Origin of the sequence: Citrobacter sp. W9 (assembly GCF_026719375.1) — a bacterium.
In the GTDB taxonomy this organism is placed as follows: domain Bacteria; phylum Pseudomonadota; class Gammaproteobacteria; order Enterobacterales; family Enterobacteriaceae; genus Citrobacter; species Citrobacter werkmanii.
On sequence record NZ_JAPPTE010000001.1, the window covers coordinates 114,679 to 172,349 of the forward strand.

The 57,671-nt window shown below is 52.3% G+C and carries 41 protein-coding genes and 1 pseudogene (2 of these 42 only partly in view); 19 read left to right on the plus strand and 23 right to left on the minus strand.

Annotated features, from left to right (window positions below; genetic code table 11):
* From hyaE to puuD, 9 genes are all read right to left on the minus strand, one after another.
* Nucleotides 1–258, minus strand: partial view of a hydrogenase-1 operon protein HyaE gene (gene hyaE, locus OOJ59_RS00600; RefSeq protein ID WP_085047690.1) — the 5' portion only. The gene continues 144 nt to the left of window position 1, outside the view; 258 of the gene's 402 nt are visible here — the first part of the coding sequence; its start codon is at nt 256–258; its stop codon lies off the left edge, out of view.
* A gap of 5 nt (nt 259–263) precedes the next feature.
* Nucleotides 264–845: a hydrogenase 1 maturation protease gene (gene hyaD / locus OOJ59_RS00605; RefSeq protein ID WP_087856447.1), complete on the minus strand. Its 582-nt coding sequence runs from the start codon at nt 843–845 to the stop codon at nt 264–266.
* Entirely contained in the window at nt 842–1,576 is a 735-nt protein-coding gene (gene hyaC / locus OOJ59_RS00610; protein WP_150344711.1) for a Ni/Fe-hydrogenase b-type cytochrome subunit, read from the minus strand. Before hyaC ends, hyaD begins: the two co-directional genes overlap by 4 nt.
* Before the next feature lie 19 nt (nt 1,577–1,595).
* Nucleotides 1,596–3,389, minus strand: a complete 1,794-nt coding sequence (gene hyaB / locus OOJ59_RS00615) for a Ni/Fe-hydrogenase large subunit (protein WP_160956122.1) — start codon at nt 3,387–3,389, stop codon at nt 1,596–1,598.
* Entirely contained in the window at nt 3,386–4,513 is a 1,128-nt protein-coding gene (gene hyaA / locus OOJ59_RS00620) for a hydrogenase 1 small subunit (RefSeq protein WP_079225335.1), read from the minus strand. Before hyaA ends, hyaB begins: the two co-directional genes overlap by 4 nt.
* A gap of 208 nt (nt 4,514–4,721) precedes the next feature.
* A complete protein-coding gene (locus tag OOJ59_RS00625) occupies nt 4,722–6,002 on the minus strand; it encodes an NAD(P)/FAD-dependent oxidoreductase (RefSeq protein WP_038637921.1) in 1,281 nt (426 codons plus the stop codon).
* A 2-nt stretch (nt 6,003–6,004) separates the two neighbouring features.
* A complete protein-coding gene (gene puuC / locus OOJ59_RS00630; protein ID WP_038637924.1) occupies nt 6,005–7,492 on the minus strand; it encodes an aldehyde dehydrogenase PuuC in 1,488 nt (495 codons plus the stop codon).
* A 138-nt stretch (nt 7,493–7,630) separates the two neighbouring features.
* Nucleotides 7,631–8,188, minus strand: coding sequence for an HTH-type transcriptional regulator PuuR (gene puuR / locus OOJ59_RS00635; RefSeq protein ID WP_038637926.1), 558 nt, complete (start codon nt 8,186–8,188; stop codon nt 7,631–7,633).
* A 25-nt stretch (nt 8,189–8,213) separates the two neighbouring features.
* Nucleotides 8,214–8,978: a gamma-glutamyl-gamma-aminobutyrate hydrolase gene (gene puuD / locus OOJ59_RS00640; protein WP_003838709.1), complete on the minus strand. Its 765-nt coding sequence runs from the start codon at nt 8,976–8,978 to the stop codon at nt 8,214–8,216.
* Between the two features lie 211 nt (nt 8,979–9,189).
* Between puuD and OOJ59_RS00645 the strand changes: the two genes are divergently transcribed.
* Nucleotides 9,190–10,608 (plus strand): glutamine synthetase family protein, encoded by a 1,419-nt coding sequence (locus tag OOJ59_RS00645; RefSeq protein ID WP_085047687.1) that lies wholly within the window; start codon nt 9,190–9,192, stop codon nt 10,606–10,608.
* 343 nt (nt 10,609–10,951) lie between these two features.
* Nucleotides 10,952–12,340, plus strand: coding sequence for an APC family permease (locus tag OOJ59_RS00650; RefSeq protein WP_038637934.1), 1,389 nt, complete (start codon nt 10,952–10,954; stop codon nt 12,338–12,340).
* Nucleotides 12,341–12,526: 186 nt separating this feature from the next.
* On the opposite strand, the gene OOJ59_RS00655 is transcribed toward OOJ59_RS00650, so the two are convergent.
* Nucleotides 12,527–14,749 carry an EAL domain-containing protein gene (locus OOJ59_RS00655; protein WP_159121062.1) on the minus strand — a complete coding sequence of 741 codons (2,223 nt, stop codon included), beginning with the start codon at nt 14,747–14,749 and terminating at the stop codon, nt 12,527–12,529.
* Nucleotides 14,750–15,701: 952 nt separating this feature from the next.
* On the opposite strand from OOJ59_RS00655, the gene OOJ59_RS00660 reads away from it, so the two are divergent.
* Complete coding sequence (locus OOJ59_RS00660) at nt 15,702–16,277, plus strand: DJ-1/PfpI family protein (RefSeq protein WP_085047685.1); 576 nt, start codon at nt 15,702–15,704, stop codon at nt 16,275–16,277.
* Nucleotides 16,278–16,320: 43 nt separating this feature from the next.
* Here the strand turns inward: OOJ59_RS00660 and OOJ59_RS00665 are convergent, their stop codons facing one another.
* Complete coding sequence (locus OOJ59_RS00665) at nt 16,321–17,067, minus strand: SAM-dependent methyltransferase (protein WP_069323894.1); 747 nt, start codon at nt 17,065–17,067, stop codon at nt 16,321–16,323.
* 10 nt (nt 17,068–17,077) lie between these two features.
* On the minus strand, nt 17,078–17,335 hold the full coding sequence (locus tag OOJ59_RS00670) for a YjhX family toxin (protein ID WP_042310296.1): 258 nt from the start codon (nt 17,333–17,335) through the stop codon (nt 17,078–17,080).
* A 1,402-nt stretch (nt 17,336–18,737) separates the two neighbouring features.
* On the opposite strand from OOJ59_RS00670, the gene pepT reads away from it, so the two are divergent.
* The 8 genes and pseudogenes from pepT to foxA all read left to right on the plus strand — a co-directional run bounded on the left by pepT (nt 18,738) and on the right by foxA (nt 27,831).
* Nucleotides 18,738–19,994 carry a peptidase T gene (gene pepT, locus OOJ59_RS00675; RefSeq protein ID WP_038637948.1) on the plus strand — a complete coding sequence of 419 codons (1,257 nt, stop codon included), beginning with the start codon at nt 18,738–18,740 and terminating at the stop codon, nt 19,992–19,994.
* Nucleotides 19,991–21,352, plus strand: a complete 1,362-nt coding sequence (gene dcuC, locus OOJ59_RS00680) for a C4-dicarboxylate transporter DcuC (protein ID WP_038637951.1) — start codon at nt 19,991–19,993, stop codon at nt 21,350–21,352. Before pepT ends, dcuC begins: the two co-directional genes overlap by 4 nt.
* 299 nt (nt 21,353–21,651) lie before the next feature.
* Nucleotides 21,652–22,281 carry a DUF2913 family protein gene (locus tag OOJ59_RS00685; protein WP_160955611.1) on the plus strand — a complete coding sequence of 210 codons (630 nt, stop codon included), beginning with the start codon at nt 21,652–21,654 and terminating at the stop codon, nt 22,279–22,281.
* Between the two features lie 15 nt (nt 22,282–22,296).
* On the plus strand, nt 22,297–22,545 hold the full coding sequence (locus tag OOJ59_RS00690; RefSeq protein ID WP_226809213.1) for a hypothetical protein: 249 nt from the start codon (nt 22,297–22,299) through the stop codon (nt 22,543–22,545).
* A gap of 327 nt (nt 22,546–22,872) precedes the next feature.
* Nucleotides 22,873–23,637, plus strand: a pseudogene (locus OOJ59_RS28145) (HAMP domain-containing protein); the annotation flags it as partial.
* Between the two features lie 57 nt (nt 23,638–23,694).
* Complete coding sequence (locus OOJ59_RS28150; RefSeq protein ID WP_422680475.1) at nt 23,695–24,444, plus strand: methyl-accepting chemotaxis protein; 750 nt, start codon at nt 23,695–23,697, stop codon at nt 24,442–24,444.
* A 173-nt stretch (nt 24,445–24,617) separates the two neighbouring features.
* Nucleotides 24,618–25,601, plus strand: coding sequence for a helix-turn-helix transcriptional regulator (locus OOJ59_RS00700; protein ID WP_160955609.1), 984 nt, complete (start codon nt 24,618–24,620; stop codon nt 25,599–25,601).
* 121 nt (nt 25,602–25,722) lie between these two features.
* The gene (gene foxA / locus OOJ59_RS00705) at nt 25,723–27,831 is read left to right on the plus strand and encodes a ferrioxamine B receptor FoxA (protein WP_193156920.1); all 2,109 of its coding nucleotides are present in this window, start codon (nt 25,723–25,725) and stop codon (nt 27,829–27,831) included.
* A gap of 100 nt (nt 27,832–27,931) precedes the next feature.
* Here foxA and OOJ59_RS00710 read toward each other — a convergent pair whose 3' ends face one another.
* The 4 genes from OOJ59_RS00710 to OOJ59_RS00725 form a co-directional block, all read right to left on the minus strand.
* Nucleotides 27,932–28,441: a hypothetical protein gene (locus tag OOJ59_RS00710; protein WP_160955607.1), complete on the minus strand. Its 510-nt coding sequence runs from the start codon at nt 28,439–28,441 to the stop codon at nt 27,932–27,934.
* 171 nt (nt 28,442–28,612) lie between these two features.
* Complete coding sequence (locus OOJ59_RS00715) at nt 28,613–29,707, minus strand: 4Fe-4S binding protein (protein WP_150344716.1); 1,095 nt, start codon at nt 29,705–29,707, stop codon at nt 28,613–28,615.
* A gap of 220 nt (nt 29,708–29,927) precedes the next feature.
* Entirely contained in the window at nt 29,928–31,316 is a 1,389-nt protein-coding gene (locus OOJ59_RS00720; RefSeq protein ID WP_160955606.1) for a diguanylate cyclase, read from the minus strand.
* Between the two features lie 80 nt (nt 31,317–31,396).
* Nucleotides 31,397–32,029, minus strand: coding sequence for a LysE family transporter (locus OOJ59_RS00725; protein WP_038637976.1), 633 nt, complete (start codon nt 32,027–32,029; stop codon nt 31,397–31,399).
* A gap of 338 nt (nt 32,030–32,367) precedes the next feature.
* On the opposite strand from OOJ59_RS00725, the gene yahO reads away from it, so the two are divergent.
* Nucleotides 32,368–32,643 (plus strand): DUF1471 family periplasmic protein YahO, encoded by a 276-nt coding sequence (yahO, locus tag OOJ59_RS00730; protein ID WP_006685820.1) that lies wholly within the window; start codon nt 32,368–32,370, stop codon nt 32,641–32,643.
* 32 nt (nt 32,644–32,675) lie between these two features.
* On the opposite strand, the gene prpR is transcribed toward yahO, so the two are convergent.
* Nucleotides 32,676–34,286, minus strand: a complete 1,611-nt coding sequence (prpR, locus tag OOJ59_RS00735) for a propionate catabolism operon regulatory protein PrpR (protein WP_160955605.1) — start codon at nt 34,284–34,286, stop codon at nt 32,676–32,678.
* Nucleotides 34,287–34,537: 251 nt separating this feature from the next.
* On the opposite strand from prpR, the gene prpB reads away from it, so the two are divergent.
* The 4 genes from prpB (at nt 34,538) to prpE (ending at nt 40,085) form a co-directional block, all read left to right on the plus strand.
* A complete protein-coding gene (gene prpB / locus OOJ59_RS00740) occupies nt 34,538–35,419 on the plus strand; it encodes a methylisocitrate lyase (RefSeq protein ID WP_038637980.1) in 882 nt (293 codons plus the stop codon).
* A gap of 80 nt (nt 35,420–35,499) precedes the next feature.
* Nucleotides 35,500–36,669, plus strand: a complete 1,170-nt coding sequence (gene prpC / locus OOJ59_RS00745; protein ID WP_038637983.1) for a bifunctional 2-methylcitrate synthase/citrate synthase — start codon at nt 35,500–35,502, stop codon at nt 36,667–36,669.
* A gap of 37 nt (nt 36,670–36,706) precedes the next feature.
* A complete protein-coding gene (locus OOJ59_RS00750; RefSeq protein WP_121528651.1) occupies nt 36,707–38,158 on the plus strand; it encodes a bifunctional 2-methylcitrate dehydratase/aconitate hydratase in 1,452 nt (483 codons plus the stop codon).
* Nucleotides 38,159–38,198: 40 nt separating this feature from the next.
* Nucleotides 38,199–40,085, plus strand: a complete 1,887-nt coding sequence (gene prpE, locus OOJ59_RS00755) for a propionate--CoA ligase (RefSeq protein ID WP_160955604.1) — start codon at nt 38,199–38,201, stop codon at nt 40,083–40,085.
* Nucleotides 40,086–40,131: 46 nt separating this feature from the next.
* Here the strand turns inward: prpE and OOJ59_RS00760 are convergent, their stop codons facing one another.
* From OOJ59_RS00760 to OOJ59_RS00775, 4 genes are all read right to left on the minus strand, one after another.
* On the minus strand, nt 40,132–40,404 hold the full coding sequence (locus tag OOJ59_RS00760) for a YceK/YidQ family lipoprotein (protein ID WP_121528652.1): 273 nt from the start codon (nt 40,402–40,404) through the stop codon (nt 40,132–40,134).
* Nucleotides 40,405–40,559: 155 nt separating this feature from the next.
* A complete protein-coding gene (locus OOJ59_RS00765; protein WP_069323906.1) occupies nt 40,560–41,813 on the minus strand; it encodes an MFS transporter in 1,254 nt (417 codons plus the stop codon).
* A gap of 57 nt (nt 41,814–41,870) precedes the next feature.
* Nucleotides 41,871–44,948 carry a beta-galactosidase gene (locus OOJ59_RS00770; RefSeq protein ID WP_160955603.1) on the minus strand — a complete coding sequence of 1,026 codons (3,078 nt, stop codon included), beginning with the start codon at nt 44,946–44,948 and terminating at the stop codon, nt 41,871–41,873.
* A 121-nt stretch (nt 44,949–45,069) separates the two neighbouring features.
* Nucleotides 45,070–46,161 carry a LacI family DNA-binding transcriptional regulator gene (locus tag OOJ59_RS00775; RefSeq protein WP_160955613.1) on the minus strand — a complete coding sequence of 364 codons (1,092 nt, stop codon included), beginning with the start codon at nt 46,159–46,161 and terminating at the stop codon, nt 45,070–45,072.
* 155 nt (nt 46,162–46,316) lie between these two features.
* Here OOJ59_RS00775 and OOJ59_RS00780 point away from each other — a divergent pair, with 155 nt between their 5' ends.
* Nucleotides 46,317–46,922 carry a class I SAM-dependent DNA methyltransferase gene (locus OOJ59_RS00780; protein ID WP_137346902.1) on the plus strand — a complete coding sequence of 202 codons (606 nt, stop codon included), beginning with the start codon at nt 46,317–46,319 and terminating at the stop codon, nt 46,920–46,922.
* On the opposite strand, the gene OOJ59_RS00785 is transcribed toward OOJ59_RS00780, so the two are convergent.
* Entirely contained in the window at nt 46,919–47,869 is a 951-nt protein-coding gene (locus tag OOJ59_RS00785; RefSeq protein ID WP_121528655.1) for a GlxA family transcriptional regulator, read from the minus strand. The genes OOJ59_RS00780 and OOJ59_RS00785 overlap by 4 nt on opposite strands.
* Nucleotides 47,870–47,887: 18 nt before the next feature.
* Entirely contained in the window at nt 47,888–48,664 is a 777-nt protein-coding gene (locus OOJ59_RS00790; RefSeq protein ID WP_160955602.1) for an MBL fold metallo-hydrolase, read from the minus strand.
* Nucleotides 48,665–48,971: 307 nt separating this feature from the next.
* On the opposite strand from OOJ59_RS00790, the gene OOJ59_RS00795 reads away from it, so the two are divergent.
* The gene (locus OOJ59_RS00795) at nt 48,972–50,609 is read left to right on the plus strand and encodes a ShlB/FhaC/HecB family hemolysin secretion/activation protein (RefSeq protein ID WP_201746125.1); all 1,638 of its coding nucleotides are present in this window, start codon (nt 48,972–48,974) and stop codon (nt 50,607–50,609) included.
* A 12-nt stretch (nt 50,610–50,621) separates the two neighbouring features.
* Nucleotides 50,622–57,671 carry the 5' portion of a hemagglutinin repeat-containing protein gene (locus tag OOJ59_RS00800; RefSeq protein WP_268063313.1) on the plus strand. 4,740 nt of this gene lie beyond the right edge of the window, so 7,050 of the gene's 11,790 nt are visible here — the first part of the coding sequence; its start codon is at nt 50,622–50,624; the stop codon falls past the right edge of the window.

Here is a 57,671-nt window from a genome sequence, read left to right on the forward strand (position 1 = left end):
ACGATCGCCGATCGCCTCGCTGTGTTCAAGGTCGGCCATGGCTATTTGCCAGGCAAACTGGGGAAACTCCCGCAGTAACTCGGCAATCATGACCGGGTTGTCGCTGACTTCCGGCGTGCGGCGGGGATCGCTGCTGAGCAGGACCACGCCATTGCCCACGCGGGTTACCCAGCCATCCAGTTCAGACGCGCTCAGCGGTTGCCAGCCACGCGCCAGCATACGTTGCCATAACGCAGAAAATGGGGTGTCATTTAACATATTGTTTATTCCTCCAGCGTCACGCGATACTGGCGAATACGCACGCCTTCATAGTTTTCCATCGACAGGCATTCATAGTTCAGGCAACGCGTTTCCTCGTTTCTCTGTGGCGCGATACCCCACGCGGCCAGCTGCGTAAGCGCGGCTTGTTCCGCTGTCGGGAGCTGAGTGCGTGCGATGTCGGTCAGGCTGCCGCCATAGTCGTCCAGTTGTACCGGCTGCAGTCCCACGAGAGCTATGTGCGCGGGGAGATGGCCGCGAATATCTGCCAGCGCCAGCACCTCGGAGAAGCTGTTCTGGTGCAGACTCATTTTTTTGGCGCTGAGGTAACTGGGGACTTTGTCACCGGCGTAGGTTTGCAGAGTGCCCGGCGCGAGTCCGTAGTCGATGGCGTCCAGCAGCAGCAAATGGCTGGCCTGTTCAACATAGCCCAGCAGATTCAGCCCCTGGGTGCCGCCATCGACAATCTCTACCCATTCTGGCCAGTGATAGTGGGCGTACAGGCGCTCCGCGAGGCGAATGCCAAACCCTTCGTCTGCCCACAGCAGGTTGCCCAAGCCCATCACGATGACGTTCGGTTCGCTCATGACGCCTCCTTGTCGCGCTGACGTTTGGCAAATTTGTGGCTACGATAGCCGTTGACCATGGTCGAGATGACGGTATCGTCGGACATGATGTCCTCGCGGATAGCCATGTACACATGACCTATGATGAAGGCGGCGATGAACCACATTCCTAGCCGGTGCCAGCTGTGAATATCGAGAGAGTTGCCGCCGGTCCAGTAGAAAAACTCCGTCACATAGCGGAAGGGAGTGAAGATGGCGTACTGGCTATGCTCGCTGTATAAGGCAAAACCGGTCAGGATCATAAAAACGGAGAGCAGGAAATAGCCAAACATCGCCGCCTGCGCAACGGGGTTATGTCCGATATCCTCCCCTGGTTTCTTTTCCAGAAACAGATACCAGCGTACTACCGAAAACGCCCCCTGCCACCAACTGCGACGCCAGACCGGCACAATAAACAACTCGTGTGAATAACGGTTACCGACAAAGGCCCAGTAAATGCGCATCAGCAGTATCACCGTGAACACCATGGCGGCGGCGAAATGTGCCAGCCGGATGTCGCCCATATAGAACAGATAGGTGGCCTCGCCGCTGACCGATGGCAGCGGTCGGCCAATAAAGTATCCGGTCACCATCAAAACCAACATGCAGCCTACCGTCAGCCAGTGCCACAAGCGAACAGGCGCTTCAAACACATAGTGGCTGACGGCGGTATCACGCGCCTCCCCGACGCGTGGGGATATCTTTCCAGTCATCGTTCCTTTTCCTCAACGCTTAGCGAATCTGGACTGCGATCAGTTCGCTGCCGTCGTCGCCAAGCACGTGGGTTGAACATGCCAGGCAGGGGTCGAAGCTGTGCAAGGTGCGCAGGATCTCCAGGGGTTGATCCGGTATCGCCATTTGGGTACCCATCAGCGCCGCCTCGTAAGCGCCAATTTGCCCCTTTGGATCGCGCGGGCTGGCATTCCAGGTGGTTGGCACCACGCACTGATACAGATCGATTTTCTGGTCGCGAATCGATGCCCAGTGGCCTAATGCCCCGCGCGGCGCCTCGGTAAAACCGATCCCGCGGCAGTGCTGCGGCCAGCTTTCTGGCTCCCATTTTTCGGTATTCGCCGTCGCCAGGTTGCCGTTTTTCAGGTTGGTCATCAGCTTGTCGAAGAAATATTGCAACTTGCTCACGGCCCACTGCGCTTCGTGCGCCCGGCACAGAATTCGGCCCAGTGTCGACTGCATGCCCGACAGCGGCAGTTTGAGGGCGGACATCATGCGATCCACGGATTCAATCGTCGCGGCATCCCCTTTGTGATAGGCAATCAGCGTGCGCGCCAACGGTCCAACCTCCATGGCGTGTCCCCGCCAGCGCGGGGCTTTAATCCACGAGTAACGTTCCTGCTCGTTAAGTTGCTGGATATTAATATCGCTGCCTTTCACATCGCCGGGGTTATACCAGGGTTCGGTAATGCCTTCGAAGGGGTGGCGGCCCAGCTGATCGTCCGGGTAACGGTACCAGGCATGATCGACAAACTCCTGAATTTGCTGCTGATCGGCGAGGTCCACAGGCAATACGTTGTTAAAATCACCGTTAATCACCGCGCCGCCAGGCATCAACAGGCTTTTGTCGCTGAAGTCGTTGGCGATATCCGGGAACGCGCCGTAGCTCAAAACGCATTTATCAGAAAGCCCGGTGCCAATCTGGCTCCAGGATTTATTGAACTGACCGATAGCCAGCGCGTCAGGCACCATCACATTGTTGATAAAGTCAGCGGTGCGGGTGATGATCGACTGCACCAGGTTCAGGCGTTCCATATCGACCGCGCCTACTGCGCCACTCTGATCGATATTGATAGCGCACGGCATACCGCCGACAATCCAGTTAGGATGGGGGTTTTTACCGCCAAACACCGTATGGATTTTGATAATCTCGCGCTGAAAATCGAGCGCTTCCAGATAGTGGGCAAAGCCCATCAGATTAGCCTCTGGCGATAGCTTGTACTGCGGATGGCCCCAATAACCGTTGCGGAAAATCCCCAACTGACCGCCTTCGACAAATTTCTTCAGCCGATTTTGGACGTCAAAGAAGTAGCCCGGTGAGGACATCGGCCAGGCAGAAAGACTCTGCGCCAGTTGCGATGTGGCGCGAGGATCTGCTTTCAGAGCATTCAGCACGTCAATCCAGTCCATTCCGGCTAACTGGTAAAAGTGCACCAGATGGTCGTGGCACCACAGCGTGGCCAGCATAATATTGCGAATGATGTTGGCATTGTCGGGCACCTTAATGCCAATGGCATCTTCAATGGCGTAGACAGAGGCAAGGGCATGTACACCGGTGCACACCCCGCAAATTCGTTCGACAAATGCCCATGCGTCGCGCGGGTCGCGACCCTGAAGAATGATCTCCAGTCCGCGGAACATGGTGCCGCAAGAAACCGCGTTGGTGATGATGTTCTGCTCATCAATGTTCACTTCACAACGCATATGACCTTCAATGCGCGTAATGGGATCCACAACCAGACGGCGACCGGCATTGTTTAAGGTATATCCCTGGGTTTGATATGAATGGCTCATGCCTGTTTATCCTCATTATCTGACGACTGCTGTCTGGCGTCGGCTAATTGCTGTTTGTGGCGGTTGTGTTGGTTGACGGCGCTGGCGACGGCGTGGACGCCGACGCCGGCAGCCACGACGCCAAGCGCGGTGAGGCCCACGGTATCGGCGGTGGAATGCGTTCCCATCTGTGGAATATCAACCACGCGGCTGTAGAACGAGCCGCGATCCCAGAAGCCGTTCTCTGAACATCCCAGACAACCGTGACCGGACTGGATGGGGAAGGAAACGCCGCCATTCCAGCGAGTGGTGGAGCAGGCGTTATAGGTGGTTGGCCCTTTACAGCCCATTTTGTACAGGCAATAGCCTTTGCGGGCGGCATCATCGTCCCAGCTTTCGACGAACTCCCCGGCGTCAAAGTGGGCGCGGCGGTAACATTTGTCATGAATACGCTGCCCGTAGAACATCAGCGGACGCCCCAGACGGTCGAGTTCAGGCAGTCTGTCAAACGTCACCATGTAGGTGATGATGGCGCTCATGACGTCCGGAATCGGCGGGCAGCCGGGCACTTTCACGATCGGCTTATCGGTGATCACTTTATCGATCGGGGTTGCCTGGGTGGGGTTAGGCCGGGCAGCCTGCACGCAGCCCCAGGAGGCACAGGTGCCCCAGGCGATGATCGCGCTGGCTCCGGCGGCGGCTCGTTTGAGTTTTTCCACAAAGGGTCTTCCGCCGCTAATGCAGAACATCCCTTGTTCACCCAGCGGAGGATTACCTTCGACGGCCAGAATGTAGCGGCCGTGGTACTGGCGCAGAATGTCTTCAAATACCTCTTCGGCCTGCGTTCCGGCGGCGGCCATCAGCGTGTCGTCGTAATCGAGGGAAATCAGAGAGAGGATGACGTCTTTGGCGAGTGGGTGCGAGGAGCGAATAAACGATTCGGTACAGCAGGTACATTCCAGCCCGTGGATCCAGACGACCGGGATCCGGGGTTTGTTCTCCAACGCCCAGGCTATTCGGGGCGTCATTCCAGCCCCTAATCCCAGCGATGTTGCGGCGAGGCTACAATATTTAAGAAAACTGCGTCGGCTCACTCCCTTCCGGCGCATCGCCTGATAAAAGGTCTCCTCATTATTCGTATTCATAACACGCGTTTCTTCCCCCGTTGAGTTCTGGCGCACGCCGCCAGCGATATCTAAAAAAGCGTATCCGATTAAAGGAGAGAAACAATGCGAAGAGTGTGGTTATGTCCTATAGCGATATATTCGTGACTGTTATCTGTTTTTCACCGACCGGGAATAAAAAAACGCACAGGGGAGACCGCCCTGTGCGTCGGGTTTATCGCGGAAGAACTTAAACCCCAAGGCGATCGCGTAAGCTGTAATAGGCCGCCCCCATGGCGGTAAACGGAATGCGCAGGCTGCGGCCTCCCGGGAATGGGTAGTGTGGCAGGTTGGCGAATGCGTCAAAGCGCTCGGCATCCCCGCGCAGCAGTTCGGAAATCAGGCGTCCAGCCAGATGGGTACAGGTCACGCCGTGACCGCTGTAACCCTGCATATAGTAAATATTGGTATCAAGGCGGCCGAACTGCGGCATGCGTGATAACGTCAACAGGAAATTACCGGTCCAGCGGTAATCAATTTTTACCCCCCGCAATTGCGGGAAGGTCTTCAGCAGATTCGGCATCACCAGGCGCTCAATATCGTTCGGATCGCGGGCGCCGTAGACCACGCCGCCGCCGTACAGCAGGCGGTTATCGCCGGTCAGACGGTAGTAATCCAGCAGGTAGTTGCAATCTTCCACACAGTAGTTTTTCGGGATCAGCGAACGCGCCATTTCAGCGGACAGCGGTTCGGTGGTTAACACCTGGGTGCCGCACGGCATGCTGCTTTTGGCCAGCGCAGGTTCCAGTTTATCGCCAAGGTAGGCGTTGCCCGCGACGATCACAAAGCGGGCTGTCACCTGACCTTTTTCCGTGCTGACCACCGCCGGGCTGGTGTGTTGAATACGGGTGACCGGCGACTGTTCGAAGATGCGTCCGCCGTTCAGACGAATGGCGTTAGCTTCGCCAATCGCCAGATTGAGCGGATGAATATGGCCACCGCTGTGGTCGAGCAGCGCGCCGACATAGCGATCGCTACTGACTTCGCGGCGAATTTCGCTGCTGTCTAACAGTTCAAGCTGTGTGTTGCCGTAGCGTTCCCAGTTCGACTTCTGCTCTTCCAGCGTTTCCATCTGCTTATGGTTCAGCGCCACAAACAGCCCGCCAGGACGATAATCGCAGTCAATCTGATAGCGTTTAATGCGTTCGCGAATGATGTCGCCGCCTTCAAACATCATGCTGCCGAGCATTTTGGCGGCATCCGGGCCGTAGCTGCGTTCGATAACATCAATATCGCGACTGTAAGAGTTAACCAACTGGCCGCCGTTGCGTCCGCTGGCCCCAAAACCAATACGTGCGGATTCCAGTAGCACCACGTCATAACCCATTTCCGCTAAATGCAGGGCGGAGGAGAGTCCGGTATAGCCGCCGCCCACGACACAGACATCACAGCTAACCGATTCGCTAAGGGTGGGAAACGGTTCGTACTGATTGGCGCTTGCGGCGTAATAACTGCTGGTATGTTCAGTCATGATTAAGGCTCCAGGGAGATCCAAATGGTTTTCAGTTCGCTAAATTTTTCCAGGGCATGCAGGGACTTATCGCGCCCGTTTCCGCTTTGCTTATAACCGCCGAACGGTACGGTCATATCACCGTCGTTGTAGTTATTCACGAAGACTGAACCGGCCTTCAGGCGACGACTCATGCGATGGGCGCGCGACAAATCGCGGGTCCAGACCGCGGCGCCCAGGCCGTAGTCGCTGTCGTTGGCCAGCGCCAGGGCTTCGGCTTCGCTGCTAAAACGGGTGATGACCAGTACCGGGCCGAAGATCTCATCGCGGCTGACGTGGGCTTGCGGCGCGGTATCGACAAAAATCGTCGGGCCGATAGCCGCCGGATGGACATGGCTGCGGCCATCCAGCGCCAGCGTGCCTTGCGTTTCACCGTCGCGAATAAAGGTGTCCACGGTGTCGGCATGCGCATTGTCGATAAGCGTGCCCATCGTGGTTTCAGGATCGAGCGGGTTGCCCGGCTGCCAGTTTTTCGCCTGCTCTTTCAACAGCGCGATAAATTCGTCGGCAATACTCTCTTCCAGCAGCAGACGCGTACCGGCGATACAGACCTGACCCTGGTTGTAGAAAATGCCTGCCGCGGCAGTGGCGGCGGCTTTCGCTAGATCCGGGCAGTCGGCAAACACGATGTTGGCGCTTTTACCGCCAGCTTCCAGCCACACGCGTTTCATGTTGCTGTCGCCAGCATCTTTAAGCAGTTGCTTGCCGGTGCGGGTTGAGCCAGTAAAAGTGATCACATCGACATCCGGATGTTGCGACAACGCCTGGCCCGCTTCATGACCATACCCGCTAACCACGCTGAGAACGCCATCGGGCAAACCCGCTTTTTTAGCCAGTGCCGCAAGACGTATGGCGGTCAGTGGGGACTTCTCCGAGGGTTTGAGGATCACGCTGTTACCGGCGGCCAGCGCGGGGCCAAGTTTCCAACAGGCCAGTAGCAGGGGAAAGTTCCACGGAACGATAGCCGCGATTACGCCCACCGGTTCGCGCACAATCAGCGCCAGATCGTTTACCGAGGTGGTGGCAACTTCGCCATAGACTTTATCAATAGCTTCGGCGTACCACCGGATGGCGCGCGCCGCGCCTGGAATATCATCACGCAGGCTATGGCGAATCGGTTTACCGGTGTCGAGCGTTTCCAGTAGCGCCAGCTCCTCGTGATGCTGCTCCATTAAATCTGCAAGCTTGTGGAGAACCGCCTTGCGCTCTGCGGGGGTTGCCTGCGACCAGTCACCGCGTTCAAAGACGGCGCGGGCTGCGGTGACCGCACGATCCACATCCGCTTTTTTGCCGCGGGCGACTTTGGCGAGTGGGCGCTGCCCGGCCGGATCCTGAGTAATAAAGGTTTCGTTATCGGCGGCGGCGCAATATTCGCCGTTAATAAATAAACGGGTTTCCGGCGAATAATGACTGGCTTTCTCACGCCAATATTTAAGGTTCTGAAAGTTCATAGCTACTCCTTTTATATCAATAAGATAAAGTTCGTTGCTGATCTTTTTCAGGCAAAATCAGGCTGCACGATGCCCCAGGGATTTACCCTGTTAATGCGCGTTATTTAAGAAGGCCTGAGAAACTCAGGCCGCTACTTATTAGAATGTGGTGGGAGTGTGGGCACTGATAATGCGGCAGATCCCTGCCGAGGTGTTGCTGAAGCTGTGTGGAATGCCGGTGTTAATGGCATAACTTTGCCCTGCAACAAGATGATACGTTTGACCGTTGATGGTTAAAACGACTTCACCTTCCAGTATTGTCCCAATCTCTTCACCCTGGTGTTTAATTCTCTCCCCGGTTGTCGTGCCTGGCTGATAGGTTTCAAACATCATTGCCAGCGTACGATTCGGATTTCCGTTGTGAACTAACTTCATGGATACTCCCTGACTCCCGATCTCAATCAAATCATCCTGATTGATAACCACCTGCGGTTCGTCAGGCTTTTCCGGTTCCGCGAAGAACTCGGAGAGCGACAGTCCATATACTTTCAATAGCTTTTGCAGCGTACTGATGGCAGGACTGACTTTGTCCTGCTCTATGGTACTGATGGCGCTATGCGTCAACCCAGACAGTTCGGCGGCACGACGTTGCGAAAGACCCAATTGCTGGCGGATCTCTGACAAACGTTTACCCGGCGCCAGGCCGTCATCGCTCATAATTGCATTTCCTTAACAGTAGTGGTCAGAGTCGCTGTTTTTCAGCGAGGTGGTTCTGACAAGCGGTGATAAAACCTTCAAGTAACAAACGCGACAGGGCGTATTCGCTACTGTTCCATTCCGGGTGCCACTGCACGCCGAGCGCGAAAGGATGGTCGTGAACGCTGGCCGCTTCCACTAATCCATCCTGCGATCGTGCTTCCACACGCAGCTGCGGGCCAAGCGTTTTTGCGCCCTGACCATGTAAGGAGTTAACCCAAAACGTGCTGCAACCTGGTATTAATTGCGACAGCAATCCTCCCTGTTGAACCTGGACTTCATGAGATGGGGCGTATTGCTGCTCCACCGGGAGTTCCGCATCTTCACGATGTTCCAGGAACTGTGAGTGATCGCACAGGCGACGATACAGAGTCCCGCCAGTGGCGACAACTAATTCCTGTAAGCCCCGGCAGATGGCGAAAATGGGAATGCGCCTTTCGAGCCCGGCGGTAATTAGCGCCATGCTCAGAAGATCACGCCCCGGATCGGCGTCAGACTCATCGCCATTTTCACCATAGAGGTGCGGTTGCACATTGCTTGGGCTTCCAGGCAGGAAGATACCATCCAGTTTTGGTAACAGCGCGTTCAGTAATTCTGGCTCCGCGAGCGCATGAGGTAACGCTATCGGTAATCCACCGGCATTCAAAACCGCATTCAGGTACTTTTCTTGCAGAGTCTGGGTCTCGTGACCCTTAAGCCTGTTCCTACACATCACTACACCAATAACTGGCTTGTCAAATATATTGCCCATGATCGACCTCACGTTTTGGAATAAATTATTGCCAAACGGTTCCTTGTTGTGCAATTCCGTTCATTATTTTCTCAATCTAGCAGCGTAATAACCTTCTAGCAAACTTAATTTAACATTTGACAAACAAATTGTTTGCATCCAGAGTCGAAGGGTGGACATTATATTTAACAGTCAAATCACAGAAAGCTTACCAGGCCAACGGCGGTGAATCATGGAAACCAATATCGTAGAAGTTGAGAATTTTGTTCAGCATTCTGAAGAGAGGCGAAGTAGCGCGTTTGCGCGCGAAGTGAAGCAATATCTGGAACGTTATCCCAACACGCAGTTTGTCGATGTGCTGTTAACCGACCTTAACGGTTGTTTTCGCGGTAAACGCATTCCCGTGTCGGGATTGTCTAAGTTAGAGAAGGGCTGTTATTTTCCCGCATCGGTGTTCGCGATGGACATTCTGGGCAATGTGGTGGAAGAGGCGGGATTAGGACAAGAACTTGGCGAACCGGACAGGACCTGTGTGCCGGTACTCGGAACGTTAACCCCTTCGGCCGCCGATCCGGAATTTATTGGCCAGATGATGCTGACAATGCTGGATGAAGATGGCGCTCCCTTTGACGTTGAGCCGCGGAACGTTCTCAACCGACTCTGGCAGAAAATGCGCCAGCGCGGTTTGTTCCCCGTCGTAGCGGTAGAGCTGGAGTTCTATTTACTCGATCGCAAGCGCGATCCCGAAGGTTATCTGCAGCCGCCATGCGCGCCGGGAACGGACGATCGTAATACCCAAAGTCAGGTTTACTCCGTTGATAACCTGAACCACTTTGCTGATGTGCTGAACGATATCGACGAACTGGCCCGTCTGCAGTTGATCCCGGCCGACGGTGCGGTGGCCGAAGCATCTCCTGGTCAGTTTGAAATCAATCTCATCCATACCGATAACGTACTCGACGCATGTGACGATGCGCTGGCGCTGAAGCGCCTGGTGCGGCTGGTGGCGGAGAAACATAAGATGCATGCCACCTTTATGGCAAAGCCCTATGAGGAGCATGCCGGTAGCGGGATGCATATCCACATCAGCATTATGAATAACAAAGGCGAGAACGTGCTGGCCGATGCGAATGGCGATGATTCCGCGTTACTTAAGCGTGCGCTTGCCGGGATGATTGATCTGATGCCCGCGTCGATGGCGCTGCTGGCGCCAAATGTGAACTCTTATCGTCGCTTCCAGCCGGGGATGTACGTCCCTACCCAGGCTTCCTGGGGGCATAACAACCGTACTGTGGCGCTGCGCATTCCCTGCGGCGATCGTGATAATCATCGGGTTGAATACCGTGTGGCGGGGGCTGATGCCAACCCTTATCTGGTGATGTCGACCATTCTGGCCGGGATCCTCCATGGTCTGGATAACGAGCTGCCGTTACAGGAAGAGGTGGAAGGCAACGGACTGGAGCAGGAAGGTTTGCCGTTCCCGATCCGTCAGAGTGATGCGCTGTGGGAGTTTATGCAAAACGACAGTCTGCGTGAATTATTGGGGGAGCGTTTTAGCCACGTGTATCACGCCTGTAAAAACGATGAATTAATCCAGTTTGAACGTCTTATCACCGACACTGAAATTGAGTGGATGTTGAAAAACGCCTGACCGTCGAACAGGTCATTTAAAAAGAAGTCGCATCATGCGGGCTGAGCGGAGCCAGCCCGTAAAAATTGCAGGAATACCTGCCATTTCCCGGATGTCGCGTAATGGAGCGCGGGCGACAACGGGTCTTCAGATAACCGACAGAGTTTGTGACGAGGAAATGTGATGATGCCAGTGTTTAAAAACCAGCCCCGCGTGAGCATCCATGGCTCCCGCAGTAAGTACGGACCACACCTTTGCCGTACGACATTGACGCCTTACTTTTGGAGATCCGCCCCGACACGACTCAGGTTTGCGTTACCAACGTTTCGAACGCAGACCTGGACTCGTTGCGGGGAGGATCGCTATGTCGACTAATTCTCCTGTGGACGTTGCAGCCCAGCCGGGCAAAACACAACTGCGAAAATCCCTGAAACTGTGGCAGGTGGTGGTGATGGGGTTGGCCTATCTCACGCCGATGACGGTGTTTGACACCTTTGGGATTGTTTCGGGCGTCAGCAATGGCCATGTTCCGGCCTCCTATCTGCTGGCCCTGGCGGGGGTGCTGTTCACCGCCATCAGTTACGGTAAGCTGGTACGCCAGTTTCCGCAGGCCGGTTCGGCCTACACCTATGCGCAAAAAGCCATCAATCCGCACGTGGGGTTTATGGTTGGCTGGTCGTCGCTGCTTGACTACCTTTTCCTGCCGATGATTAACGTCCTGCTGGCGAAAATTTACCTCTCCGCGCTGTTCCCGGAGGTTGCGCCATGGATTTGGGTGGTGATGTTCGTGGCGATCCTCACCGCGGCCAATTTGAAAAGCGTTAATCTGGTGGCGAACTTCAATGCGCTGTTTGTGCTGGTGCAGGTGGCGATAATCGCCGTGTTTATCTTCCTCGTGGTACAGGGACTGCATAAAGGCGAGGGGGTCGGCACCGTCTGGTCGCTGCAACCATTTATTAGCCAGAATGCACATTTGATCCCAATAATCACCGGGGCGACCATCGTCTGCTTCTCGTTCCTCGGCTTTGATGCGGTGACGACGCTTTCTGAAGAGACGCCGGATGCGGCGCGTACCATCCCGAAAGCTATTTTCCTCACCGCCCTGTACGGTGGGTTGATCTTCATTGCCGCTTCGTTCTTTATGCAGCTGTTTTTCCCGGATATTAGCCGCTTTAAAGACCCGGATGCGGCGCTGCCGGAGATTGCGCTGTATGTCGGCGGCAAACTGTTCCAGTCCATTTTCCTGTGTACGACTTTTGTGAATACGCTGGCGTCAGGCCTGGCGTCACATGCCAGTGTATCTCGTTTGCTGTACGTGATGGGCCGGGATAACGTCTTCCCGGAGAAGTACTTCGGTTATGTTCATCCGAAATGGCGCACCCCTGCGCTAAACGTCATTATGGTCGGCATTGTGGCGCTGTCGGCGCTGTTTTTTGACCTGGTGACCGCCACTGCGTTGATTAACTTTGGTGCGCTGGTGGCCTTTACGTTCGTCAATTTGTCGGTGTTTAACCACTTCTGGCGGCGTGAAGGACGTAAACATACCTGGCAGGAGAAATTGCACTATCTGGTATTGCCAATGGTTGGCGCCGCCACGGTTGCCGTACTGTGGGTCAATCTGGAGGTGACATCGCTGACGCTGGGACTGGTATGGGCCGGGTTAGGGTTGGTGTATCTCGCCTGGCTGACCGGACGTTTTCGTAAGCCGCCGCCGCAGTTTGACGCGGCGAAAACTGAGCGGGCCTGGGAGTAATGGAAGCGGAATCAACAATAGCTTTCGGCTGAATTGGGCTAAAAATAAAATACGCTATGCCGCGGCAGACAGTTGCGGCATAGCTGCTTTAATTAATGTACAGCTTGCATTAGGCAATAAAAAAACCGGCACGGGAGCCGGTAAGTGAATCAATGTTGTAAGATAATTATTATTATAATAACTGAATTACAATTGAGCTAACTCTATAGGAACGGGTTTTCCTATATGGTATCCCTGTAACCAACCAATACCCATCGTGATTAGCATCTTTTCAATTTCCTCATTTTCAACAAACTCCGCGACGACTTCCATTTTTTTCAGTTTCGCCACTTCGCAGAATGATCTGACCGCGCATCGACTAAACTCATCGGTCAGAATATTACGGATGAATGAGCCATCAATCTTCAGAATGTCAGCGTCTAACGTTCGTAAACGAGAATAACTGGATGCTCCGGTTCCAAAATCATCAATAGCAATTTTCGAACCGGCTTTACGTAATGCTCTCAGAACATCAGTGACATTGGCGTTATCAATGATATCTGATTCAATGACTTCAAAAATGATACGTTCCGGTGCGATGGCGTATTTTCTAAACAAGGTGAAAACATTATCAAGAAAATCAATTTTATTAAGCGAATCTGGGGTCAGGTTAATAGAAAAATGGCTGTTGGGTTCAGATTTCTGTCGTGACTGTATAAAACGAAATGTCTGTTCAATCACGGTGATATCCAGCGCAGGGAGTAGTCCTGCCTCGCGTGCAACCGGTAGGATGGTATCTGGAAAGATTAATTTACCATCAACCATTTTTATCCGAATAAGTATCTCGTGATAACGTGTCAGTCCAGTGGTTGACACGATCGGTTGAACAACCAACATTGTTGATACGATAGGTTGGGCCATAAGTTCAAACGATTGTCTGTCGATAGCTTTTTGCAACATATGACGAATCACAGCCTGACTGACAATTCTATCACCCGGCATTTGTGGGTTGAGTAATAACGGTTGCCCCTGCATCAACGAGATGTAACTTTGGGTATTAAGCTGCTTAATAGCTAGCGATAAATTTTTAATCAGGTTTTTCTCGGTGGTATACGCCATACCGCAAGATAACCCCAATTGGTAGTCTTTCCAGATAAAACGGAAAGAGTTTAGTTTTTTATACAGTTCAGAAATGTCAGGTATGGCATTAAGGCGAAGAATTATCCCGTGACCTGGGGCATAATAGATATTATCGTCACCGCTTATTAATTTACGCACATAGGTGCTTAACCCTTTTACAAACTCAAAACGGAACTCGATACCATGCGTTTGCTCTAGCGTGTTCAGTTCAGTACAACGGATGTAACACAGACACTCAGTTGAGTATTTACGAATATCCATTTGCAGGGCCTGAAAGTTAGGCAGTCCAGTATTAGGCTCTGATCTAAAAAGTTGTTTGAGGCGTCGGAGGTATTTTCGGTTACGAATGGCAAGTACACCGGCAACGACAATCGTCAGCGAAAAGACAAACACGACCGTAGAAGAAATCACCAGACTATGTAAATAGTTTTTATCGTCAGCGGGTGGGATATAACTATTTATGTTATATCCTAGCAAGATGAGCATCGCTACCCAAACAGGGGATATGAAAGCATGACCAATACAGATCACTCCCCATAGCATGAGCGGAAGAAGCCACAGTAATGAGTAGTCAGTAAATATGAGTATATCCTGTCTGCTGACAATCAAAGCAGACATAATGCAGACTAACAGGACCAGCCATAATACTTGACATAAAATAGGTGGGCCGGATTTTATCAATGTCTTCACATGCCTGATGTGTAAAATACACCATACTGGATTTTGAACGCTTCTGAGCAACAGGTAACAAAAAGGGATCCCTGTCAGGCAAGAGTTCATCAACCACTGCAAGTTAATTAATGTTTGCAGTGTAAAAAGATGAGTCATTGGTTCAGAAATAACTCGCGACTGGAACCAGTGCTCAATCGAGATAAAGAGTAAGGAATTGCAGCACACCAGCCAAACAATACGTAGGGTTGTAAGCTGGCTGCGGCCAAAGCTTACGGCACTTCGTTTACCTGTCGAGAACACATAGAATGTCTGGCTAATGAGTGCGGCCAGTACCTGAGCTGATAACGTTAGCAGCGAATCTAATGAGTAAGAGTAGAGCGCATACAAGAAAAAGGCACCTAAAATGGGGAATGCCTTTTGCCTGTATAAAACCAGTAATGCGGAAATGAGAGGTAAAGTGAGATCGTAAAAATGCAGGGTTGCACCCGCAATATCTTCCTGCTTACTGAGATGACCAGCGACAAACTGTAAAGCAAAAAATGCGATGCCTACACAAAAATAGTCTTTAAATGTATTAACGAAATTTATATTTTCCGTTTTTTTTAACGATATCATCATGCGCAATTCTCAGTGAGTTATCACCGCTCTCAATGTAAGCAAGCTACTTAAAACCTGTTAGCCCGGGTGCTGAAAGTGTGTATTTTTGGATGTTCTTGCTAATCGAAATCTATTTGAATAGATGTTACGTAAATTTTTAAGCGTAATCCTTGATAATTTTCTGGTGCGACACAACGCAAGAGAGAAGAATTTTTCTGACTGCGCTGGTAATAAAAATGCCGTCAATAGCATTTATTTCATACAGAATATACGATCGATAAAAACGATCAATATAAATATTTTGATAGATTTAAACGATAGGTTTGGCAGATCGTAAATACGATAAAAGATCGATGAAAGCTATTGAAGTGTTATTAATTAATGTTATTTATTTCATTATTGTTAATTTTGTTGCTTTGTTTTTTAAGTTACTCTGTGGTCATACCTTTCTAAGGAAATCTTTTTTTGTGGCCAGGAACGCGAGTATCCCCACTCTCCTGCAAAAATGCCATCGCGAATGATTAACAGGGCAACTGCTGCATCGCGCAGTGAATTCCAACGCCGCCAGCCGATTGACCGACCGGCCCGCACAGGCACGTGGCGAGTAGCATACCCAATCCTTGCTTGACGAACGAACATCTTGTCATCATGGGAATAATCTTTGCGTATTTTCACCTGACTGCAGGCGAATAAAATAATAATAGATAATAACGCGAGTGCGCATAATTTTATTAAATAATAAAATTATGGATGGTGCTGGCTGATATTAAAACTTCTCAGCTATATATAATTTATATTTATTAACTCTATTTTACCATGCAGGTTTACGTTGAGGCCGCCATCTGGCGGGCCTTGGCGCAGATTGTGATCTGACCGAATGTTCTGCTGTATTTATCAATGTCGCCTATCGCGTGGACTATAGTAAAGATGGCCGCTATTTCTCATCATTAATAACCGTGAGTGGGGGACGTGAATGAAGAAAATACTGATGTTAGTTGGCGATTATGTCGAAGATTATGAAACGATGGTTCCTTTCCAGGCGTTGCAAATGCTGGGCCATCGTGTTGATGCAGTCTGTCCGGATAAGCGTCAGGGGGATTACGTTCAAACGGCGATTCATGATTTTGAGGGGGCGCAAACCTACAGCGAAAAACCGGGACACCGTTTTACGTTGAATGCGAATTTTGCCGAAGCACGGGCCGTTGATTACGACGCGTTGGTGATCCCCGGCGGGCGCGCTCCGGAATATCTCCGTCTGAACCCGGAGGTCATTCAACTGGTGCAGGATTTCAACTCAGCGGGTAAACCTATCGCCGCCGTCTGCCATGGCCCTCAGCTATTGGCGGCAGCAGGGATATTAGAAAACCGTACCTGTAGCGCCTATCCGGCCTGCGCGCCTGAAGTGCGTTTGAGCGGCGGACATTATGCGGATATCGGCATTGATCAAGCCTACGTCGACGGTAATCTGGTGACTGCGCCAGCCTGGCCCGCGCATCCGCAGTGGCTGGCTAAATTTGTTGAAGTATTAATGCAGCCAGCGGCAAAGTGATGAGCAAGTCGGTATAACCTCCCGGCTATACCGACCACACATCTTACCTCTTCATGAGTGCGAACACGCCCCAGCCAATGTATTCCCGGGTGAAGGTGACGTGGCGTCCCGGTGAACTTCTCAGTTGCTCCCTGACTTCAGTTGCAAACTCATCGTCCTGATTAGCTTCCAGCCAGCGGCGCATCGTCAACCATTTTGCCGCCTCGTACCTGTCCCAACCTTCCTGGTCAGCCAGAACCATTTCAACCACGTCATAGCCGAGCGGGTCAAAAGAAGCAATGAGTTCCGCCAGGGAAAGAAAATCGGCGACAGCGGTCGCGCCGCAGGACTGGGCGATTTCCTCTGTTGCGGGTATCTGGCGCCAGTACGGCTCACCGATAAGTATGATTCCGCCAGGCTTAAGACTCTGCTCCAGTTGTCTGACCGTTCCGGCGACGCCGCCTGCAATCCAGGTTGCGCCCACGCAGGCGGCAATATCGCATTTTTCTTCAGCGATATAGCCCGTTGCATCGGCGTGGACAAAACTCACCTGCTGACTGACGCCCAGTTCTGCTGCGCGCAGCGTTGCCTGCTTGCTAAACAACTGGCTCATATCGATACCGATGCCAAAAATGCCATGATCGCGCGCCCAGGTGCACAACATCTCGCCCGAGCCGCTGCCGAGATCCAGAATGCGGGTTCCCGGTTCCATGCGCAGCACCTGGCCTAACGTGGCGTATTTCTGCGCGGTGAACGGATTATGGATGCGATGAGCGCTTTCGCTGATAGTAAAAATTTTTGGGATATCCATCTCTCTCTCCTTAGCGATTATCCAGTTGGGCGCGAACGTTGTTCAGCCCGGTAGTATTGATGCGATAGGGCTGACCATTGACAGATTTGATCAGCTTTTTGGTTCTGAGTTTTTTGAACACGGCGAGGGTGCAGTCGCAGAGCAGTAGTCCTTCGCGGCTGTAGCATTCGACGGAGGTGACGCGGCCTGAGGCGTCGCGGACGTGAACGATACGACCACCTTTGGCGAGAACGTGTAAGGTACGTTGTTCCTGACGGGATAAATTCATACTGGAAAACCTGTTTAATCATCATGTGCAAAACGTGCAAACACACTGCGGTGTCCGCATTCGATTTCGGCGCATTGATAACCAGTCCGTCCTGAAAAGGTCGGCAAGCTGATTATCTGATGATTACATTCTCCAGCATCAAAGCCTCGGGTTGAGTTGAAAGGTATTTACCTGATGAATCATACCAGCCAGAATCTCCAGAGAAAACTCCTTGTACATAAAATGTGATCTATAACGAGTTATAGCGTTTAGTGACTTTATTAACTGCAAATTTTCGTTATGTCAGGTGTCTATTAAAATATTAAATTAATTTGATATTCTGTCTGCGCATAAGGTGTTATCTGTGGTAACGCGGCACTGTGAGCGCATTTGGGGCCACGCAATTGATTAGGATGGATTAATCTTTTTGTCACTTTATTTGCTGTTTTGATAAGGCGTTTTTTATTATTTTAATGTTTTTCGACCGAATTTGTGATTAAGTGATTTTAGGAATTTTCTTAATGCGATGAATTGTGTATACTCGGTTCCGCAAGAAGCTCTTCCGTTATCACTAAAACTATAAATCTGTCCTTAACACCCGTATTACCTCTGCCCTGAATCTCTTCTCAGGGCAGAGGTTTTTTTTGCCGGTGCAGGATTTTATTAATCACCAATATATACCAATATTATGGTGGGTAATGTTTAAAATTAATGGTTAGGGAAGTATTATCCATCGATAATAAGGTAATGTCGAATAGTATCATAATGAATCTATTTACCAGGGGACTATATAGCGTTTCTTATAATTCACGGTTTTTCAGTATGATAGAAATTTTTGCTATTGATATAATTGTGAGTTTGCTCACGGATTTTAGTGCGCTAAGTGGCTATTTCTAGAGAAGTGCAAACGGTTGCATGTTGCTGACACCGTATTCGTTCATTAAAAAAATATAGCAATGCTATCTCTTGGGCCGGTATAGAGAAGTGGAGTTTAAATGATTTCTATTATCTCTTGGGCTTACGAGTGCCGTTTATGATTTCTGTTAGCTAAACACCATGGGGAAATAGCAGTGAACATAGACAGGGAGTATGGTTTTACCCATCAGTAAGGCGTTTTTGTCACTGACGTAATGACTCATCTCATTATATTCATATATATACCCGTCATACTTCGAGCTGCATGTGCGTTGGCTTTCCTCGCTCGCCCAGTCACGTACTTATGTACGCTCCTGGGAATTCGCTGCGTCGCCGCCTTCCTGCAACTCGAATTATTTAGGGTATAAATCAACGTCGTAATGTTCATAAAATCAGCGTTCCGGGATGAATGCTGATTTTATCTGGTTCCCTGTTTAATATCACTCGCGCTGTACGCGAGCCTCCTCTCACAGTATTTCGTCAATAAAATATTAAAGGACCTCCTGGAATGGATATTGTTGAACGTTTTATCAACTACACCAAAATTAATACCACGACTTCAAGAGAAAATGGCGCAAATGGGATAATGCCTTCTTCTGCTGGTCAAATGGTACTGGCAAAACTGCTTGCAGCAGAACTTGAAGCATTAGGAATGGAAAACATTGAGGTCAGGGATACCGCCATCGTAACGGCGACACTGCCCGGGAACACCGATGACACGGTTCCTGTCGTTTCATTCTTTGGACATCTGGATACCAGCGCGGAACAGACTGCGGACACAAATGCGCAACGTCTTCACTATAGCGGTGGGGATTTGTGCCTGAACAAAGAACTGAATATTTTTCTGCGCGAAAGCGAGTTCCCGGAACTGAAAAATTATATCGGTGATGATCTATTGGTCACTGACGGAACCAGCCTGTTAGGGGCTGATGATAAAGCAGCCATCGCCGCAATTATGAACGCATTACAGTATCTGGTGGCACATCCGGAAATCAAACATGGACCGGTGAAGGTGGGTTTTGTGCCTGATGAAGAGCAAGGATTGCGTGGCGCAAAAGCTTTTGATGTTGCCAGCTTCGGCGCTGATTTTGGTTACACCCTGGATTGTTGCGGTATCGGCGAGTTTGTTTATGAGAACTGGAATGCGGGCGATGCGGAAATCATCTTTACCGGCCAGTCTGCGCACCCCATGTCAGCCAAAGGTAAGCTGAAGAACTCGCTGCTGATGGCGCATAAGTTTATTGCGATGCTGCCTGGCGGAGAAGCGCCTGAATATACGGAAGGGCGCGAAGGTTATTACTGGGTTAAGCAGTTGCAGGGTAACAGCGCCCGCACGGTGCTTAAGCTGGATATCCGCGACTTCACTGAAGAAGGCTATAAGGCGCGTATGGCATTTATCCGTCAGCTTGCCGTCAGTACCTGCGCACTATGGGGCGAAAATAGCGTGGTCTGTCATTTAGCCGATCGCTATGCGAACGTGTTCAATAGTTTGCAGGGTGATGCTCACTACCCGATTGATATTGCATTACGCGCCTATCAGAAATGTGGGATTACCCCGGCACCTGTCGCCATGCGCGGCGGATATGATGGTGCGGTTTTATCGCAGAAAGGATTGCCTTGCCCGAATATTTTTACCGGCGCCCATAATTTTCACTCTATTTATGAATATCTGCCGGTGCGTTCACTGCGGGCCGCCAGCGATGTCGTGGTTGCGGTCATTGAGGAAACCTTTGCTGAGTTCACGCAGCGGAGAGCTCAGTCATGATTCAGGTGTTAATTGCCCTGCTGGTTATCGTGGTGGTCGCTCGTCTGATTCTGAAAGGTTATCGTGCGGAACCCGTGCTATTTATTGCGGGTTTGGTGCTGATGATTTGCACCGCTCTCACCGGGTGGGGTTCCGTACTACCGAAAGGCGTTGCTGGCACGGGGATTTCCTTTCTCGATCCGTTCGAGGTTATGCGCGATCTCTTCAGCACGCGAGCCGCCGATCTTGGCCTGATGATCATGGCGCTGATGGGATTTGCGCACTACATGGATCATATCGGCGCCAATGAGGCGGTGGTGCGTGTCGTCACAAAACCCCTGCGTGCGCTGCGTTCGCCCTATATTCTGCTTTTTTTCTCGTACCTGCTCGCCAGTCTCCTGCAGTTAGCTATTCCTTCAGCTACTGGACTCGCCGTACTGCTGATGGGAACAATGTTCCCCATTATGCTGGGATTAGGGCTTTCCGCTGCCTCTGCTGCCGGGGTAATTGCCACCTCGCTGGGCGTGGCGTATACCCCAACGGCAATCGATGCTATCAGGGGATCGAAAGCAGTCAATATGGATGTGGTGGAATACGTGGTCTACCACCAGGGACCGGCTGCTCTGGCTACCGTTTTGGTCGTGGGAGTCTGCCATTTTTTCTGGCAGCGCTATTGCGACCGTAAAGCGGGGACCTTACCACGGGAAATCGGGAGCGCTGAAGTGACTGACTCAGGAACTGCGCCCGCATTTTATGCGCTGCTTCCCATGCTTCCAATACTGATGGCAGTGGGATCCTCTGAAATGTTCGTCAGTGGTATTAACCTGAATATCATTACCATTGTGCTTATTTCAATGGCTATTTGTATGTTGATTGAATGGCTGCGGGTGCGAGATTTAAAGGCGGTGTGCGAAGGATTTAGCCATTTTCTGAAAGGAATGGGGACTGCCTTTACCGGTGTGGTAGGTCTGCTGGTTGCGGCGGGGGTTTTTGCTCATGGTATTAAAGTCATTGGTGCGATTGATCAATTAATCCTGATGGCCGAACACGTGGGATTGCCGCCATTTGCCATGGCGGTGGTGTTTGCGCTGGTGACGCTTGCGGCGGCTATCATTATGGGATCGGGTAATGCGCCATTTCTTGCGTTCGTTGAGCTTATCCCGCAAATCGCTGCCAGTATGGGGGCGAACGCCGTGGCCATGATTCTGCCGATGCAGCAGGCATCGCATATGGGACGGGCCATTTCACCGGTATCTGGCGTCGTGATCGCCGTTTCCAGCGGGGCAAAAATAACTCCATTCGATGTGGTTAAACGCACCGCCGTACCGTTAATTGTCGGCTTTGTTACGCATACGCTAATCATCGGTATTTTCTACTAACAATTGCATGCCCAGACAAACCTCCGGTTTATTGAATCTGGAGGTTTTCTGGTTTGATACATTGTTGTATTGATTACGCGGGATAATTATTAGTTTTCATCTTTATCGAGCGATTCTTATTATTTGTGGTCAATCTTGTTAACTATAAATGATTAATAAAAATAATGTGTTTCATGGCTCTTTTTTTACATTGAGATAAATTAATCTGGATCATATTATGCAGGTTTTAGTTGTAGTAGGTTTTTAAATTGAGTAGTAACAAATTAAATACAATAATGATTTTTCTGGGTAGGTTTTAAGTGGTAAAAAATTTAGGAAAAGTGAGTAAATCGAGGCATCATTATCAGGATGAGCTGGAAGCGTTCACCTGGAGCGCGTTAGTGGCAATTGGTATCGCATTACAGGATCACAAGATCCACTCTAAAATGTCAGAGCATATTTTTATTATGCATTGGTTGGCCATCGCAAAAAAAAGAAAACTCTTTTCACGAAGTGTGGCCAATGAGCTTCAATGGTTAATTGATGAAGGTAAGAAAAAAAGCATCAATGCACAACTAAAATTTAAAATAGAATACTTGTACGCCACCTCAAGTGGTGATGTGACAATGCAAAATGATTATTTTAAATTCACCCACACGATTGAAATGTTGAGAAATAATGGATGGCAGAACTTTCTACTCACACCAGAGAAGTGGCGTGACCTGCATGATAAGATTAAAGTGAGAAAGGGTAACTTTATTTTTATGGACGATACCAGACTCCAGGAGTGCTTTGGTGCTCAGGGCGAGATAGTCAAACCTTTCTGTATCCGGGTGTATGGCGATGTTGAGTACGCAAAATTAACCTTCATCAAACACCACCTGCCGGTAGAGTTTGTGAAAGATATTTCAAATGAATTTCATCACTTCCAGTTTCTTACTGATAAGTAATGATTAGAACAAGTTATGAACAGAGAATTGTTAAAGCAAAAGTTAGAGATCGCGACCGAATGGATTAGGCTGTCTGAAACCGCTGACAATTTATCTATATCTTTTCGGGGCATTCTCGAGATTGGCGAAAGTTCTTCTGCGCCAGATAACAGCACGCCGCTACTCCGGTTAGAAAATGAAATGGCGACAATTGCAGTTGATTCAATGTCATGGGTAAGGGTGCCGGCAGATCGTCAGGAAAAAGTGACCGTCTATATTCTCTGACGTTTGGCTGGTGCTTTGTTCGCTTGATGTAGGTCAGATACGGCTATCTGGCCCATACTCAGTGGCGCATTGTATTTAATATAACTACTTTCTCATCCATAAATAATATTAATGTTGGTTTTTTTATAGTGTAATTGCTCCCGGTAATAAAACGGCGATTTGCCGCCATGTGTACCACGGTGTACGTAATTTATTATGCTAAGTTGAGCGGGGATACTTTCTCATAATTAACCATTTTATAGGTTAAGATATTACGTGGCGTGTCGATAACAATTTAGTCATAGATGATTGGCTAATTGTTATGGAGATGTTCAAATGTTAAAGAATATGAGGATTAAAACCAGTCTGTTATTATTGCTTTTGGTATTTACCTTTATGCAGTTCCTTTCTAATGGGTTTGAGTTGGTCGATCTCAAAGGAAATCAAAAAAGTACCCTTCTACTGCATAATATAGTAAAGGAACAGGATTCGCTGCATAACGTCGTAGGGGCTGTTTATAAGGTAAGAAGCGTTCTTGATAATATCCAACTGCAAGATATGGCTGCTACCCAACAGACATTGCGACAGGTGCAGGATGAGATAGCTTATGCCAGAAAGCAGTTCGCTATTTTTTGGGATATACCAGGACTGACGGCGGATGATCCCCAGATTGGTAAAATCGTCAGAACTGCTTTTGAGCAACAAATGAATGCTGAGCAAAAGTATGTTGATAAATTAAATGAGGCTATTTCTGACGGTAGTATTGTTGGTACACAAACAAATGCCAACACTGAGGTGCTGGCTTTGCGAAAAAATTTTGATAAGGAGATTGAGAGCTACTACAAATCAACCATGTTGGTCGGTAAAAATATCGTTGAGCAGACACATGTTCAGTTTAATGCCTCAATACTTAAAATATCCTTGCTGCTGGCCGTTACGGTTCTTATCTTTATTCTCTGCAATATCTGGATAAACCGAACAATCATTCGGCCATTAAATATCGTGTCTGAGCATTTTTCACGGATTGGTAAAGGCGATCTGAGTCATCCCGTTAAGGTGCCGGGTAACAATGAAATTGGCTTACTGTGTTTAAATTTACAACATATGCAAAACGGCCTGCGGGAGACCGTCAGTACGATTCGCGATGGCGTTGAGTCTATTAATATCGGCATGCAGGAAATTGCTTCGGGTAATTCAGACTTATCAACCCGAACGGAGCAACAGGCTGCGGCCGTGGTTGAAACGGCGGCCAGTATGGAACAGATTTCCGTAACAACCAAAAATAACACCGATAAATCACATCAGGCGTCTGCCATGACGAGTGAAAGCACGGAAATGGCATTGCGTGGCGAGCGCTTAATGAGCGACATGGTTGAGAAAATTCACCTGATCAGCCGCAACGCGCAAAGCGTGAATGAAATATCTCATGTCATTGATAGTATTGCTTTCCAGACCAATATTCTCGCCTTAAACGCCGCGGTAGAAGCGGCACGCGCTGGCGAATCCGGGCGTGGATTTGCCGTTGTGGCGAGTGAAGTCAGAACCCTTGCCCAACGTAGCGCCTCCTCAGCGAAAGAAATTAGCGAACTGGTGGCCAAGGCGGCAATCAGCGTCAAGGAAGGGGTGGAGATAGCTGAAAGCAGTGGGGCCATGATGGCGGACATTGCTAAGGCAATACGCAATATCAATATACTCATGGAAGATATATCCGGCGCATCGGGGGAACAGAGTAGCGGCATCGAGCAGATCCGCGTTGCTGTCACGCAAATGGAGCAAGTCACTCAGCAAAATGCGTCTCTGGTTGAGGAAATCGCCGCCACGACAGGCAGTGTGGAAGAGCAGTCGGCAATGCTATCCCAGGCCGTGGCTGTGTTTCAGGTTGATGAAAAGCCGCAGCAGGATACCCAAGACAAGCAGTAGAACATGCCATCTCATCAGCTGTAAATTCAGTCTGATGAGATGGCTGGTCGTCGGGAGACAGTGCTTTAATCATATTGATAATAATTCTCATTATTATTGTTGTGTCGCGCAGGGAATGGTAATGTTGCTCCTGACTAAAAACTGTTAATCCCATTTTCTGTGCAGAAGACAGCATGAACAACACCACCACTCTGAATGCGTCCAGACGCGTAGCGCGTACTTTTTCCGTCAGCGAGTTTATGGATTTTGGTGAGCGTTATGGGATCGACTATTGCTTTCCCCTGCTGGCGCAAAAGCCGGATTTGCCGTCCGCTAGCCCTGTGCTGCAAGGTGAAATTGAGGAGATGACGCTCCCCTGCGGGATGTGCGTGACGCACTCTGATGTACAGGTGTTGCAACCCTATGAAACCACCTCCCGCCACAGCAGTCCCTTGTATATGCTGGTGGTACTGGAAGGCTGCGTGATCCTCTCGTTTAACGGCCAGGAACACGTGGTGCGTTCCGGCATGGCGTTTAGCTCACGCCTGAGCGAGCACCAGACGATGCGCGCCCGCCATCATGCCGACTGCAAACTGCGAACCTTATCGCTCGGTCTGTATCCCGACGGCGCGTGGCGCACGGGGCTACTCGAATCGTTGATGTGTGAGTGGGAAAGATGCCAGACGCCGACGCTTATCTGGCAGGTGCCGGGATTTTTACTCAGCGGCCTGGAGTATGCGCAGCAGAGCGCACTGAGCAATGTTTCTCGCCAGTTGATGCTGGAAGGGCTGATACTGCAACTGTTCGGCCATGGCCTCAGCGTGTGCCAGGTAGAGAGCGGCAAACGCCTCGCCGCCAGCGGGGAACAGCAGCGGCTGGAAGTCGTTCGTCGCCTGTTGGAACAGAATCCCGAGAATGATCACACGCTCAATGAACTGGCGCAACGCGCGGCAATGAGTCCCAGTAGTCTGCGTAGCAAGTTTCGCGCAGCCTATGGCTGTTCGGTCTTTGATTACCTGCGCGATTGCCGCCTGGAACGCGCGCGCGGTTATTTACTGGAAGGATACAGCGTACAGCAGGCAGCCTGGATGTCGGGATATCAGCACGCCACCAACTTCTCTACTGCCTTTCGTCGTCGTTACGGTTTTTCGCCAGGCGATATGCTCAAGCTTTGCTAATCCATTTTTGCGTTTTGCGCACGTTGCTGGCAGACAATTTGGCACTGCGCATAGGTAATCTGGCATCCGGCATAGCTATCTCCGTCAGCAAAAAGGTAATAATTCTCACTTACAATTAGAAATGCCTTTGGAGATACTCATGTTCGCGAAGACTCGGTTGGCGCTGTTGGTAGGATGGGTGACCGGCAGCGTGGCTTTTCCTCTGCTGGCGCAGGAAACAACAAAAAACGATACGGTCGTTGTCACCTCGCAAATGCAGAGCGGGGCCACGAAGCTTGCCACGCCGGATATTGAAACCCCGCAATCGGTATCCATCATTACCCGCGAACAGTTTGAAGAGCAGGGCGCAACCAGCGTGCGTCAGGCCGTTAGCTATACGCCGGGGGTATACAGCAATCAGATTGGCGCCTCCAACCGCTTTGACTACATTGTGCTGCGCGGCTTCTCCGATGGCAGCCTGGACAACGTCTATCTCGATGGTCTAAAGATGATGGGCGACACCAACTCACACAGCTCGCTGGTGGTCGATCCGTGGTTCCTTGAAGATATCGAAGTGGTGCGCGGCCCGGCTTCCGTGCTGTATGGCCGTTCCTCTCCGGGCGGTATTGTGGCGCTGACGTCGCGTAAACCGTCGTTTGACGCGGGTGGGGAAGTGAAGCTGTTTGCCGGCAACAATAACCAGCGTGGCGCGGCGTTTGACGTCACCGGAGCGCTGGATGATAACGATCGTGTGGCGGCGCGCCTGAGCGGGATGACGCGTTACGCGGACTCACAGTTTGGCCCATTGAAAGAAGAGCGTTACGCGCTGATGCCCAGTCTGACCTGGCGGATCACCGACCAGACGCGTCTGGATCTGATGGCCTATCTGCATCGCGACCCGGAAGGCGGTAGCCACTCCGGTCTGCCTTATGACGGCACCGTGGTTCCGCATTACGGGCAAAAGATCTCTAACACCTTTTACGAAGGTGAGGATGATTACGACAAATACGATCGCCGTGAAAACATGGTAGGCTACAATATTGAGCACATGTTTGATAGCGGCTGGTCGGTGCGGCAAAAGCTGCGCTATCTGCATACCGACGTTGAACTGAACCAGGTGTATGCGGCGGGCTGGTTGAACGAAACCGAGCTTAATCGCGGCTATTCCGGCTCTGATGAAAAAATGTCGGCGATTACGCTGGATAACCAGCTCGACGGCAGCTTTGATACCTGGCAGGTCAACCATCGTCTGCTGGTGGGCATTGATTATCAGGATCGCAGCAACAATACCACCGGCTACTACGGCGCATTCCCGCCGATCGACGCTTTTAACCCGGTTTATGGCGCGAAGCCGGATTATATCGACATGTATGCGCGTGAGAAGCACAAGCTGCGCCAGACGGGCTACTATTTGCAGGATCAGATGTCATGGGATCGCTGGCGTATTACGCTCGGTGGTCGCTACGATCAGGTCAGCGTTTCTAACATTGATAAGATCAACGATACCCGCAGCGATCTGGATAAAAACAACTTTAGTACCCGCGCCGCGTTGCTCTATTTGTTCGATAACGGCTTTGCGCCTTACGTGAGTTATTCCACCGCCTTTACGCCAACCAGCTTTGCCGATGAGAACGGCAATCTGCTGGAGCCGATGAAAGGCAAGCAGTGGGAAGCGGGGCTGAAATATGAGCCGGAAGGGCTTAACAGTCAGTTCAGCGCGTCGGTGTTCCGCATTAATCAAACCAATATCGCCACCAAAGAAGAGCCGACCGATCCGTACCGCTCGATTGGGGAAATTGAATCTGAAGGGGTGGAGCTGGAGGCGATTAGTCAACTGACGGACAGCTTCCGACTGCAGGCGGCATATACCTACACCGACATCCGCTACAAGAAAAGCAGTCCGGAGGAGCAGGGCAAGCGTGCCGTGTATGCACCACGGAACCAGGCCATCACCTGGCTGAGCTACGATGTGAAAAGCGGCCCGCTGGATGGTCTGACGCTTGGCTCGGGCGTGCGTTATGTCAACGGAATCACCAGTGATCGTCTGAATACGCACACCCTGCCATCCTATACGTTGGTGGATATGGCGATTGGCTACGATTTAACGAATATCGGTATTAAGGGACTGAGTGCTCAGTTGAACGTCAACAACCTGACCGATAAACGCTACGTTGCGGCCTGTAATTCGCTCTCATACTGCTACTTCGGCGCTGAGCGCAGCATTGTCGGCAGCGTATCCTGGAAATTCTGATGCTTTAGCCGGATGGCGGCGCTGGCACCTTATCCGGCCTACTGTAGTGTGTAAATTGTAGGCCTGATAAGCGCAGCGCATCAGGCCTAGTGGATTGCGGCTATTGCGTAAAACCGTTTTGCATACAAATCTGCGCGCTGGTTCTCAGAGTGAAGGCGATTTTGTCTGGGTACTGGCTGTAATAGTTATGCTCTTCTTCCAGCCCTTTTGCCTGCGCCAGACGTACCGTTTCCAGTGAGCAGGTACGGTAGACCAGATCTTTATTCATATTGATCTGCTTCTCGCGCTGTTTGTCCGCAGACAGCGCCAGCCAGCTCTCTGACAGCGAGTAATCGTAGACTACCCGATTCCCTTTCGCCTGCACGTTCTCGATGGTAATGAATTCGTCGATTTTCAGTCTCGGCTGCCCACGCATTTTTTTCTTATCTTCTGCGGCGGCATATTGGGCCAGGGTATTAATATCCATACTGGCTATCTTCTGTTTATAAGTCTCGACATAGGCGGCGGGTTGCTGATAATGCTGAACGTAAGCATTTCTTAATTCCCCGTCGCTCATCGTACAACCCGCCAGAAACAGAGGTAATAGCAGTGCCAGTTTTATTTTAGTCATAATGCTGTCCCGTTTATTATTGGATGCAGTCGCCCATAACATAATAGAAAATGAATGATCACAGGTGATAGTTAAGGTTGTATAAACCGGGGCGCGAAGGCACAAGTTCAATAGTCTTAAAATAGCGGAACAGGCGGGAAACCCTGCCAGAATTGGCAGGGTTATTAAAAATTAATGGCCGATCATTTTAGCCTTCGGGATCAGCTGGAAATACATGTGCTCGGGCACCGGCGTATCCCAGACCTTGGCGTAAACCGCATAGCCAATGGTGGCAAAAAGGATACCCAGCACCAGGATAGTCATGACAACGCCTGACAATGCCGTTTGCCGCCATAACGATTTGCCGTTTCCTTGTTCCCCCGCAGGGGTGTGCAGTGAAAAGCTCAGCGTAGAGGCCACCGGGCAAGATTCAACGCAGGTCATACAACCGGTACATTCCACGGTACGCACCTGAATCAGTCGATCGACCGGGATAGTAGACGGGCAGTTTTTCGCACATTTCCCGCAGTCAATGCAACTGTCTGCATTACGCCGGATTTTAAACGGCGAGAGCAGTGAAAACAGGCCAAGCAGTGCGCCATAAGGGCACAGATAACGGCACCAGGCATTGCGAATAAACACGCTCAGGACGCTGATAATTATCAGGAAAATAAGCGTGGCGGAGCCGATATGACGAAAGAAATCGAGCATCTTCACGTCAATGATCATGCCATAGGCCGACATCAGAAAGTACTGGATTCCCTGGGCGGGCATCGACAGAGCGATATACAGAAAGAATCCCAACAGCAGATACTTCAGACTGAGCAGTGGGATATCCAGCCAGCGCGGCAGCGTGAAGTTGCGACCCAATACTTTTTTTCCCAGAGTACCAAGCAGTTCGGAAAGCGTGCCAACCGGACATAGCCACGAACAGAAGGCTTTTTTTAACAACAAGCTAATCAGGATAAACGCAACTAACAGCAGCATGGAGGCGGCATGGATGGGCGGGAGAAAACCGGTCTCCAGCGTGTAGCGGATATTCATCAAACCCGCGATCGGCAGCCACCCCTCAATACCGCCGGGTCTTGGAATATAGACGCTGGTACCGGCAGTTTCAAAATAGCGGACCCAATAATAAAACGTCACGCCAATATAGATATTGCTGGCCAGCAGGAGAAACTGGGTGGCTTTTCGCCAGGTGCTGGCGTTACGCCAGTCATTCCACGGCAATTTGCCTCCGGTCGTGCCTGGGCGGCGCTGCCAGCGCGTGCTCTTTTTCCCGTTCATGGTTTTACACTATCCCTCATATTTCCCCTCCCGCATTCAGAAGGCGTCATCACCGGGATATGCTAGCGCTATTCAGATTTGGTGTATTTGATTTGCATCTTATTAGGCGGCTGTTATTTTTATAGCGCCAATAGGCCTGAATAAAAATAACAGCCCGATACTTATCGCAGGTCAGATAAATACCCTTAACGGGGTATTTATTTCTCCGTGGGAAAATAGGTTATTCCTGAAATATCTCTACGCGGTCGCGGCCATTACTTTTCGCCAGGTACAGCGCCCGATCGGCTTTATCAACCAACTGCTTGTAGTCAGGATGGTAGTCATATTCGGCGATGCCAATACTGACGGTGACAGAAAACACTTCTGTCGCTGAGGCCGCCATGCGCATCTCGGCAATTTTCATACGCAGCGTTTCGAGGATAATACTGGCCTGAGACTGATCTGACTCGACAAGCAGTATCATAAATTCTTCACCACCGTAGCGGAACACGTAATCGCTGCTGCGAATATGATCATAAATAACCGCCGCGACGTTTTTGAGCGTCATATCACCGGTGTTATGCCCGTAGTTGTCGTTAATTTGCTTAAAGTAGTCGATATCCAGCATCGCCAGGGTAAAGGGCTTCCGGGTATGTAACGCCAGCGAGATCTCACGGCGCATAATGGTCGGGATAAAGCGTCGGTTAAGCAATTGAGTCAATGAGTCTTTACCATTTTCCTGCTTCACCAGCGCGTCGAACATTGAGGCGAGCAGGAAATGGATTTTTGCCGAGAGCTGGCGTACATCCTGCAACAAGCTCATCCGTTCAGGCTCTGTCGCCTGATGCTGATGCGACAGCGTGGTTGTCAGGCGGTTGTCGATTTCCGCAATCAGCGACTCCATTTCTTTCAGCAGATTGCTGTTGCCCAGAATGTATTTTCCCTTATGCGCGAACCACATACCAAAATCAGAATTCGCCAAAAGGACCAGCTCCCCGAAAGGCATTCCGGTGGCGATGTTATAGATAAACTGATTTTCCCAGTCGGTAAATGAACGTATTTGCCGCTCGCGTTCGACGTTAACGTCATCGTAAATGGTCTGCAGGCGATACTGTTCCTGGGTATGTAGTGAGTTTTGATAGCTGGGGGAATAGGAGACGGTCATGGCCTCCAGGGCGGTATCCATTACCAGACTGCTGAAACAGATGGCATCGCTCAGCAGGGCGGGCGAGTATTCCGCTTTCTTTTTCAGGACCCGATACAATTCATCTTTCAGCTTGCGCGCGCCGCGATTAACCAGATCGATAGGCAGCCCGATGCGGGCATGCACTACGCCAATTTTGCGCTGTTTTGCCAGCAGTTGTGAGAGATCTTCGTTCGCGCTACCAAGTACGCTGCGTAGCCAGTCAAACATACTGCCGCTAAGGCGGGTGCTGACCTGTTCTGTATTGAGGAACAATGCGCTCTCCGCATGGGAGAGCATATAGTCATAAAAAACGCTCACTAAATGGCGGATCTCTTCGTCGCTTAATGATGTCAGGATCGTGTGAACTTCAGGGGATGTTTGACGTAACAACGCCTGCCATTCTGTAAGGAGTAATGTGTCGTTTACCGGAGCAACCTGTTCCATCTCACTGCCACTCAAAATGCGATTTAAAAATTCAGGCGGTATTACGGACAATTACGTCACAATGGTCAAGTTAAACTCGCTTAACGATGGCTGATACCTTCATAAATAAGCCTGAGCGCGAAGACGCCGATAATGGCGCCTATCACCCGGCTGGCAACCCGCTGGATTCGACCATACGCACGGCGTACGGCGGGCAAAGAAAACGCCTGGCTGAGAAAAATACGCCAGATAACGGAAGACAACACAATACCTGCCCAGGCCATGAGCCTCGCCCACGTAGGCGTTTCTGCGCTGAGGGTGACGGAGAAGATACTAATAAAAAACAGAACGGTTTGCGGATTAGATAAATCCGTTAATAACCCGCGGCGGAAAAATACATACCAGGGGGCGGAAATCGGCTGCTGTAACGTTGGCATTTGCGGTGTAGCCTGATGACGAACACTATTCCAGGCAAACCATAGCAAGTAGGCGCCGCCGACAATTTTAATCAGTGAAAATATCTCTTCGCATTGGGTAATCAGCGTCGCCATGCCAAAGAGCCCGAGGCCGGAGTAGAACGCATCGCCTAAGGCCACGCCCAGACCGGTCATCACCCCTGCGCGTCGTCCTGACGCCAGGCTGGTTTGCACCACCACGAACAGGTTCGCGCCGGGATTAAAAAAGGTTAAAACAAACAGACTGATGGTAAGTACGACGGCGTGTAAAGGTTCCATAGACAACGATTCCATTAGTAAGAGCGGGCCTGGGGCATGCTTAGACTGCTAACACTATAATTTTAGCGCGCTCGTCATTCTGCGTATTTACTCACACTGTATTGTGAAATGCGCCTAAATTTGCCAATAGCGTCTACGCCTGGTTTCTGTAACCCAACTGCGCCGGATAATGCCGCGGCGTGGGATCTTCTGTTATACGCGATACGCAAAATATCTTTATATTTCCGCCAGCTCTGGATCTTTTTTGCGGCCTGAACTACTTATTAATCATCCTTGACTCGCATGGCGAATGTTCAGGGGGCGATGATGGCATATATAACAAAACCTGGAGCTTTTATATGAAAACTGGAATTAAAGTACTTATTGGTGCGTTAGCTTTTGTTGTGTCCAACGCGTATGCCGCGGAATTTATGACGAAGGTTGAGTTTGAAAAGGTTGAGTCGCAATATACCAAAATCGGTGATATTTCAACAAGTAATGAAGTATCAGCCGCTGATGCGAAAGAAGACCTTCTGAAGAAAGCCGAAGAGAAAGGCGCAGATGTGGTGGTATTAACCTCCGGCCAAACGGACAATAAAATCCACGGTACAGCCAATATTTACAAGAAAAAATAATGCGCGGTACTGAAAGATAACATACCTGCCAGTCATTGCACTGGCGGGTTTTCTTTTAGCCTGCGCCAGAACGTAGTTCTGCTGATACCGAGATATCTCGCCGCCGCGGTTTTATCGCCATTGAATTGCGCCAGCACCTGCTGCGGCGTCAGTGATGAAGTGACCTGCGGTGGGGCAGCAACCGCGGCCAGTTCAGGTAACAACTGCTGTAGAAATTGTTCGTTCAGCTCCGGCTGTGGTTCGACGCTTAAAAACAGCGCCAGACGCTCCATCATATTGCGCAACTCGCGGATATTTCCGGGCCAGCCATAATTGAGCAGCGTAGGCTGGCTCAGGGCTAATCCCTTACGCACGGGTTCAGAAAACGGTACATCCAGTTCTGCCAGCGACTGTTTTAAAAAGCCTTCCGCCAGCGGCAGAATATCGGGCAGTCGCTCGCGTAGCGGCGGCAGTTTAAGGCGCAGAATGCTCAGGCGATAAAACAGATCCGTACGAAATTCTCCCTGTTTCATCTCTTGTTCCAGGTCGCAGTGCGTGGCGCTGATCACCCGCACATCGACCGGAATCGGCTGATGTCCACCGACCCGGGTGACCTCTTTTTCTTCCAGTACGCGCAATAACCGGGTTTGTAACGGTAGCGGCATTTCGCCTATCTCATCAAGAAACAGCGTCCCGCCGTGGGCAATTTCAAACAGGCCCGCGCGTCCTCCCCGGCGGGAGCCGGTAAACGCGCCATCCTCATAGCCGAACAGCTCCGCTTCCAGCAATGATTCGGTGATGGCGCCGCAGTTGACGGCAACAAACGGCGGCGAAGGTTTTCCGCGCCGATTCTCCTGACGCGTAAAATACTCACGATGAATAGCCTGCGCCGCCAGCTCTTTACCTGTGCCGGTTTCACCCTGAATCAGCACCGGCGCACGCGAACGGGCGTAGAGCATAATGGTGTGCCGCACCTGTTCCATTTGCGCAGAGTGACCGCGCATATCTCCCAGCGCATAGCGGGTGCGCAGCATATCGCCAGAGGCGTATTGCCCGTTTCTGCGTAGCGTCAGACGGGTCATATCCAGCGCGTCGACAAAAGCCTGACGCACGGTGGCCGCCGAATAGATAAAAATGCCGGTCATGCCCGCTTCTTCCGCCAAATCGGTAATCAACCCCGCGCCGACCACCGCCTGGGTACCGTTGGCCTTCAGCTCATTGATTTGTCCACGGGCATCTTCTTCGGTGATATAGCTGCGCTGTTCAAGCTGCAAATTGAAGGTCTTTTGAAAGGCGATTAGCGCGGGGATGGTTTCCTGATAGGTAATGACGCCAATCGACGAGGTCAGTTTTCCCGCTTTTGCCAGCGCCTGGAGTACGTCAAACCCGCTGGGTTTAATCAGGATCACTGGAATCGATAAACGGCTTTTCAGATACGCGCCGTTGGAGCCTGCCGCAATGATGGCATCGCAACGCTCGGTGGCCAGCTTCTTACGGATATAGGCCACCGCTTTTTCGAAACCCAGCTGAATAGGGGTAATGGTCGCCAGGTGGTCGAACTCCAGACTGATGTCGCGAAACAGTTCGAACAGGCGCGTGACCGAAACCGTCCAGATAACCGGTTTGTCATCGTTCACTCGCGGCGGAAGATGCGTATCAGCCATAAGCAACCCAAAAAGTAAGGAACCGAGTATAAGGGTTTAGTTGTGTTTCATAAATGTTGCAATGAAACATTCAAGTCGGTTTCATGAAACGATAGCTGACACGCTTTTGTGCAATAAAAACACAGGCTCTAAATGTAATTATCTGTTTTAAAAAGTAAAAATTGAATTTGCACAAAAGTTACGGTCTTTGGCATATCCCTTGCTTTAGGTAAATCAACGAATGGTAACAAGTTGATAACAAGAGGACGGATATGTCTCTACACTCTCCAGGGCTGGCGTTTCGCGCCGCGCTCAGCAAAGAAAACCCATTACAAATCGTCGGCACCATCAACGCCAATCACGCTCTGCTGGCTCAGCGTGCCGGGTATCAGGCGATTTATCTCTCTGGCGGCGGCGTTGCGGCGGGGTCGTTGGGTCTGCCGGATCTCGGTATTTCTACCCTTGATGATGTACTGACCGATATTCGTCGTATCACTGATGTTTGCCCGCTGCCATTGCTGGTGGATGCGGATATTGGTTTTGGATCGTCGGCGTTCAACGTGGCGCGTACCGTGAAGTCGATGATTAAAGCCGGTGCCGCCGCGCTGCATATTGAAGATCAGATCGGCGCCAAGCGTTGCGGGCATCGTCCGAACAAGGCGATCGTCTCTAAAGAAGAGATGGTCGACAGGATCCGCGCCGCCGTGGATGCCCGCACCGATCCCAACTTTGTGATTATGGCGCGCACCGATGCATTGGCGGTGGAAGGGTTAGAGGCGGCTATCGATCGTGCCCAGGCGTATGTCGAAGCGGGGGCCGACATGCTGTTCCCGGAAGCCATTACCGAGTTGGCGATGTACCGCCAGTTTGCCGATGCGGTGCAGGTTCCGATCCTCGCTAACATTACCGAATTTGGTGCCACGCCGCTGTTTACTACCGATGAACTGCGTAGCGCGAACGTCGCCATGGCCCTGTATCCGCTGTCTGCCTTCCGCGCCATGAACCGTGCGGCTGAACGGGTCTACAACGTGCTGCGCCAGGAAGGCACGCAAAAGAGCGTGATCGACATTATGCAGACGCGCAACGAACTGTACGAAAGCATCAACTACTACCAGTTCGAAGAGAAACTCGACGCGCTGTACACAAAAAAGTAACCGTCGTAGGCCGGATAAGGCGAAGCCGCCATCCGGCAATAAATTTGTACCCTACATATTATAAAAATGACGAGGACAACATGAGCGACACAACAATCCTGCAAAACAACACGCATGTCATTAAACCAAAAAAATCGGTTGCGCTGTCAGGCGTCGCCGCCGGAAATACCGCGTTATGCACCGTGGGTAAAAGCGGTAATGACCTGCATTATCGCGGCTACGATATTCTCGACCTGGCGCAGCAGTGCGAATTTGAAGAAGTCGCGCACCTGCTGATCCACGGGAAATTACCCACCCGCGATGAGCTCACCGCCTACAAAAGCAAGTTAAAGGCGCTGCGCGGTTTACCCGCTAACGTGCGTACCGTGCTGGAAGCGCTACCTGCCGCGTCTCACCCGATGGATGTGATGCGCACCGGCGTCTCCGCGCTGGGCTGTACGCTACCGGAAAAAGAGGGTCATACCGTTTCCGGCGCGCGCGATATTGCCGACAAGCTGCTGGCGTCCCTCAGTTCGATCCTTTTGTACTGGTATCACTACAGCCATAACGGCGAGCGCATTCAGCCGGAAACGGACGATGATTCCATTGGCGGGCACTTCCTGCATCTGCTGCATGGCGAAAAACCGTCGCAAAGCTGGGAAAAGGCGATGCACATTTCACTGGTGCTGTATGCCGAGCACGAATTCAACGCGTCCACCTTCACCAGTCGTGTGATTGCGGGAACCGGCTCCGATATGTATTCCGCGATTATCGGCGCGATTGGCGCGCTGCGTGGGCCGAAACACGGCGGGGCGAATGAAGTTTCGCTGGAGATCCAGCAGCGTTATGAAACGCCGGATGAAGCCGAAGCGGATATCCGCAAACGCGTGGAAAATAAAGAAGTGGTGATTGGGTTTGGTCACCCGGTTTACACCATTGCCGACCCGCGCCATCAGGTGATTAAACGCGTGGCGAAGCAGCTTTCTCAGGAAGGCGGTTCGCTGAAAATGTACAACATCGCCGACCGTCTGGAAGAGGTGATGTGGGAAACCAAAAAGATGTTCCCTAACCTCGACTGGTTCTCGGCGGTCTCCTACAACATGATGGGCGTCCCGACCGAAATGTTCACTCCGCTGTTTGTTATCGCCCGCGTGACCGGCTGGGCGGCGCACATCATCGAACAGCGCCAGGACAACAAAATTATCCGACCCTCCGCCAACTACACCGGCCCGGAAGATCGCGTATTTGTACCGATCGAAAAGCGTTGCTAATTGAAACCTCTAAATATAAAAACAGGAGTTGTACCCTATGTCCGCACATATTTCGAACGTTCGCCCAGACTTTGACCGTGAAATCGTTGATATCGTTGATTACGTTATGAATTACGAGATCACCTCAAAGGTGGCGTACGACACCGCGCATTATTGCCTGCTCGACACCCTTGGCTGTGGCCTGGAAGCGCTGGAATATCCGGCCTGTAAAAAACTGTTAGGACCGGTGGTGCCGGGGACCGTAGTGCCGAACGGCGTTCGCGTACCGGGCACCCAGTTCCAGCTTGATCCGGTGCAGGCGGCGTTTAACATCGGCGCGATGATCCGCTGGCTGGACTTCAACGACACGTGGCTGGCCGCGGAATGGGGCCATCCTTCCGATAACCTCGGCGGTATTCTGGCGACAGCTGACTGGCTGTCACGCAACGCGGTGGCGGCGGGGAAAGCGCCGTTGACCATGAAAAAAGTGCTGACCGGGATGATCAAAGCCCATGAAATTCAGGGCTGTATCGCGCTGGAAAACTCCTTTAACCGCGTTGGATTGGATCACGTTCTGTTGGTAAAAGTCGCCTCCACGGCGGTGGTCGCGGAGATGCTTGGGCTGAGCCGGGAGGAAATCCTCAACGCCGTTTCGCTGGCGTGGGTCGACGGCCAGTCGCTGCGTACCTATCGTCATGCACCAAATACCGGCACGCGTAAATCCTGGGCGGCAGGCGATGCGACCTCCCGCGCAGTACGTCTGGCGTTGATGGCAAAAACGGGCGAGATGGGATATCCGTCTGCGCTGACGGCGAAAACCTGGGGCTTTTATGACGTCTCCTTCAAAGGGGAATCGTTCCGCTTCCAGCGTCCATACGGCTCTTACGTGATGGAAAACGTGCTGTTTAAAATCTCCTTTCCGGCTGAGTTCCACTCGCAGACCGCGGTAGAAGCGGCAATGACGCTGTATGAACAACTGCAGGCCGCGGGTAAAACGGCAGCGGATATCGAAAAAGTGACCATTCGCACCCACGAAGCCTGTATCCGCATCATCGATAAAAAAGGCCCACTGGATAACCCAGCGGATCGCGATCACTGCATCCAGTATATGGTCGCCATCCCGCTGCTGTTTGGGCGTTTAACCGCGGCAGATTACGAAGACGGCGTGGCGCAGGACAAACGCATTGATGCCCTGCGCGAGAAGATCACCTGCTTCGAAGATCCGGCCTTTACCGCCGATTATCACGACCCGGAAAAACGCGCCATTGCTAACGCCATCACTCTCGAGTTCACCGACGGTTCACGTTTTGAAGAAGTGGTGGTGGAGTACCCAATCGGTCATGCGCGCCGTCGCCACGACGGTATGCCGAAGCTGGTCGAGAAGTTCAAAATCAACCTGGCGCGTCAGTTCCCGACCCGTCAGCAGCAGCGCATTCTGGATGTCTCCCTGGACAGAGCCCGCCTGGAGCAGATGCCGGTCAATGAGTATATGGACCTTTATGTAATCTAAACCTGCGTGCGGCAAGGCGTAAGTTCAACAGGAGAGCATTATGTCTTATAGCGAGTTTTATCAACGTTCGATTACGCAACCGGAGTCGTTCTGGGCCGAGCAGGCCCAGCGTATTGACTGGCAGCAGCCGTATACGCAGGTGCTGGATCACAGCAACCCGCCGTTTGCCCGCTGGTTTTGCGGCGGCAAGACCAATTTGTGTCATAACGCCATCGACCGCTGGGTGGAGAAACAGCCTGAGGTGCTAGCGCTGATTGCGGTGTCATCGGAAACCGAAGAAGAGCGTACCTTTACCTTTCGTCAGCTGTACGACGAAGTGAACGTGGCGGCGGCAATGTTGTTGTCTCTGGGCGTACAGCGCGGCGACAGGGTATTGGTTTATATGCCGATGATCGCCGAGGCGCACATTACGCTGCTGGCCTGCGCGCGCATTGGGGCGATCCATTCGGTAGTGTTCGGTGGCTTTGCCTCGCACAGCGTGGCGGCACGTATCGACGACGCCCAACCGGTGATTATCGTTTCGGCGGATGCCGGCGCGCGTGGGGGCAAGATCCTGCCGTATAAAAAGCTGCTCGATGATGCAATCAGTCAGGCGCAGCACCAGCCGCGTCATGTGGTATTGGTCGATCGTGGTCTGGCGAAAATGGCGCGGGTAGAGGGGCGCGACCTCGACTTTGCCGCGCTGCGCCAACAGCATCTTGGCGCGCGGGTGCCGGTGACGTGGCTGGAATCGAATGAAACCTCCTGCATTCTCTATACCTCCGGGACAACCGGTAAACCGAAGGGCGTCCAGCGTGACGTTGGCGGCTATGCGGTCGCGCTGGCAACCACGATGGATACCATTTTCGGCGGTAAAGCGGGCGGCGTGTTCTTCTGCGCGTCGGACATCGGTTGGGTGGTTGGGCATTCGTATATCGTGTATGCCCCACTGCTGGCGGGGATGGCGACGGTGGTGTACGAAGGGCTGCCAACGTATCCGGACTGCGGCGTGTGGTGGAAGATTGTTGAGAAGTATCAGGTTAGCCGGATGTTCTCCGCGCCAACGGCGATCCGCGTACTGAAGAAATTCCCGACCGCGCAGATCCGCAATCACGATCTCTCCTCGCTGGAGGTGCTGTATCTGGCCGGGGAACCGCTGGACGAACCGACCGCCAGTTGGGTAACGGAAACGCTGGGCGTCCCGGTTATCGATAATTACTGGCAGACCGAATCCGGCTGGCCAATTATGGCGATCGCCCGTGGGCTGGACGACAGGCCGTCGCGGTTGGGCAGCCCTGGCGTGCCGATGTATGGCTATAACGTGCAGTTGCTCAATGAGGTCAGCGGAGAACCCTGCGCAGCGAATGAGAAGGGTATGCTGGTGATTGAAGGGCCACTGCCGCCAGGGTGTATTCAGACCATCTGGGGCGATGACACACGGTTCGTAAATACCTACTGGTCGCTGTTTTCTCGTCAGGTATACGCCACTTTTGACTGGGGCATTCGCGATGCCGACGGCTATTACTTCATCCTTGGTCGGACGGATGACGTCATTAACGTCGCCGGACATCGACTGGGTACGCGTGAGATAGAGGAGAGTATTTCCAGCTATCCAAACGTCGCAGAAGTGGCGGTGGTCGGCGTGAAAGATGCACTGAAAGGGCAGGTGGCGGTTGCATTTGTCATTCCGAAGCAGAGCGATAGCCTGGAAGACCGTGACATCGCGCATTCAGAAGAGAAGGCGATAATGGCGCTGGTGGACAGCCAGATTGGTAATTTTGGCCGTCCGGCACACGTCTGGTTTGTGTCGCAGTTGCCGAAAACGCGCTCCGGTAAAATGCTGCGTCGCACCATCCAGGCAATCTGTGAAGGGCGCGATCCCGGCGATCTGACGACCATTGACGATCCGGCGTCGCTGCAGCAAATTCGCCAGGCGATCGAGGAGTAGCCGTTATTAATTGGCCCGGTGGCGCGATGCTTACCGGGTCTGGTTTCTAATCGACTTTCTTATACGGTCCGTGATAGTAATCAAACGGCGCATAGACCGTATCCGCCACAAAAGACAGCGGCACATCGATAAATAGCAGCGCTAAATCGAAATAATTATAATCGTAAGCGCCTGGGTTTTTTAGTTTAGCCATGTCGTGGTGCGTACCCACATAATAGGTATTCGAATCCTCGCCTTCCGTGCGCGCATTAATGCTGCCACATCCTGAAAGTAATGTGCTGATCAAGAACGCCATTACCGCAACCGTCTTTCTGCTCATCCTGTGACCTGGGTTTACCGTCTCGTTTACCATAGCAGGTTAAAAGCGGCTTTTTGTTCACAAAACTTAAACCACCGGGTCAGGACTCATAGAGTGAGAATTGCACGTTGTAGGCCGGATAAACCACGTGAGTGGTGCATCCGGCAAAGAGGCTTTTACAGCGCGACGCTTTCGCGACGACGCAGCAGGGAAAATGGCCCCGGTCCACTTAGGGTAAATACGGAAATCAGCGTGAAGCTCAGCGCAATTATCCCCAGCACCAGATAAGCCCCCTGGAAACCAATGTTCTCATACATTTTCCCGGCCAAAACTGACATGAAAATCATTGCCAGCTGTTTGAAGAAACAAAAACACACCAGGTAAATCGTGGCCGAGAAACGCACTTCGAACTGACTGGTGATGTATTTGAAGCAACCGACAATCAGGAACGGTATCTCGAACATATGCAGCGTTTTGAGGATAACGACTTCCAGCGCCGTGGTGGCGAATGATGAACCAATGATCCGTACCGACATGATCGTACCGGCCAGCAGCAGGGCGTTCTTTCCGCCGATGCGGTTCACGATCAGCGGAGCAAAGAACATGATCGAGGCGTTGAGTAATTCCCCCATGGTTGTGACGTAGCCAAACACACGGGTGCCCTGTTCGCCAGTGGCAAAGAACGAAGTAAAGAAGTTGGCGAACTGCTGGTCAAACACATCATAAGTACAGGAAACGCCGACCACGTACAGGGAGAGAAACCAGAGTTTTGGTTGTTTGAATAATTCCAGCGCCAGCTTCAGGCTGAATGCTGAGTTGTTGGCGCCTACCGCATCCGCGACTTTTGCAGAAGAGGGGGCATCTGCTTTTGAAAAGAACAGCAGCAATGCCAGAATGACCGCACAGCCAGAACCTAACCAGAAGACAAACTGGTTATTGATGGTGAACATAATTCCTGCAATCGAGGCGCACAGCGCCCAGCCCACACAGCCAAACATGCGTGCGCGACCAAATTCAAACTTGCTTCGGCGGCTGGCCTTTTCAATATAGGCTTCAATCGCCGGAGCGCCGGCATTGTAAATAAAGCCAAGATAAATCCCGCCGACAATCGACCCCAGTAAAATATTAACCTGTAATAGCGGGCCAAAAACGTAAATAAAGAACGGGGCAAACATTACCAGCATTCCAGTAATTACCCACAGCAGGTGTTTTCGCAGGCCAAGCTTATCGGAAAGTAGTCCGAAAACAGGCTGAAATAATAATGAAAACAGTGAAATACAGGCGAAAATGATCCCAGTGTCACCTTTACTGATATGGTTCACATCGTGTAACCAGATCGGAAAGAAGGGGAAATAAGCACCCATAATGAAAAAGTAAAAGAAAAAGAAAAAGCCGAACATCCAAAAGTTAGTGTTTTTTAAATAATACATGACAGACTTCCTCAGGAAAAATAAGGGCAGGTCATAACCTGCCCATTATTATTATGTTTAACCCCAGATAACCAGGTAGTGATAACGTCCGGCACTCAACAAAAACTCCGGCGACACGGAAGGACTCCATGAATCATCGCCGCCGACGCCCATATGGAAACCATCAATATTGAGCCAGGTACCCGCCTCCGGTTGCAGCAGATGACGGTGGCTGGTTTCCATTAGTTGCTGTTGGCTAAAGCGGCTGATGTTGAACAGGAAGTCGCCACGCCATTGATGCGTGCCGTATCGCAGTTCGCGCGTGCCGCAGCGCAGACCATTTTCGCTCGGGAAAACATACGGGGTGTACATCTCATCGAGTGACAGATCCCAACGGTCAAAACAGGCGGCGCTCAGGCGATCCGGGTAGTTCTCATGTGGGCCGAGACCTAACCAGTTCACACGCTCGGCAACCTGCGACAACTGGCAGCTCAGGCCAATACGCGCCGGATGCGGCGTGCCGCTGGCAACATCGACATCCACCGTTATCTGCATCTCGCCATGACCGTTGATACGATACGATTTACGGCTGATAAACAGCGTTTCACCCTGATACTGCCACGCATGTTCGGTGGTAATCAGTACTGCGTTGCTGAGCGCGTCGGCAGCACAGTGCAGTAACGTTGCTGCAACCTGATAATGACCGGCGGCCTTCCAGCGTTCAACCCAGGCATTCGGGTCAATGCGGGTTGACTCGCTGACGCCGATGTCGTTGTCCAGCGGCGCGCGGGTGAACTGGTCGGTCAGTGGGGATAACAACTGGGCTGTATCATCAAGCCAGTATTGTGTCAGCAGGCCAGACCGACGGTCGAATTGCCAACGCTTGTTGTCATTCTCCACAGTAAAGCTGTTTTCGCTAACGTTGAGCTGTGGCGCGGTGCGGGCAGTTGGCTGCCGCGCCAGGCTGAGTTTCTCTTCCAGCTTCCACTGCTGCCAGGCGCTGATGTGCCCGGCGTCTGACCAGGCGGTGGCGCGAGGCTGTTCCACGCGCACCGTCAGCCACAGTTGGCCTGCGGTTTCCGGCATCGGGCAATCTGGCAGGGTAATCACCTGGCGGCCCTGCGGGGCAATATCCAGAACGATTTGTCCGGCGGCCAGCGGGTTGCCGTTCTGGGCAATCGACCAGTGCAGAACTTCGTTATCGCTGTGGCGGAACAGATATTCGCTGGTCACTTCAATCTGGCGTTCAGCGCCCGGCAGTAACGTAAACTGGAAAAATTGCTGTTCATGTTTGGCCTCGTATAACGCCGGATGCGGGGTGCGATCGGCGAACACCAGTCCGTTCATGCAAAATTGACGATCGTTAGGCGTGTCGCCAAAGTCGCCACCGTAGGCTGACCATGCCTTGCCATTATCATCGTGTTTAATCAGCGATTGATCCACCCAGTCCCAGACAAACCCGCCCTGCAGGCGCGGATACTGACGAAATGCCTGCCAGTATTTGGCGAAGCCGCCGAAACTATTGCCCATCGCATGGGCATATTCACAGAGAATGAGTGGACGCTGCTCGCCGGGCATCGACAGCCACTTTTTAATCGACCATTTAGGTACCGCCGGGAAGGGCTGATCCTGATCGACGCGGGCGTACATCGGGCAAATAATGTCGGTCGCCGCGGTATTCGCGCCGCCGCCTTCGTACTGTACCGGGCGTGACGGATCCTCTGATTTTATCCAGCGATACAGCGCGTCGTGATTGACGCCATGACCGGATTCATTGCCCAGCGACCAGATGATAATGCTCGGATGGTTGCGATCGCGCTGCACCATGCGTGTCACGCGCTGGCTCATGGCAGGCAACCATGTGGGATCGTCGCTCAGGCGATTCATTGGCACCATGCCGTGGGTTTCGATATTGGCTTCGTCGACCACGTACAGGCCGTAGCGATCGCACAGGGTGTACCACAACGGATGGTTCGGGTAATGGGAGCAGCGCACAGCATTAAAGTTGTTCTGCTTCATTAGCAGAATGTCCTGAACCATCGTCGCCTCGTCCATCACCTGACCGTTGACCGGATGGTGCTCATGACGGTTGGTGCCGCGAATCAACAGCGGCTTACCGTTTAACAGTAGTAGGCCGTTTTTGATATCAATCTGACGAAAGCCGACGTCACAGGCTTCTGCTTCAATCAGCACTCCATCCGCGGTATGTAACTGCACAACGGCACGGTACAGATTGGGCGTTTCGGCACTCCACAGCGCTGGCTTTTCGACGTTCAGTCGCAGGCTAACCCGGTCATGATAAGCGCCGCGTTCATCAATAATCTCGCCGCCGAGTAGGGAGGTCGTTTCGTCAGTCAGCGTTTCAGCTTCCCACAATTGCAGGGTAACGCGTAAATCTTCGCTCGCGTTGCCCGCCACTCTGACTTCCGCTTCCAGCACGGCGCGGCTGAAGTCATCGTTAAAACGGGTGTTAATGCGCAGGTCACTGATTTGCGTAGTGGGCTTATGCAGCAAAGATATGTCGCGAAAGATACCGCTCATGCGCCACATATCCTGGTCTTCCAGATAGCTGCCGTCGCTCCATCGCAGCACCATCACGGCCAGGCGGTTTTCGCCGCGCAGCAGATAATCGCTCAGATCGAATTCAGACGGCAGACGACTGTCCTGACCGTAGCCGACCCAGCGACCGTTGCACCACAGATGAAATGCGGAATTGACGCCGTCAAAAATAATGCGCGTCTGACCTTCATCTAACCATGCGTCTTCGATATTAAATGTGAGCGAGTAACATCCCGTTGGGTTCTGCGCCGGAACGTACGGGGGATTAACCGGAATCGGGTAGGTGACGTTGGTATAAATTGGCGCGTCGTAACCGTCCATCTGCCAGTTAGAGGGGACGTTGATAGTGTCAGCCTGTGGCAGATCGCTTGTCAGCCAGCTTTCCGGCACAGCCTCCGGCGCGGGAAACCATGCGAATTGCCACTGGCCATTCAGCGAGCGTAACTGAGTTGAGCGCTGATTAGTTCGCGCATCATCTGCTGAGCGCCAGCTACAGAAAGGTGGGTGCGCCTCCAGGCGGTTGAGCTGCGTGACGCCGGGATTTTCCCAGTCGCGGCGGGCCAGAACAGCGGAGAGTGAATCTGTGTTCAGGTTCATAACGGTATCCTGTTTGAATTTGTTATTCGCTCACAATTTCAATCAAAATACGGATAAGCGCTCCCAGCTGTAAAGGATGGGGCGTTTAATGAGTGAACTGACTCACATAATTGTTATGCGTTCACATTTTAGGTGTGAGCTGAGAAACTTGTCGCGCAAGCTGGATGAGTGAATCCGCCAGCGCCTGGGGCGAGGTGGTTTGCGTATCGGGAGGCAGAACCGTTTTGCGCTTCACCAGGGTTACGGGCAGCAGTTGGTTGCCCACGGTTGATTCGCCATGGGGAAGTTGCAGCAGCCTGTCGACGCTGGTTTCACCCAATAATGGAAAATCCTGCCTGATGGTGGTCAGCGGTGGAATGTAGCAGGCGCTATCTTCTGTGTCATCGTAGCCGATCACCGAGATATCCATCGCCACCCGCAGGCCGAACTCGCTGATTGCCCGCATCGCGCCCAGCGCCATTTGATCGTTAGCAACCAGCATAGCGGTGGGGAGATTACCGCTATTGAGCAGTTGCAGTGTTTGTTGAAAACCAGACATCGCGCTCCAGTCGCCTTCCAGCTCCGCGACGGGTTGCAACTGGTAGTACGCCAGATATTTATGCCACCCCGCATGCCGAAGCCTTGCCGAAACCGAAGTGTGCGGCCCGCTCAGCAGGGCGATACGCTGATGTCCGTGCTGTACCAGATGTTCAACGCCAAGGCGTGCGCCGTCATCATGGGAGAAAATCACGCTGTTAATTGGCGTCTGGTCAGAGACATCGAGAAACAGCACCGGCACCGTACCGCAGGCGGCAGCCACGGCAATGGCGTCTTCTTCATCCAGCGGATAGTTAATGATAAGTCCGGTTACGCGTTGGGAAAGCAGGTTGTGGACCGCGGCTTTGCATGCTTCAACGCCGCTGCGCTCGACCATGGCGATCACCACGCTGGCACCGGACTGGTCGGCGCGGGATTTTATGGCGGCAACGATTTGTGAAGGGGCGTGCAAGGCAAGGTTCGCCGTCACGACGCCAATCAGCGACGTCTGTTTACCAGCCAGTTGCTGTGCGACGCGGTTAGGGATGTAATTGAGTTCCGCCATCGCGGCCTCAACTTTCTGTCGGGTTTTTGCAGAAACGTGGCTGGCCTGATTTACGACGCGCGAGACGGTCTGGTAAGAGACTCCTGCATGGTCTGCCACATCGTATAGCGTTACCGGTTTCACGTTTATCACCCCTGTCATGATGTTTTCTACGCGCTATGATGCCACAGCGGAACGGTTTTGGGGGATTTGCGCATGGGTTCTGCGAGGCGCATTCCAGGGTTGCGTCTCTGGTGCCGGAGGATTTATCGTCGTGATTATTAACAGAATAAAAAAGCGAGGACATCGTGAGCGACGTTGCGGCAAACAACATTCTGTCCATCTACCGACGCCATGCGGATGCCTTTGCCAGCCAGCGCTCACGCGCCCTGTTCGAGAAAAGCTGGCTGGATAAGTTCATCACCGTGATGGGCGGGCAGGGCAGCATTGTGGATATTGGCTGCGGGAATGGTCAGCCGATTGCCGGGTATTTTATCCAGCAAGGTTTTCAACTCACAGGGATTGATGGTTCCGCAGCGATGCTGGTCCGCGCCCGGCAATCCTTTCCCGCGCAGCGCTGGCTGGAGCAAGATATGCGGGAGTTGGTGCTTAACGAGACGTTCGACGGCCTGATTGCGTGGGACAGCTTTTTCCATTTAACCCAGCAAGACCAACGAAAGATGTTCCCGATCTTTGACCGGCTTAGCCATCCCGGCAGCGCGCTGATGTTTACCAGCGGTACCGGGAACGGCATTGCGATGGGGCAATTTGAAGGCGAGCCGCTATTTCACGCCAGCCTCGCGCCGGACGAATACCGCGCATTGTTGTCAGCGCATGGCTTTGCGGTGGTCGAGATGGTGATGGAAGATCCGGAATGCGCAGGGCACACGGTGTGGCTGGCGAAAAAAAGCTAAATGCCGCGAAAGGTTTTGCGCCATTCGGCGGGGCTGACGCCGAAATGAGATTTAAAATGCTGACGCCAGGTGACAGGCGACTGAAAACCGACCTGTTCGGCGATGCGTTCAACGGGCAACTGACTGGACTCCAGTAACGCCTGGCTGCGGCGAAGACGCTCGACAATCAACCACTCTGCCACGCTCGATCCGGTGGCTTTCATAAAGTGACGGGTTAACGTGCGACGGCTCATCATCAGCCGCTGCGCCAGCGCATCGATACTATGCTGCTCGTGGATATGCAGGCGTAAATAATCAAGCAGGGCATTTATGCGCTGATCCTGGGTATTTTTCGCCACCGGCTGTTCGATAAATTGTGCCTGACCACCTTCGCGATGCGGCGGCACAATCATCCGCCGCGCAATCTGATTCGCTGCCGTGCTGCCAAAACGTTGGCGGATCACGTACAAACAGCAATCCAGCGCGGCGGCAGTGCCTGCTGAGGTAATAATACCGTCGTCATCCACATACAGAGCGTTGATATCCAGACGCGCCGCCGGGAAGCGGGCCTGAAAATCCTGCTCGAACTCCCAGTGCGTGGCAGCCCGTTTGCCATCCAACAGACCGGCATAGCCGAGGACAAATGCGCCCAGACACAGCCCGACAATTTGCGCGCCGTTTTGTCGGGCGTGGTTGAGCGCATCAAGCAACCCTTGCGGCGGGCGATGTGCGGTAGTGCCCCAGTAAGGGATTACCACGATGTCGGCAGCCTCCACCGCTTCATAGCCATGAGCTGCGTTAATCGAGAAACCGTCCTGCGAGGAAACAATACCGGGCTGTTCGGCGCACAATTGCACGTCGAAGCGCTTTTTCGCCGCTACTTTGTCACTGAAAATGATGCACGGCACCGAGAAGTGAAACGGGCTGAAATCTTCCACGGCGACAATAGCGACGGTAAGCGGCTGCATACGATTCCTCTGCGGATATTAAAACGTCAGGGTTTCACCATCTTCCGGCACGTTGACGCATTGCGCAATCTGGTTGTCGCTGGCGTATGACTTCAGCGCGGCGCGGGTCAACAAACAGTGGTTTATCGCCTCAATATGCGTGGCCACAATTTGTGCGTTGGGAAGGGTGAAGTGGGTTTTTAGTACATCTTCTGCACCCATAATAATTGGGCCAAAACCGATAACGTGGGCAAAACCGGCGTTCAAAATGACCACGTCCGGTTGGAAAGTCAGCATGTTGGCTTCCACTTCGTCACGCCAGATAGTGTCTCCAACCAGATACAGCGTTTTTTCCGCCGGATGCTGAAAGATTACCCCGCAGGCATCGCCTAAACGTTCCGCCATTTGCGGGATGGCGTAAGCGCGATCTGAGCCATGCTGGCCGCCGGTTTTACGCAGGATGATGTCGCCCAGCGTGGTGTTGTGCGTCAGTACGATCAGGTGTGTGAAACCCTGATCTCGCAGTACCTGCGCATCTTGCTCATTTTGCACGTAAATCGGTTTGTCTTTCGGCACGACGCGTGCTGCAACCTCATCCCAGTGATCTTCATGCAGGTGGGTCACGATCAGCGCGTCAACGTTGAGCAGGGTGTCGATATCGACGGGCAGATCGACGGTTGGGTTGCGGATCTCCGCACGTGCCGTTCCGGCAAAGCCCGGATAAGCACTTTTTGCCGCCAGCATTGGATCGATTAGAAAGGTTTTGCCGCCAAAGGTGATGCGCTGCGTGGCGTTGCGGATTTGCGTGATGTTCATGGTGTTTGCTCCACGTGTTGGGTCAGTGGTGTCATCGTAGAGTGTTGTGCATAAGTTGAATGTGGGCAAATGGGCGACTAGCGATGGGATTGGGCCAAAAGAGTAAGAATAATTTAATTTAAAAATACAAGAAATCCTAAAATGCAATAGGAATGAAGTGAAACAGCACTTAATGTCTTTACTTTTGTTTACATTTTGTGCTTTTTTAAAATGGTCGGCTGTGCTTTGCAGTCAAGTTCGCTTTCGTACTTTTTTGGAGGGTGGGGTGAAGTTCAGGGATGAAAGAAAGTTGGCATTACTGATTGGGATGTTAATTTTACCCTTCACAACTGTTTCTGCCGCACCACTCTCTCCTGCGGATCGTAATACCATTCAGCAGCAACAGCAGCAGCTACTTAATGAAAACCAGCGCCAGCGTGAAGAGCTGGAGCGTAGCGTTACGTTGCCTGTAACCGTAACGCCGAAAACACCAGCCCGGGCTGAAGGGCCGTGTTTTATGATTTCGCGCATTGATATTGACGGCGCAACGAAGTTGTCCGCCGCTGCCTCGGCAAAGCTTATCGCGCCGTGGGTGAATCAATGCCTGGATATTCCCCGTCTGACGGAACTGACAAATGCGATTTCCGACTGGTATATCAGCCGAGGCTATATCACCAGTCGCGCCTTTTTAACCGAACAGGATCTCTCCTCCGGGGTGCTGCATATCGCGGTGCTTGAGGGGAAATTGCAGCAAATACGTCTGGAAGGCGTCCCATCGCGCACTCTGCTGATGACCTTTCCCGGAATGGAAGGAAAAATTCTCAATCTGCGTGACATTGAACAAGGGATGGAGCAGTTGAATCGGGTTCGCCAGACGCCGGTGGAAATTGAAATTTTGCCGGGCAGTCAGCAGGGGTTCTCAATAGTTAACCTCACCGCCACGCCAGAATTTCCACTCAATGGTTCAGTAAGTTTTGATAACAGCGGGCAAAAGAGCACCGGAACCGGGCAACTCAGTGGCGCATTATTTTTCAATAATATGCTCGGTCTGGCAGATAAATGGTTTATCAGCGGTGGACGCAGCAGCGATTTTTCCAGTAGCAAAGATGCGCAGAACTTTGCTACTGGCGTGAGTATTCCTTATGGCTACGGACTGCTTGATTACAGCTACAGCTGGAGTAACTACCTCAGCACTATTGATAACAATGGTTATGCCTGGCGTTCCACTGGTGATAGCGAAACCCATCGGTTGAACGGATCCTGGGTTTTGTTTCGCAATGGTGATGTCAAGACCGCTGCATCGCTGGGTCTCACGCATCGAATTAACCGTAACAGATTGAATGATGTCCTGCTGGAAACCAGTAGCCGCAAGCTTTCCAGTGTTTCGCTGGGTATCAACCATACGCAAAAAATTGCTTCTGGCGTTGCGACGTTTAATCCTTCATTCACCCAGGGCGTGCCATGGTTTGGCGCAGAGGATGACAACAATAAACAGGGGGATGTGCCAAGGGCGGAATTTCGCAAATGGAGCGTCAATGGCAGTTTTCAGCGCCCGTTGGCAGAAAGAGTGTGGTGGCTTAGCAGCGTCTATTTTCAATGGTCTGTGGACCGACTCTACGGCAGTGAGCGCCTGACGCTGGGCGGAGAAACCTCAGTTCGCGGTTTTAAAGAACAATACATTTCTGGAGATAACGGCGGCTACTGGCGCAACGAAGTGAATTATTCGCTGTTTACGTTGCCGGTATTCGGACAGATTGGCGCGATGGCGGCATTCGACGGCGGCTGGCTGAAACAGGATAGCGTTGACAGGTATGCCTCCGGCACGTTGTGGGGGGCTGCGCTGGGATTAACCAGCTCAGGGCGCTGGTTCTCCTCTCAGTTTACCGTAGGAACGCCAGTTAACTATCCGGACTGGCTAGCCCCGGATCATCTCAATGTGTATTACCGCGTTGCGGTGGCATTTTAAGGAACAAGGGTGATGAAAAAGGATCAGGTTCGTTTTTCCCAGCGTTTGCTAAGCGGCATGTTGAGTTTTCTGCTGGCTACCCAACCACTGCTCCCGGCGATGGCTGCCGTCATCACGCCTGAAGGCAATACGCAGATGGATAAAGCCGCCAATGGTGTTCCGGTGGTGAATATTGCCACACCGAACCAGTCCGGGATTTCACACAATAAATATAACGACTACAACGTGGGAAAAGAGGGGCTGATCCTTAACAACGCGACCGGGCAATTTACCCAAACCCAGCTCGGCGGCATTATCCAGAATAACCCAAACCTACAGCCAGGAAAGGAAGCTTCAGGGATCATCAACGAAGTTACCGGCGCTAACCGTTCACAGCTGCAGGGCTATACCGAAGTCGCGGGGAAAGCCGCCAACGTCATGGTCGCTAACCCCTATGGCATTACCTGTAATGGTTGTGGATTTATCAACACGCCTAACGCCACCCTGACCACCGGTAAACCTGTGTTGGACGCCAATGGCAACCTGCAGTCGCTGGAGGTAAGCAAGGGCAGTATTACCATCGAAGGTAAGGGGCTGGATGGTAGCCAGAGCGATGCAGTGTCGATTATTGCCCGCGCCACGGAAATCAATGCTGCGCTACACGCCAAAGATTTGACGGTTATCGCCGGCGCGAATCGCGTTGCGGCGAATGGCCAGACAAGCCCGCTGAATGGCGAAGGAGAAGCACCGAAAATTGCGGTAGACACCGGCGCGTTAGGTGGCATGTATGCTAACCGAATTCACCTGGTCTCCAGCGAGAAAGGGCTGGGGGTCAACCTCGGGAATCTGAATGCCCGTCAGGGTGATATCACCCTCAATGCTAACGGGAAGTTAACGATCGGCAATAGTCTGGCAAATGGTGGTCTTTCTGCCAGGGGCGAAGGCGTCACGTTAACCGGTAGTCATAAGACCGGGAGCGGGATGGCCATCAACAGTACCGGGGCGTTAGCGCTACAGGATGCAAATCTCTCCAGCGGCGCAAACGTGCAGTTGGGCAGCGATGGCAAGGTGACGATCGATGGTGGTGGGATTGCCGCAGCTGGCGAGTTGCAGGTGGCTGCTAAACAGGATGTAGCCGTTGCTGCAACCACTCTGGTTAGCCAGAAAAACACCTCACTGCGCAGTGACGGCTCGCTGACAGTTACCGACGGCAGCCTGACCAGTAAAGAAAAACTGGATGTCGAGGGTACTCATGGACTGACGCTGACCCGTTCCACGCTGGGTAGTGATGCTGATGTTAGCCTTAACAGTAAGGGCTATCTGTCGGCGAAAGGGGGATTGCTCTCAGCAGGTAATGGATTAACGCTGAAGGCGCAGCGCATAGCACTGGATAACGCCAGTCGGGCCGATGCGAAAGGCGCATTAAGCCTGACCGGTAGCGAAATGAACAACCAGGGACAGGTCAATGCGGGAGATGCTTTATCTCTCTCTGGTGACCACCTCGTTAATGGTGGTCAACTGGCGGCAAACGGCAGTCTTGATGCTTCTGTCAGCAGCCTTAGCAACACAGGTCTGATGCAGGGTAACAGCGTATCGGTCCGCAGCGGCTCGCTGGATAATATGGGCACGCTGGCGAGCGGCAGCCAGCTTTCAGTACAGACGGCAGCGCTGAACCAGCAGGGGATCCTGAGCGCGAAAAACGATGCGGATATCCGGGCTGATGCCACGCTGCGTAATAGTGGAAAGTTGCTCTCTGATGGCACTCTAACGGTGCAGGCCGCGTCAGTTGAACAATATGGCGTCCTTTCTGGCAATCAGGGGGTAACGCTCAATGCTGAAAATCTCACCGCCGCGAAAGATTCGTTGATCGCCGGGCAACAAAACATACAGTTAAACGTTACGCAAAACCTTAACCTGAACGGTCAGGTTAATGCCGTCGGTGCGCTTAACGTCGGCGCAAAGCAACTGACTACCGGCAAAGACGGTCATTTACAGAGCGGTCTGGACCTTGCGATTACCGGCAACAGCGTGACGCTGGACGGCGTACAGGCGGCAAAAGGTTCGCTGGATGTGACGGCTGACCGGCTCAGTCATGGCGGAAAATCCACCGGGGCACGCGTTGGTTTCAGCGCGCAGCAGTCAGTTGATAACCATGGCGAACTGTTGGCAGATACCCTGACGCTCAGCGCGGCGACGCTGACTCATAACGGCAGCGCCAGCGCTGAACGCATCTCGATTATTGCACCTGAACTGCTGACCAGCGGCGGCTCTCTGATAGCCGACACGCTAACTCTCCACAGTCAGCATATTGTGAATAGCGGTCTGATGCAGGGTAACGCGGCAATAGACCTACAGATTGATAAGTTAGATAACCTGAGCGGCGGCTCGCTCTATGCCAGGCATTCTCTGGCGCTGGATATACCGTATCTGACCAACCATGGGCTGATTACCAGCGACGGTTCATTGCATCTCAATGGTCGCCAGTTGGTTAACGGCGGAGAAATTAACGGCGTTAATCTGCAAAGTGAATATGCGACGGTAAAAAACGAGGCCGCGGGGCGCCTGCTGGCGGACACGTCATTGTCTGTTAACGGACAGCAGACAGATAACCTCGGACTCATGGCCGCCGAAATGCTCGCGCTAAACAGCCAGGACGTGAAAAACGACGGGAATGTGTTGTCGGTGGGTGAATTGAGCCTGAAGAATCAGACCCTGCACAACACCGGCTTGCTGCAGGGCGGCACGCTGAATCTGGAAGCAAATACGTGGCAAAACAGCGGTAATGCGCTGGGTGAAACGGGGGTAACGGCGACAGTACACGACGCGTTCACTAACCAGGGTAATGTACTCAGTCAACAGGGTATGACACTGCATGCCGCCAGTGCGAATAACAGCGGAATGCTGGCGGCGAAGGTGCTGGCATTACATGGCGATCTCAGCAACAGTGGGATCCTGCAGGGGGATCAGGCGCTGGCCTGGGATGGCAGTCGCTTCACTAACCTTGCGGGTGGGCAGGTGACCAGCGGTGAAGACCTACAGCTTAGCGGAAAACGTTTCGAAAATGATGGCCAACTGGAGGGCCGTACGGCGGCGATCAGACTGGATAACCTGCACAATAGCGGCAGCGTTCAGGCACTGGATAGCCTGAAAATTCAGGCTAACGGGCGACTGGATAACCAGGGATCGCTGCGCAGTCTCAACCTGTTCGAGCTGGCTGCGGCGCAGTTGTTTAACGACAACACGATTGCAGCAAAATCCCTGAGTATTTCCGTGCCGGAGCTTATGAATAACGGCATTGTGCAGGGTAATTCGGCGCTACAGCTCACCACCCGCAATCTGTTCAATGGTCAGCAGGGGCAACTGGTCAGCGGTGCGGGGCTGGATTTAAACCTCGACTCACTGGAAAACCACGGTCTGCTGCTGGCGAATACCGGCTTCACGCTGCGCGGCAGCACATTAATTAACGCAGGTGATATTCAGGCCGACTCCCTGAACCTGACGCTGGCAAACTCGGTTGAAAATCAGGGGAACCTGGTGGCGAAACAGGGGGCGTCGATGAATACTGCATCCCTGGATAACCGCGGTACGCTGGCGGCGACAAGTGTCGCTCTGGATGGAAAATCAATCCGTAACAGCGGACGGGTGCAGGGCAACGACAGTACCTCGGTTTCTGCGAATACCTTCACCACGGATACCACAGGTAAATGGCTGGCCGGTAATGCGTTGTTGGTGCATACCGGTACGATGGAAAACGCCGGCGTACTGCAGGGAAATACCCTGACATTTACTGCCGACTCGCTGAATAACAGCGGCGTGCTTAACGGTTTACATGGCCTGGAAGGCAAGCTATCCGGGCGACTTACCAACCCCGGACACATTCAAAGTGGCGGCGCACTGGCGCTTACGGCTGATGATATCAACAGTGCCGGACGTATTGCCGGTGACAGGCTGACTCTTGCTGCCTCGACGTTAAACAATTCAGGCCTGTGGCAGGGGACGAACGGGCTTGCGCTGTCTGGCGATGTACTCACGACGGGGATAACCTCCCGTACGCTGAGCGGCGGCGCGTTGACCTTTGATGCTGGCAATATAACGACGCAAGGAACGCTGCAGGGGCAGCAGCTCACGCTGACCGCTGATAACTGGCTGCACAAAGGATCGCTGATAAGCCTGGGTAATCTGACGGCTACTGTAAACAACGGCCTTACAACATCAGGCGATGTGATGAGCCATGGTGGAATGTCACTAACCGCGCAGCAGCTTGATAACAGTGGAAGGCTGCTCAGCGAGAGCGACGTAACGCTCGACGGCGCACAGTTCGATAACAGTGGCGCGGTACAGGGAAATACCCTGACCTTGCAGCAAAACCGGATCCACAATCAGGGCACGCTGACCGGCCTGCAAAGCCTGACGCTGGAGGCTCGTCAGCGTCTGATGGCGCGAATGGCGATGGCTTCACCGCAACAGGAATTGATTAACGCAGCAGGTGGTTCACTGCTGACGCAGGGAGCGCTGAAACTCACTTCTGGCGATGTGACGAATAATGGCACGTGGCAGGGACAGTCCGTTCTGCTCAGTGCGCAAACGCTGACAAACAACGGGGCAATACAAAGCGCCGACGCCCTGCAGTTTACGCTCGCAAATAGCCTGACTTCTGCGGCCGGCAGCAAAATTACCGCCCTTGGTAACGCGACGCTACAGGCGCTTTCTCTGACTAACTCGGGGCAATGGACGGCGAAAAATCTTACGCTGAAGGGGGCAACCCTTGATAACAGCGCGGCGATTAGCGGCGTAAATGCGCTCACGCTTGCCATGAACGGCGCGGTCAGGCAGCAGAAAGCGGGCAGTATGCTGAGCGGCGGCGCGTTGGATCTGACTGCGGCGTCAGTCACCAACGATGGAAAAATTCAGGGGGCGACGCTGGGCATGACGACCGGCGCATTGACCAACAGCGGACGACTACAAGGGGATAATGGCGCAACGCTGTCGCTGAGCGGTGATTTGATAAACCAGGCTTCCGGGGAGATTGTCAGCCGGAAGGGGCTTTCGCTTTCTACGCCAGTGCTGTCCAACTACGGTTTAATGCAGGGCGGTGGAGAGACCCATCTTAACGCCACAACACGCGCGCTCAATGACGGCAAACTGCTTTCCGACGCGGGAATGACGCTGACCACGGCAGAATATTCCGGCGCAGGCTGGTTACAGGCGACAAACCTCATTCTGAATGCGGCAACGGCCACCAATGACGGTAACTGGCTGGCCGATAGCGCCACGCTTGCAGGGACCCGGTTTACCAACCAGGGAACCGCGCAGGCCGGTCAACTGGCGGTGAAATACGCGCAACTGACGAATAACGGTACGCTGTTAGGCAACTCGCAACTGAGTGTGAATGCCAGCGAAGTTAATCAGAATGCGGCAGGGAAACTGTTCAGCGGCGGCGACCTGTTCGTTGAAAGTCGCGGGCTGGGTGCGTTGGGACAGGTGGTTGCGCTGGGTAATCTGACGCTGAAGCTGGTGAATGGTTTTACTGCGCAAAGCGCTTTTGCCGCGGGTAAAACACTGACCATTACCAGCGATGGCGCTATCGATAACCGTAGCGTGCTTCAGGGGCAATCGCTCAACCTGACGGCGGGCGGACAGCTCAGCAATAACGGGCAAATTACAACTGGCAGCGGCGTCAGTTATCTTAGCGGCGACAGCGTAGCGCTCAATGCCGCCGGAACGTTACAGGGTGGTGGCGATATTACGCTGGCCAGTCGCGGTAATATTTCAGTCGCTGGTTTCACCGGAACGCGTGGCTCTCTGACGCTCAATGCACCGGGCGCCATCGTCAATACGGCGCTGTTGTACGCGGCAAATAATCTGGCGCTTTATGCGAACACTATCACCAACCAGCGCGGCGATATCCTCGCGGGCAACAATCTGTGGATGCAGCGAGATGCTGCGGGCAATGCCAACAGCGAAGTGGTCAACACTTCCGGCAATATCGAAACCCAGAACGGTGATATCACGATAAAAACAGGACATCTGCTGAACCAGCGGGATGGGTTGAAAACAAACCAGACACAAATAGCTGGAGCAAACAGTATTCCAGGGATAGGTGATGCGACAATAAAAGTTGATATAAGCCAATTACCGTCAGGATCCTATGGTGTTAATGGTTATTCCTACACAACAGAATCAGGAGCCTGTAACGCACATGGAGCCTGTAGCTATCACCATTATTACCAGTATTACTACGCACCGTTTAAAGACACGGCGACGCAGAAATTCATTTCCAGCCAGCTAAAAACAGAGGTTTCCAGCTCTGGCGGCGCAGCTCGTATTTCATCAGGGCGAAATCTGTCAATTGGCGCAAACACGCTGGATAACGCAGCCAGTACTATTCTGGCAAACAATCATATCGACCTTTCAGGAAGCACATTCAATAACCAGAGCTGGCAGTCCGGGACGCTTACTGATTATCTGGTTTATACCTATACCCCAGAGAAATACTCACGTCAGAAATTTGCCGTAAATAATATAGATGTGTTACCTCCGCGTTATAACGAGGGGAGAAACAGTAAAGGTGAAACTATTGTGCTTCCTAAAGAACGCACAATAACATTTACCCTGGAAGGGCATGACCGGGTTCAGGAAGGGGGAGAAACGTACCGTTCGGTGATTCAGGCGGGCGGTAATGTAAACGCCAGGTTTACTACTTCTATTGGCAACGAAAACGCAACCTCTGGTGGGGGACGGGTTAGCAATACCATCGTTACCCCAACCCTCAACACCCTCAGCAACCAAACCATCAGTAATGGGGTGCAAAAGCAGGCACTGGCAGGCAATGACACGGTGAGCGTCAGTTCCCCTCAGTGGAACGATCGACTGCATGACGCATTGCAGCAGATTAACGGCGCAGGCGCGCTGGAAAGCGGCGGCGTATCAGATTCTACGCTCAACCCTGTTTCTACCACGCAGAAAGGTAACGCCAGCCTCGGCCAACTCAATGGCCTGATTAACCCAGGCGAGAAGGGCGTGAATACTGCCGGGCAAAATCAGGGCAAAACGGTGGATACCAGCGCGTATCCGTTGCCTTCC

Bases quoted from the DNA above. Each gene is read 5' to 3' on its own strand.
- OOJ59_RS00770 (WP_160955603.1), bottom strand. From the start codon at position 44,948: ATGAACCTGAACACAGATTCACTCTCCGCTGTTCTGGCCCGCCGCGAC.
- OOJ59_RS00650 (WP_038637934.1), top strand. From the start codon at position 10,952: ATGTCGACTAATTCTCCTGTGGACGTTGCAGCCCAGCCGGGCAAAACA.
- OOJ59_RS00795 (WP_201746125.1), top strand. From the start codon at position 48,972: ATGTTAATTTTACCCTTCACAACTGTTTCTGCCGCACCACTCTCTCCT.
- prpE (WP_160955604.1), top strand. From the start codon at position 38,199: ATGTCTTATAGCGAGTTTTATCAACGTTCGATTACGCAACCGGAGTCG.
- prpR (WP_160955605.1), bottom strand. From the start codon at position 34,286: ATGGCTGATACGCATCTTCCGCCGCGAGTGAACGATGACAAACCGGTT.
- prpC (WP_038637983.1), top strand. From the start codon at position 35,500: ATGAGCGACACAACAATCCTGCAAAACAACACGCATGTCATTAAACCA.
- foxA (WP_193156920.1), top strand. From the start codon at position 25,723: ATGCCTTTGGAGATACTCATGTTCGCGAAGACTCGGTTGGCGCTGTTG.
- hyaB (WP_160956122.1), bottom strand. From the start codon at position 3,389: ATGAGCCATTCATATCAAACCCAGGGATATACCTTAAACAATGCCGGT.
- OOJ59_RS00760 (WP_121528652.1), bottom strand. From the start codon at position 40,404: ATGAGCAGAAAGACGGTTGCGGTAATGGCGTTCTTGATCAGCACATTA.
- yahO (WP_006685820.1), top strand. From the start codon at position 32,368: ATGAAAACTGGAATTAAAGTACTTATTGGTGCGTTAGCTTTTGTTGTG.
- OOJ59_RS00710 (WP_160955607.1), bottom strand. From the start codon at position 28,441: ATGACTAAAATAAAACTGGCACTGCTATTACCTCTGTTTCTGGCGGGT.
- OOJ59_RS28150 (WP_422680475.1), top strand. From the start codon at position 23,695: ATGCAGGAAATTGCTTCGGGTAATTCAGACTTATCAACCCGAACGGAG.
- puuD (WP_003838709.1), bottom strand. From the start codon at position 8,978: ATGGGCAATATATTTGACAAGCCAGTTATTGGTGTAGTGATGTGTAGG.
- hyaC (WP_150344711.1), bottom strand. From the start codon at position 1,576: ATGACTGGAAAGATATCCCCACGCGTCGGGGAGGCGCGTGATACCGCC.
- OOJ59_RS00785 (WP_121528655.1), bottom strand. From the start codon at position 47,869: ATGCAGCCGCTTACCGTCGCTATTGTCGCCGTGGAAGATTTCAGCCCG.
- OOJ59_RS00720 (WP_160955606.1), bottom strand. From the start codon at position 31,316: ATGGAACAGGTTGCTCCGGTAAACGACACATTACTCCTTACAGAATGG.
- OOJ59_RS00645 (WP_085047687.1), top strand. From the start codon at position 9,190: ATGGAAACCAATATCGTAGAAGTTGAGAATTTTGTTCAGCATTCTGAA.
- OOJ59_RS00765 (WP_069323906.1), bottom strand. From the start codon at position 41,813: ATGTATTATTTAAAAAACACTAACTTTTGGATGTTCGGCTTTTTCTTT.
- OOJ59_RS00660 (WP_085047685.1), top strand. From the start codon at position 15,702: ATGAAGAAAATACTGATGTTAGTTGGCGATTATGTCGAAGATTATGAA.
- OOJ59_RS00700 (WP_160955609.1), top strand. From the start codon at position 24,618: ATGAACAACACCACCACTCTGAATGCGTCCAGACGCGTAGCGCGTACT.
- OOJ59_RS00690 (WP_226809213.1), top strand. From the start codon at position 22,297: ATGAACAGAGAATTGTTAAAGCAAAAGTTAGAGATCGCGACCGAATGG.
- dcuC (WP_038637951.1), top strand. From the start codon at position 19,991: ATGATTCAGGTGTTAATTGCCCTGCTGGTTATCGTGGTGGTCGCTCGT.
- puuR (WP_038637926.1), bottom strand. From the start codon at position 8,188: ATGAGCGATGACGGCCTGGCGCCGGGTAAACGTTTGTCAGAGATCCGC.
- OOJ59_RS00625 (WP_038637921.1), bottom strand. From the start codon at position 6,002: ATGACTGAACATACCAGCAGTTATTACGCCGCAAGCGCCAATCAGTAC.
- puuC (WP_038637924.1), bottom strand. From the start codon at position 7,492: ATGAACTTTCAGAACCTTAAATATTGGCGTGAGAAAGCCAGTCATTAT.
- OOJ59_RS00715 (WP_150344716.1), bottom strand. From the start codon at position 29,707: ATGAACGGGAAAAAGAGCACGCGCTGGCAGCGCCGCCCAGGCACGACC.
- pepT (WP_038637948.1), top strand. From the start codon at position 18,738: ATGGATATTGTTGAACGTTTTATCAACTACACCAAAATTAATACCACG.
- hyaD (WP_087856447.1), bottom strand. From the start codon at position 845: ATGAGCGAACCGAACGTCATCGTGATGGGCTTGGGCAACCTGCTGTGG.
- hyaA (WP_079225335.1), bottom strand. From the start codon at position 4,513: ATGAATACGAATAATGAGGAGACCTTTTATCAGGCGATGCGCCGGAAG.
- OOJ59_RS00750 (WP_121528651.1), top strand. From the start codon at position 36,707: ATGTCCGCACATATTTCGAACGTTCGCCCAGACTTTGACCGTGAAATC.
- OOJ59_RS00725 (WP_038637976.1), bottom strand. From the start codon at position 32,029: ATGGAACCTTTACACGCCGTCGTACTTACCATCAGTCTGTTTGTTTTA.
- OOJ59_RS00790 (WP_160955602.1), bottom strand. From the start codon at position 48,664: ATGAACATCACGCAAATCCGCAACGCCACGCAGCGCATCACCTTTGGC.
- OOJ59_RS00655 (WP_159121062.1), bottom strand. From the start codon at position 14,749: ATGATGATATCGTTAAAAAAAACGGAAAATATAAATTTCGTTAATACA.
- OOJ59_RS00665 (WP_069323894.1), bottom strand. From the start codon at position 17,067: ATGGATATCCCAAAAATTTTTACTATCAGCGAAAGCGCTCATCGCATC.
- OOJ59_RS00670 (WP_042310296.1), bottom strand. From the start codon at position 17,335: ATGAATTTATCCCGTCAGGAACAACGTACCTTACACGTTCTCGCCAAA.
- prpB (WP_038637980.1), top strand. From the start codon at position 34,538: ATGTCTCTACACTCTCCAGGGCTGGCGTTTCGCGCCGCGCTCAGCAAA.